This window comes from Halorubrum sp. Hd13, from assembly GCF_002252755.1.
Taxonomy (GTDB): Archaea; Halobacteriota; Halobacteria; order Halobacteriales; family Haloferacaceae; genus Halorubrum.
The window spans coordinates 1-53,794 of the sequence record NZ_NHOY01000071.1 but is presented as its reverse complement, the minus strand read 5'-3'; the positions used below and the strand labels follow the sequence as shown (position 1 = coordinate 53,794).

The 53,794-nt window shown below is 70.7% G+C and carries 60 protein-coding genes and 2 tRNA genes (1 of these 62 cut by a window edge); 37 read left to right on the top strand and 25 right to left on the bottom strand.

All coding sequences use genetic code 11. The features are described 5' to 3' along the window. The 5 genes from DJ81_RS09820 to DJ81_RS09800 form a co-directional block, all read left to right on the top strand. Positions 1-117 carry the 3' portion of a tRNA uridine(34) 5-carboxymethylaminomethyl modification radical SAM/GNAT enzyme Elp3 gene (locus DJ81_RS09820; protein WP_094522387.1) on the top strand. 1,632 nt of this gene lie to the left of the window's left edge, so 117 of the gene's 1,749 nt are visible here — the last part of the coding sequence; the start codon falls outside the window, past its left edge; its stop codon occupies positions 115-117. Positions 118-196: 79 nt separating this feature from the next. After that, positions 197-2,389, top strand: a complete 2,193-nt coding sequence (gene rqcH, locus DJ81_RS09815) for a ribosome rescue protein RqcH (RefSeq protein ID WP_094522385.1) — start codon at positions 197-199, stop codon at positions 2,387-2,389. 47 nt (positions 2,390-2,436) lie between these two features. Further along, positions 2,437-2,820, top strand: coding sequence for a DUF5820 family protein (locus DJ81_RS09810; RefSeq protein ID WP_094522384.1), 384 nt, complete (start codon positions 2,437-2,439; stop codon positions 2,818-2,820). A 147-nt stretch (positions 2,821-2,967) separates the two neighbouring features. After that, positions 2,968-4,467: an amidophosphoribosyltransferase gene (gene purF, locus DJ81_RS09805; RefSeq protein ID WP_094522383.1), complete on the top strand. Its 1,500-nt coding sequence runs from the start codon at positions 2,968-2,970 to the stop codon at positions 4,465-4,467. 109 nt (positions 4,468-4,576) lie between these two features. Continuing rightward, entirely contained in the window at positions 4,577-5,326 is a 750-nt protein-coding gene (locus DJ81_RS09800) for a halocyanin domain-containing protein (protein WP_094589491.1), read from the top strand. Positions 5,327-5,341: 15 nt separating this feature from the next. Here the strand turns inward: DJ81_RS09800 and DJ81_RS09795 are convergent, their stop codons facing one another. Beyond that, positions 5,342-5,857, bottom strand: a complete 516-nt coding sequence (locus tag DJ81_RS09795) for a metal-dependent hydrolase (protein WP_094589489.1) — start codon at positions 5,855-5,857, stop codon at positions 5,342-5,344. Positions 5,858-5,968: 111 nt separating this feature from the next. Then, positions 5,969-6,529, bottom strand: coding sequence for a DUF420 domain-containing protein (locus DJ81_RS09790; protein ID WP_094589487.1), 561 nt, complete (start codon positions 6,527-6,529; stop codon positions 5,969-5,971). A gap of 181 nt (positions 6,530-6,710) precedes the next feature. On the opposite strand from DJ81_RS09790, the gene DJ81_RS09785 reads away from it, so the two are divergent. The 3 genes from DJ81_RS09785 to DJ81_RS09775 all read left to right on the top strand — a co-directional run bounded on the left by DJ81_RS09785 (position 6,711) and on the right by DJ81_RS09775 (position 9,698). Beyond that, positions 6,711-6,795: transfer RNA gene (locus DJ81_RS09785), tRNA-Leu, on the top strand. A 396-nt stretch (positions 6,796-7,191) separates the two neighbouring features. Further along, positions 7,192-9,075, top strand: a complete 1,884-nt coding sequence (gatE, locus tag DJ81_RS09780; RefSeq protein ID WP_094589485.1) for a Glu-tRNA(Gln) amidotransferase subunit GatE — start codon at positions 7,192-7,194, stop codon at positions 9,073-9,075. A 101-nt stretch (positions 9,076-9,176) separates the two neighbouring features. Further along, a complete protein-coding gene (locus DJ81_RS09775) occupies positions 9,177-9,698 on the top strand; it encodes a phosphate-starvation-inducible PsiE family protein (RefSeq protein ID WP_094522378.1) in 522 nt (173 codons plus the stop codon). 8 nt (positions 9,699-9,706) lie between these two features. Here DJ81_RS09775 and DJ81_RS09770 read toward each other — a convergent pair whose 3' ends face one another. Beyond that, entirely contained in the window at positions 9,707-10,189 is a 483-nt protein-coding gene (locus DJ81_RS09770) for an Lrp/AsnC family transcriptional regulator (RefSeq protein WP_094526261.1), read from the bottom strand. Positions 10,190-10,371: 182 nt separating this feature from the next. Here DJ81_RS09770 and DJ81_RS09765 point away from each other — a divergent pair, with 182 nt between their 5' ends. Continuing rightward, positions 10,372-11,328 (top strand): DMT family transporter, encoded by a 957-nt coding sequence (locus tag DJ81_RS09765; protein ID WP_094526263.1) that lies wholly within the window; start codon positions 10,372-10,374, stop codon positions 11,326-11,328. A 19-nt stretch (positions 11,329-11,347) separates the two neighbouring features. Here the strand turns inward: DJ81_RS09765 and DJ81_RS09760 are convergent, their stop codons facing one another. Both DJ81_RS09760 and DJ81_RS09755 read right to left on the bottom strand, forming a co-directional pair. Further along, a complete protein-coding gene (locus DJ81_RS09760) occupies positions 11,348-11,920 on the bottom strand; it encodes a hypothetical protein (RefSeq protein ID WP_094589510.1) in 573 nt (190 codons plus the stop codon). A 191-nt stretch (positions 11,921-12,111) separates the two neighbouring features. Then, the gene (locus DJ81_RS09755) at positions 12,112-12,453 is read right to left on the bottom strand and encodes a 2Fe-2S iron-sulfur cluster-binding protein (protein ID WP_094522375.1); all 342 of its coding nucleotides are present in this window, start codon (positions 12,451-12,453) and stop codon (positions 12,112-12,114) included. 94 nt (positions 12,454-12,547) lie between these two features. Between DJ81_RS09755 and DJ81_RS09750 the strand changes: the two genes are divergently transcribed. Continuing rightward, complete coding sequence (locus tag DJ81_RS09750; protein WP_094589483.1) at positions 12,548-13,534, top strand: biotin--[acetyl-CoA-carboxylase] ligase; 987 nt, start codon at positions 12,548-12,550, stop codon at positions 13,532-13,534. A 42-nt stretch (positions 13,535-13,576) separates the two neighbouring features. Here DJ81_RS09750 and DJ81_RS09745 read toward each other — a convergent pair whose 3' ends face one another. Further along, entirely contained in the window at positions 13,577-14,062 is a 486-nt protein-coding gene (locus tag DJ81_RS09745; protein ID WP_094526266.1) for a universal stress protein, read from the bottom strand. A gap of 114 nt (positions 14,063-14,176) precedes the next feature. On the opposite strand from DJ81_RS09745, the gene DJ81_RS09740 reads away from it, so the two are divergent. Together DJ81_RS09740 and DJ81_RS09735 are read left to right on the top strand one after the other, a co-directional pair. Continuing rightward, positions 14,177-14,434 (top strand): hypothetical protein, encoded by a 258-nt coding sequence (locus tag DJ81_RS09740; protein WP_094589481.1) that lies wholly within the window; start codon positions 14,177-14,179, stop codon positions 14,432-14,434. Positions 14,435-14,557: 123 nt separating this feature from the next. Beyond that, positions 14,558-15,760 (top strand): redox-regulated ATPase YchF, encoded by a 1,203-nt coding sequence (locus DJ81_RS09735; RefSeq protein ID WP_094589479.1) that lies wholly within the window; start codon positions 14,558-14,560, stop codon positions 15,758-15,760. A gap of 17 nt (positions 15,761-15,777) precedes the next feature. Here DJ81_RS09735 and DJ81_RS09730 read toward each other — a convergent pair whose 3' ends face one another. Then, complete coding sequence (locus tag DJ81_RS09730; RefSeq protein WP_094589477.1) at positions 15,778-17,673, bottom strand: aldehyde ferredoxin oxidoreductase family protein; 1,896 nt, start codon at positions 17,671-17,673, stop codon at positions 15,778-15,780. A gap of 155 nt (positions 17,674-17,828) precedes the next feature. Between DJ81_RS09730 and yqeC the strand changes: the two genes are divergently transcribed. The 3 genes from yqeC (at position 17,829) to ptsP (ending at position 20,922) form a co-directional block, all read left to right on the top strand. Next, complete coding sequence (gene yqeC / locus DJ81_RS09725) at positions 17,829-18,719, top strand: selenium cofactor biosynthesis protein YqeC (protein ID WP_094589475.1); 891 nt, start codon at positions 17,829-17,831, stop codon at positions 18,717-18,719. A 140-nt stretch (positions 18,720-18,859) separates the two neighbouring features. Then, positions 18,860-19,207 carry an HPr family phosphocarrier protein gene (locus tag DJ81_RS09720; protein WP_094589473.1) on the top strand — a complete coding sequence of 116 codons (348 nt, stop codon included), beginning with the start codon at positions 18,860-18,862 and terminating at the stop codon, positions 19,205-19,207. After that, the gene (ptsP, locus tag DJ81_RS09715) at positions 19,204-20,922 is read left to right on the top strand and encodes a phosphoenolpyruvate--protein phosphotransferase (RefSeq protein ID WP_094589471.1); all 1,719 of its coding nucleotides are present in this window, start codon (positions 19,204-19,206) and stop codon (positions 20,920-20,922) included. Before DJ81_RS09720 ends, ptsP begins: the two co-directional genes overlap by 4 nt. Positions 20,923-20,925: 3 nt before the next feature. Here the strand turns inward: ptsP and dhaM are convergent, their stop codons facing one another. Genes dhaM through dhaK form a run of 3 tightly spaced genes read right to left on the bottom strand, consistent with a single transcriptional unit; the run spans position 20,926 to position 23,086 of the window. Then, positions 20,926-21,306: a dihydroxyacetone kinase phosphoryl donor subunit DhaM gene (gene dhaM / locus DJ81_RS09710; RefSeq protein ID WP_094526284.1), complete on the bottom strand. Its 381-nt coding sequence runs from the start codon at positions 21,304-21,306 to the stop codon at positions 20,926-20,928. Further along, positions 21,306-22,088: a dihydroxyacetone kinase subunit DhaL gene (gene dhaL, locus DJ81_RS09705; RefSeq protein ID WP_094526285.1), complete on the bottom strand. Its 783-nt coding sequence runs from the start codon at positions 22,086-22,088 to the stop codon at positions 21,306-21,308. Before dhaL ends, dhaM begins: the two co-directional genes overlap by 1 nt. Then, on the bottom strand, positions 22,085-23,086 hold the full coding sequence (gene dhaK / locus DJ81_RS09700) for a dihydroxyacetone kinase subunit DhaK (RefSeq protein WP_094526286.1): 1,002 nt from the start codon (positions 23,084-23,086) through the stop codon (positions 22,085-22,087). Before dhaK ends, dhaL begins: the two co-directional genes overlap by 4 nt. Before the next feature lie 280 nt (positions 23,087-23,366). Between dhaK and DJ81_RS09695 the strand changes: the two genes are divergently transcribed. The 4 genes from DJ81_RS09695 (at position 23,367) to DJ81_RS09685 (ending at position 25,494) form a co-directional block, all read left to right on the top strand. Next, positions 23,367-23,786: a CBS domain-containing protein gene (locus DJ81_RS09695; RefSeq protein WP_094526287.1), complete on the top strand. Its 420-nt coding sequence runs from the start codon at positions 23,367-23,369 to the stop codon at positions 23,784-23,786. Positions 23,787-23,792: 6 nt separating this feature from the next. Continuing rightward, positions 23,793-24,035 (top strand): amphi-Trp domain-containing protein, encoded by a 243-nt coding sequence (locus tag DJ81_RS09690; protein ID WP_094526288.1) that lies wholly within the window; start codon positions 23,793-23,795, stop codon positions 24,033-24,035. Beyond that, positions 24,023-24,160, top strand: a complete 138-nt coding sequence (locus tag DJ81_RS19205) for a hypothetical protein (RefSeq protein ID WP_170938289.1) — start codon at positions 24,023-24,025, stop codon at positions 24,158-24,160. The genes DJ81_RS09690 and DJ81_RS19205 overlap by 13 nt, the downstream gene beginning before the upstream one ends. A gap of 149 nt (positions 24,161-24,309) precedes the next feature. After that, the gene (locus tag DJ81_RS09685; protein ID WP_094526289.1) at positions 24,310-25,494 is read left to right on the top strand and encodes an MFS transporter; all 1,185 of its coding nucleotides are present in this window, start codon (positions 24,310-24,312) and stop codon (positions 25,492-25,494) included. Between the two features lie 253 nt (positions 25,495-25,747). On the opposite strand, the gene DJ81_RS09680 is transcribed toward DJ81_RS09685, so the two are convergent. Beyond that, positions 25,748-25,821: transfer RNA gene (locus DJ81_RS09680), tRNA-Ile, on the bottom strand. Positions 25,822-25,927: 106 nt separating this feature from the next. Beyond that, positions 25,928-26,584, bottom strand: coding sequence for an FxsA family protein (locus DJ81_RS09675; RefSeq protein ID WP_094589469.1), 657 nt, complete (start codon positions 26,582-26,584; stop codon positions 25,928-25,930). Positions 26,585-26,704: 120 nt separating this feature from the next. Between DJ81_RS09675 and DJ81_RS09670 the strand changes: the two genes are divergently transcribed. Together DJ81_RS09670 and DJ81_RS09665 are read left to right on the top strand one after the other, a co-directional pair. Continuing rightward, positions 26,705-27,424, top strand: coding sequence for a DUF1405 domain-containing protein (locus DJ81_RS09670; RefSeq protein WP_094526291.1), 720 nt, complete (start codon positions 26,705-26,707; stop codon positions 27,422-27,424). 52 nt (positions 27,425-27,476) lie between these two features. Further along, the gene (locus DJ81_RS09665) at positions 27,477-28,523 is read left to right on the top strand and encodes a hypothetical protein (protein WP_094526292.1); all 1,047 of its coding nucleotides are present in this window, start codon (positions 27,477-27,479) and stop codon (positions 28,521-28,523) included. 433 nt (positions 28,524-28,956) lie between these two features. Here DJ81_RS09665 and engB read toward each other — a convergent pair whose 3' ends face one another. Beyond that, the gene (gene engB, locus DJ81_RS09660) at positions 28,957-29,577 is read right to left on the bottom strand and encodes a GTP-binding protein EngB (RefSeq protein ID WP_094522193.1); all 621 of its coding nucleotides are present in this window, start codon (positions 29,575-29,577) and stop codon (positions 28,957-28,959) included. A gap of 74 nt (positions 29,578-29,651) precedes the next feature. Further along, entirely contained in the window at positions 29,652-30,362 is a 711-nt protein-coding gene (locus DJ81_RS09655; protein WP_094589467.1) for a DUF4013 domain-containing protein, read from the bottom strand. A gap of 156 nt (positions 30,363-30,518) precedes the next feature. On the opposite strand from DJ81_RS09655, the gene DJ81_RS09650 reads away from it, so the two are divergent. Next, positions 30,519-31,322, top strand: coding sequence for a 5-formyltetrahydrofolate cyclo-ligase (locus DJ81_RS09650; RefSeq protein ID WP_094589465.1), 804 nt, complete (start codon positions 30,519-30,521; stop codon positions 31,320-31,322). Positions 31,323-31,366: 44 nt separating this feature from the next. Here DJ81_RS09650 and DJ81_RS09645 read toward each other — a convergent pair whose 3' ends face one another. The 3 genes from DJ81_RS09645 to DJ81_RS09635 all read right to left on the bottom strand — a co-directional run bounded on the left by DJ81_RS09645 (position 31,367) and on the right by DJ81_RS09635 (position 33,336). After that, positions 31,367-31,570 carry a hypothetical protein gene (locus tag DJ81_RS09645; RefSeq protein ID WP_094527123.1) on the bottom strand — a complete coding sequence of 68 codons (204 nt, stop codon included), beginning with the start codon at positions 31,568-31,570 and terminating at the stop codon, positions 31,367-31,369. A gap of 171 nt (positions 31,571-31,741) precedes the next feature. Then, positions 31,742-32,836, bottom strand: a complete 1,095-nt coding sequence (locus tag DJ81_RS09640) for an archaeosine biosynthesis radical SAM protein RaSEA (protein ID WP_094522189.1) — start codon at positions 32,834-32,836, stop codon at positions 31,742-31,744. A 77-nt stretch (positions 32,837-32,913) separates the two neighbouring features. Next, positions 32,914-33,336 (bottom strand): VanZ family protein, encoded by a 423-nt coding sequence (locus DJ81_RS09635; protein ID WP_094589463.1) that lies wholly within the window; start codon positions 33,334-33,336, stop codon positions 32,914-32,916. 305 nt (positions 33,337-33,641) lie between these two features. Between DJ81_RS09635 and DJ81_RS09630 the strand changes: the two genes are divergently transcribed. The 3 genes from DJ81_RS09630 (at position 33,642) to DJ81_RS09620 (ending at position 36,400) form a co-directional block, all read left to right on the top strand. After that, complete coding sequence (locus DJ81_RS09630) at positions 33,642-35,573, top strand: aldehyde ferredoxin oxidoreductase family protein (protein WP_094589508.1); 1,932 nt, start codon at positions 33,642-33,644, stop codon at positions 35,571-35,573. A gap of 66 nt (positions 35,574-35,639) precedes the next feature. After that, the gene (locus DJ81_RS09625) at positions 35,640-35,990 is read left to right on the top strand and encodes a hypothetical protein (protein WP_094527120.1); all 351 of its coding nucleotides are present in this window, start codon (positions 35,640-35,642) and stop codon (positions 35,988-35,990) included. Positions 35,991-36,031: 41 nt separating this feature from the next. Continuing rightward, on the top strand, positions 36,032-36,400 hold the full coding sequence (locus DJ81_RS09620; protein WP_094589461.1) for a hypothetical protein: 369 nt from the start codon (positions 36,032-36,034) through the stop codon (positions 36,398-36,400). Between the two features lie 47 nt (positions 36,401-36,447). On the opposite strand, the gene DJ81_RS09615 is transcribed toward DJ81_RS09620, so the two are convergent. The 4 genes from DJ81_RS09615 to DJ81_RS09595 all read right to left on the bottom strand — a co-directional run bounded on the left by DJ81_RS09615 (position 36,448) and on the right by DJ81_RS09595 (position 39,000). After that, a complete protein-coding gene (locus DJ81_RS09615) occupies positions 36,448-36,801 on the bottom strand; it encodes an AzlD domain-containing protein (protein ID WP_094522185.1) in 354 nt (117 codons plus the stop codon). After that, positions 36,798-37,427 carry an AzlC family ABC transporter permease gene (locus DJ81_RS09610; protein WP_094522194.1) on the bottom strand — a complete coding sequence of 210 codons (630 nt, stop codon included), beginning with the start codon at positions 37,425-37,427 and terminating at the stop codon, positions 36,798-36,800. The genes DJ81_RS09615 and DJ81_RS09610 overlap by 4 nt, the downstream gene beginning before the upstream one ends. Before the next feature lie 143 nt (positions 37,428-37,570). Next, complete coding sequence (locus DJ81_RS09600) at positions 37,571-38,413, bottom strand: RNA methyltransferase (protein WP_094589459.1); 843 nt, start codon at positions 38,411-38,413, stop codon at positions 37,571-37,573. Beyond that, positions 38,410-39,000 carry a hypothetical protein gene (locus DJ81_RS09595; protein WP_094527118.1) on the bottom strand — a complete coding sequence of 197 codons (591 nt, stop codon included), beginning with the start codon at positions 38,998-39,000 and terminating at the stop codon, positions 38,410-38,412. Before DJ81_RS09595 ends, DJ81_RS09600 begins: the two co-directional genes overlap by 4 nt. A 158-nt stretch (positions 39,001-39,158) precedes the next feature. On the opposite strand from DJ81_RS09595, the gene DJ81_RS09590 reads away from it, so the two are divergent. Next, positions 39,159-39,761, top strand: a complete 603-nt coding sequence (locus DJ81_RS09590; protein ID WP_094589457.1) for a DUF192 domain-containing protein — start codon at positions 39,159-39,161, stop codon at positions 39,759-39,761. A 6-nt stretch (positions 39,762-39,767) separates the two neighbouring features. Here DJ81_RS09590 and DJ81_RS09585 read toward each other — a convergent pair whose 3' ends face one another. After that, positions 39,768-39,998: a hypothetical protein gene (locus tag DJ81_RS09585; protein ID WP_094527116.1), complete on the bottom strand. Its 231-nt coding sequence runs from the start codon at positions 39,996-39,998 to the stop codon at positions 39,768-39,770. 142 nt (positions 39,999-40,140) lie between these two features. Here DJ81_RS09585 and folP point away from each other — a divergent pair, with 142 nt between their 5' ends. Together folP and DJ81_RS09575 are read left to right on the top strand one after the other, a co-directional pair. After that, entirely contained in the window at positions 40,141-41,421 is a 1,281-nt protein-coding gene (gene folP, locus DJ81_RS09580) for a dihydropteroate synthase (RefSeq protein ID WP_094589455.1), read from the top strand. A gap of 174 nt (positions 41,422-41,595) precedes the next feature. Then, positions 41,596-42,300, top strand: a complete 705-nt coding sequence (locus tag DJ81_RS09575; RefSeq protein WP_094589453.1) for a 6-hydroxymethylpterin diphosphokinase MptE-like protein — start codon at positions 41,596-41,598, stop codon at positions 42,298-42,300. Here the strand turns inward: DJ81_RS09575 and DJ81_RS09570 are convergent. Next, a complete protein-coding gene (locus DJ81_RS09570; RefSeq protein ID WP_094589451.1) occupies positions 42,297-43,082 on the bottom strand; it encodes a creatininase family protein in 786 nt (261 codons plus the stop codon). The genes DJ81_RS09575 and DJ81_RS09570 overlap by 4 nt on opposite strands. Positions 43,083-43,260: 178 nt before the next feature. Between DJ81_RS09570 and DJ81_RS09565 the strand changes: the two genes are divergently transcribed. The 8 genes from DJ81_RS09565 (at position 43,261) to DJ81_RS09530 (ending at position 50,024) form a co-directional block, all read left to right on the top strand. Beyond that, a complete protein-coding gene (locus tag DJ81_RS09565) occupies positions 43,261-43,668 on the top strand; it encodes a nascent polypeptide-associated complex protein (RefSeq protein ID WP_094522177.1) in 408 nt (135 codons plus the stop codon). Between the two features lie 10 nt (positions 43,669-43,678). Then, positions 43,679-44,419 carry a tRNA (adenine-N1)-methyltransferase gene (locus DJ81_RS09560; RefSeq protein ID WP_094527113.1) on the top strand — a complete coding sequence of 247 codons (741 nt, stop codon included), beginning with the start codon at positions 43,679-43,681 and terminating at the stop codon, positions 44,417-44,419. Between the two features lie 41 nt (positions 44,420-44,460). Then, complete coding sequence (locus DJ81_RS09555; protein WP_094589449.1) at positions 44,461-45,618, top strand: DUF5821 family protein; 1,158 nt, start codon at positions 44,461-44,463, stop codon at positions 45,616-45,618. A 73-nt stretch (positions 45,619-45,691) separates the two neighbouring features. After that, a complete protein-coding gene (locus DJ81_RS09550) occupies positions 45,692-46,813 on the top strand; it encodes a pyridoxal phosphate-dependent aminotransferase (protein ID WP_094589447.1) in 1,122 nt (373 codons plus the stop codon). Positions 46,814-46,957: 144 nt separating this feature from the next. Continuing rightward, positions 46,958-48,160, top strand: coding sequence for a methionine adenosyltransferase (locus DJ81_RS09545; RefSeq protein WP_094527110.1), 1,203 nt, complete (start codon positions 46,958-46,960; stop codon positions 48,158-48,160). Between the two features lie 79 nt (positions 48,161-48,239). Then, entirely contained in the window at positions 48,240-48,692 is a 453-nt protein-coding gene (locus DJ81_RS09540) for a DUF5804 family protein (RefSeq protein WP_094558410.1), read from the top strand. Positions 48,693-48,815: 123 nt separating this feature from the next. Then, a complete protein-coding gene (locus tag DJ81_RS09535; RefSeq protein ID WP_094589445.1) occupies positions 48,816-49,193 on the top strand; it encodes a hypothetical protein in 378 nt (125 codons plus the stop codon). 87 nt (positions 49,194-49,280) lie between these two features. After that, positions 49,281-50,024, top strand: coding sequence for a ThuA domain-containing protein (locus tag DJ81_RS09530; RefSeq protein WP_094589442.1), 744 nt, complete (start codon positions 49,281-49,283; stop codon positions 50,022-50,024). A gap of 38 nt (positions 50,025-50,062) precedes the next feature. Here the strand turns inward: DJ81_RS09530 and DJ81_RS09525 are convergent, their stop codons facing one another. Then, complete coding sequence (locus DJ81_RS09525) at positions 50,063-50,731, bottom strand: helix-turn-helix domain-containing protein (protein WP_094522170.1); 669 nt, start codon at positions 50,729-50,731, stop codon at positions 50,063-50,065. Positions 50,732-50,815: 84 nt separating this feature from the next. On the opposite strand from DJ81_RS09525, the gene DJ81_RS09520 reads away from it, so the two are divergent. Next, a complete protein-coding gene (locus DJ81_RS09520; protein ID WP_094589440.1) occupies positions 50,816-52,471 on the top strand; it encodes an NADH-quinone oxidoreductase subunit D in 1,656 nt (551 codons plus the stop codon). Between the two features lie 221 nt (positions 52,472-52,692). On the opposite strand, the gene DJ81_RS09515 is transcribed toward DJ81_RS09520, so the two are convergent. Next, a complete protein-coding gene (locus tag DJ81_RS09515; RefSeq protein ID WP_094522168.1) occupies positions 52,693-53,553 on the bottom strand; it encodes a hypothetical protein in 861 nt (286 codons plus the stop codon). Positions 53,554-53,794 lie beyond the last annotated feature (241 nt).

The window sequence follows — 53,794 nt, the reverse complement described above, 5'->3', positions numbered from 1 at the left end:
GCCCGCGACGCCGGCTACCGCAAGATGGCCGTCATCTCCGGAATCGGCGCCCGGGAGTACTACCGGGACAAGCTCGGCTACCACCAGGACGGGCCGTACGTGTCGAAGCGGCTGTGAGGCCGACTCGGTCGGACTCGCTCGCCCGACCGCACCCACAACGACACGCCTTTTTCCGGCCCGCGAGTCTCTGTCGTGTATGGACCAGAAGCGGGAGCTGTCGAGCATCGACCTCGCGGCCCTCGTCACCGAGCTCAATCGGTACGAGGGCGCGAAGGTCGACAAGGCGTACCTCTACGACGACGACCTGCTCCGGCTGAAGCTGCGCGACTTCGACCGCGGCCGCGTCGAACTCATGATCGAGGTGGGCGACGTGAAGCGGGCCCACGTCGCCGACGCGGAGCACGTCGCCGACGCCCCCGGCCGCCCGCCGAACTTCGCGAAGATGCTGCGTAACCGCATGTCGGGCGCCGATTTCGCGGGCGTCGAGCAGTACGAGTTCGACCGGATCCTCACCTTCGAGTTCGAGCGCGAGGACGAGAACACGACGCTCGTCGCAGAGCTGTTCGGCCAGGGCAACGTCGCCGCCCTCGACGAGACCGGCGAGGTCGTCGGCTCGCTGTCGACGGTCCGGCTCAAGTCCCGGACGGTCGCGCCCGGCTCGCAGTACGAGTACCCCGCGTCGCGGCTCAACCCCCTCGACGTGAGCCTCGGCGGGTTTAAAAGGAACATGCGCGAGTCCGACAGCGACGTGGTGCGGACCCTCGCCACGCAGCTCAACCTCGGCGGGCTATACGCCGAGGAGGTGTGCACGCGCGCGGGCGTCGAGAAGGAGACGCCCATCGACGAGGCGACCGACGACCAGCTCCGCGCGCTCCACGAGGCGCTCGAACGGATCGGCGACCGGCTCCGCTCCGGCGACGTCGACCCGCGCGTGTACGAGGAGGAGCTGTCCGAAAGCGAGGCGGACGACCGCGACCCCCGCGTCGTCGACGTCACGCCGTTCCCCCTCTCGGAGCACGAGGGGCTCCCGAGCGTCGGCTTCGACTCGTTCAACGCCGCCGTCGACGAGTACTTCTACCGGCTCGACCGCGACGACACCGGCGAGGGCGAGGCCCCGGCGGACGCGAAGGCCTCCCGGCCGGACTTCGAGGAGGAGATCGCCAAACAGGAGCGGATCATCGAACAGCAGGAGGGGGCGATCGAGGGGTTCGAGGAACAGGCCGAGGCGGAGCGCGAGCGCGCCGAACTCCTGTACGCGAACTACGACCTCGTCGACGAGGTGCTCTCGACGGTTCAGGAGGCCCGCGAGAGCGAGGTCCCGTGGGACGAGATCGCCGAGACGCTCGACGCGGGCGCGGAGCGCGGGATCCCGGCGGCCGAGGCCGTGGTCGACGTCGACGGCGGCGAGGGGACCGTGACGGTCGAGCTCGAGGCCGGGAGCGACGACGGCGAGGGCGTCGACGCGGTCCGCGTCGAACTCGACGCGAGCGCCGGCGTCGAGGTCAACGCCGACCGGCTCTACCAGGAGGCGAAGCGGATCGAGGGGAAGAAGGAGGGCGCGATGGAGGCGATCGAGTCGACGCGCCGCGAGCTGGAGGCCGTCAAGGAGCGCAAGGCGGAGTGGGAGGCGGAGCAGGCGGCGGACGACGGGGACGGCGGAAGCGACGGCGACGAGGGAGACGACGACGAGGCGTACGAGACCGACTGGCTCTCGCGCGCCTCTATCCCGATCCGGAGCCCCGACGACTGGTACGACCGCTTCCGGTGGTTCCACACCTCGACCGGCTACCTCGTCATCGGCGGGCGCAACGCCGACCAGAACGAGGAGCTCGTCAAGAAGTACATGGGCAAACACGACCGGTTCTTCCACACGCAGGCGCACGGCGGGCCCGTGACCCTGCTGAAGGCCGCGGGGCCCTCCGAGTCCGCGGACCCGGTCGACTTCTCCGAGGAGACGCTGCGGGAGGTCGCGCAGTTCGCCGTCTCGTACTCCTCGGACTGGAAGGACGGTCGCGGCGCGGGCGACGCGTACATGGTCGAGCCGGATCAGGTATCGAAGACCCCAGAGAGCGGCGAGTACATCGAGAAGGGGAGCTTCGTGATCCGCGGCGACCGGACCTACTTCGAGGACGTCCCCTGCCGGATCGCCGTCGGCGTTCAGTGCGAACCCGTCACGCAGGCCATCGGCGGGCCGCCGTCGGCGATCGTCGACCGCGCGGCGACGAGCGTCACGCTGGAGCCGGGGATGTACGCCCAGAACGACGCCGCGATGATGGTGTACCGCGAGCTGAAGGGGCGGTTCGCGGACCAGTCGTTCGTCCGCAAGGTGGCGAGCGCGGACCAGCTTCAGGAGTTCCTCCCGCCGGGCGGCTCCGACATCGTCGACTAGGCGGACCGGAGCGCGATCCTTTCAAGCCTCCGCCTCCGACTCCGCCCATGAGCTTCGAGGCGCTGCCGGACGGCTGGCGGGTGTGGAACGAGGAGCCGAGCGGACGGGCGATCCTCGTCTACCGGCCCGACGTGTTCGACGGCGACGACCTCCCCGCGGAGTGCATGCCGACCATCTACCTCACGAACGGCGCGCGGACGGCCCGCCCCGGATCCGGCCAGTACGCGACCGACGAGTGGCACGTCGTGCTCTTCTTGGAGCCCGAGGTCGAGGCGGTCTCGGAGACCCGCGACGACCGCGAGTCGGGCGCGGCCGCGGCCGTCGCGGTCGCGGAGCGGTTCGCCGCCGGCGACGTCGACTACCGCGCCGCTTACCAGGTGCCGCGGGAGGCGTACTTCGAGCGATTAGACGAGCTGATCGAGGGGGAGTGAGCGCGACGTCGACGGGAGGTGAGCCGACCGGCCGGTCGGCGACTTCGGCGGACCCGATCCGCGTTTGTGCATATATACCCCGTCGTAAACCTCGATAGCACCACGAACACGAGGATTTTTATCGCCTCACGCCCCACCGTCGCGTACATGAACGCCGGTGGGGACCACACCGCTGACGAGCCGCGAGAGAAGTGCGGCGTCGTCGGCATCTCGCTCGCTGACCGCGAGGCCGCGCGGCCGCTGTACTACGCGCTGTACGCGCTCCAACATCGCGGGCAGGAGTCCGCTGGGATCGTCACGCACGACGGGTTCCAACAGCACAGCCACGTCGAGCGCGGGCTCGTCGGGGACGCGTTCGAGGAGGGGGACCTGGCGTCGCTGTCGGGCGGCACCGGCATCGGTCACGTCCGGTACCCGACCGCCGGGAGCCTCGACAAGAGCTGCGCACAGCCGTTCTCCGTCTCCTTCAAGTCCGGCTCGCTCGGGCTCTCGCACAACGGGAACCTCGTGAACGCCGACGAGGTGCGCGAGGAGCTCGCGGCGGCCGGCCACGCGTTCACCTCCGACGGCGACACCGAGGTGATCGCCCACGACCTCGCGCGCAACCTCTTGGAGGAGGACCTCGTGCGCGCCGTCAAACACACGATGAACCGCATCCACGGCTCCTACTCGCTGGCGATCACCCACGACGACACCGTCCTCGGCGTGCGCGACCCCCTCGGGAACCGTCCCCTGTGTCTGGGGAAAGTGGACGGCGGATACGTGCTCGCCAGCGAGTCGGCCGCCATCGACACCCTCGACGGGGAGCTGATCCGGGACGTGCGCCCGGGCGAACTCGTCGTCCTCGACCCCGACGGCGCGGGGTACGACACCTACCAGCTGGTCGAGCGCGAGTCGACCGCGCACTGCTTCTTCGAACACGTCTACTTCGCGCGCCCCGACTCGGTCATCGACGAGAACCTCGTGTACGAGGTCCGCCGCAAGCTCGGGCGGAAGCTCTGGGAGGAGTCCGGCGTCGAGGCCGACGTCGTGATGCCGGTCCCCGACTCCGGCCGGGCGTTCGCCTCCGGCTACGCCGACGCGGCCGGCGAGACGACCGCCGACGGCGAGGCCCGTCCGGAGAACGACGCCGGTATCGAGTTCGCCGAGGGGCTGATGAAGAACCGGTACGTCGGGCGCACGTTCATCATGCCGACGCAGGACGAGCGCGAGCGCGCGGTCCGGCTGAAGCTCAACCCGATCAAATCGACCGTGGAGGGGAAGTCGGTCACCATCATCGACGACTCCATCGTCCGGGGGACGACCTCGACGCAGCTGGTCGAGCTCGTCCGCGAAGCCGGCGCCGAGGAGGTCCACCTCCGGATCGGCGCGCCGGCGATCGTCGCGCCCTGTTACTTCGGGATCGATATGGCGACCCGCGAGGAGCTGATCGCCGCCGACGCCTCCACCGAGGAGATTCGACAGGAGGTCGGCGCCGACTCCCTCTCGTACCTCTCGATCGACGCCGTCTCCGAGGCGCTCGGCGAGAGCCGCGCGGACCTCTGTCTCGGCTGCGTCACCGGCGAGTACCCCTTCGACGTCGAGGGCGAGGAGAGCGACCGCGACCTCGACCCCGTCACGCCCGACCCGACGCCGGCGGACGACTGATCGGGCTCCGACCTCGGTTCCCGACGACTCGCCCCGTCGCCGCCTCCCGTTCTCACGTCGCGAGTCGGGAATCGGGAATTTAAATACGCCCACGCTGGGAGGTACAGGTATGACATCCGACGCCGACGACGCGACGATGAGCCGCCGCGGGCTGTTCAGGGTCGGCGCCGCAGGCGCCGCCGCCGCGACCGGCCTCGCCGCCGGTTCCGGGACCGCCGCCGCCCAGTACGGCGGCTGGCTCGACGACGTGGACAACTACGACGGGACGCACGACTACACCGGACAGGACGAGGTCACCGTCGACGTCGGCGCGGTCAACGGGCTCAGGTTCGGTCCGGCCGCGATCCTGATCGACCCCGGAACGACCGTCGTCTGGGAGTGGACCGGCGAGGGCGGCGCGCACAACGTCGTCGCCGAGGACGGGACGTTCGACAGCGGCGAGACCGTCAGCGAGGCGGGGACCACCTTCGAGTACACGTTCGACGACGCGTCCGACGGCGACACGTTCAACTACCTCTGCGTACCGCACGAGGCGGTCGGCATGAAGGGCTCCGTCGCGGTCGGCTCCGTCGACGACGACCTCGTCCAGCCCGACGCCGGCGGCGACGGTGGGAGCGGTGACGGCGGAGGCGGGGGAAGCGGTGGCGACGGAGGCGACGGAGGCGACGGCGGAAGCGGTGGCGACGGAGGCGACGGCGGAGGCGGTGGCGACGGAGGCGACGGCGACGACGGCGGGAGCGCCGGCCGCGTCCTCAGCGCGGGCGACATCGGCGCGCTCGCGCTCGGCTTCGGGTTCGCCGGTGCGCTGCTCGTCCCGCTCTTCTACGCGGCCCACCGGATGGCGAACGACGACGGGTAGGCGGCCGGACCGGTCTCACCGACCGCTTTCCCGGTCGGTGCCGACGGCGACCCGCGACCGCAACACCAGTGAGACGGCCGCCAGCCACAGCGCCGCTTCGAGGAAGAAGGAGGGGGTTCCGACGTAGAACAGCGCGAACTCGCCCGGCGGGATCGCGAGCGGGTCGGACCGCGTGAGGAGCGGCCACCCGAGGAACGCCGCGTCGCCCGGCCGCCCGTTCACGACCATGTGGAGCGCGTCGAGCGCGAGGTGAGAGCCCCAGCCGACCGCGACCGCGAGGCCGCGGCGCCTCGCGGCGACGGCGACGAGCGCGGCGAGCGGCACGAGCAGCGCGGAGTGGCCGACCGACTGGTAGACGTCGAAGACGCCGAGCGCGCCGAGCGGCTTGTCGACGACGTCCGGGAGCGCGGCGCCGGCGACGAGCCACCACACGGAGAGCGGCGGCGAACCGCCGAGGTACCGCCGGAGGCGCGGGTGTCCCGACAGCCACCCGAGGCCGGCGGCGACGAGGAGGTGAGTCGCGAACAGCACGACGGTTCGTACGGTTGACGGCGATATCAAGCTTCGTCGGAGCGGTCGGGGCGATCGGTGCGGCCGGTACGGTCGGAGCGCCCGGCTTCGCCGGTCGGCCCCGCGCCCGCCTCAGAACGCGTGGTACAGCATGACGTACACGCCGATCCCCATCGCGAAGGAGATCAGCCAGAGGACGGCGGCGACGAAGCCGACCTGCGCGTGACGCGTGTGGTACAGTTCCTCGTACGGGCGGGTCGCGGCGAGCAGGAGCGCGTAGAAGACGAACGGGATACAGGCGATCGCGAGCAGAATGTGTATCCCGAGGAACGGGAGGTAGAGGTAGGTGTAGACGACGTCGGGGCCGGGGAACTCGGTCGTGCCGACGTGGATCAGCCGGTAGAGGTACGCGCCGAGGAAGGCGGTGAAGAGGCCGAACGACGTCAGCATGAACGCGCGGTGTCGGCGCACCTCGCCGCGGGAGATGGCGCGCCAGCCGAGGACGATGGTGCCGATGGCCGTCGCCGAGACGGCGGCGTTGAAGTGCGGGATCGCGGCGAGGACGGCGTCGCTCGCGCGGGGCAGGAGGACGCTCGGTATCGCGCCGCCGACGGCGCCGAACACCACGGCCAGCGCCGCGACGGAGCTGAGTGCGGTCAAAAGCGGGACGTTCTCGCGGGCCCACTCGGACATGTCGGATCCGAGGGCCGCCACTCTCAAACCCGTGCCGGTTCCGGCGCGTCCGACCGGGGGCGTGTCCGACCCGGAATACGCTCGGCCCCGCCGCCCGGTGTCACTCTTCGACACGGCACTGCCGAATGGAAGGGCTTTTAATTGGGGGAAGGGTACGTGAGGACGCGATTGAACACCGCGAGCGTGGGTAGCCAAGCCAGGCCAACGGCGCAGCGTTGAGGGCGCTGTCCTGTAGAGGTCCGCCGGTTCAAATCCGGTCCCACGCATCGCTCGGCGGCACACCCGCCGCACCGATGCACGGTGTTGTCTCTACGACAGCATCCACGCACAATTCCTTTCGAACGTTACGCGACGAGCGACAGCTGTGATCGGAACGCTGTGATCGTGAACACCGCCGAAGCCCCAGCCGCGAGGACTCGCGACTGCCCCTTTGAGTCCCACCCGACCGCAGCCGCACAGCCCCTCGCGCCTCCCCAGCCTCGCCGCGGCCGCCGCCGGCGGCCGCGGGCTCCCTCGCGCGTGCTGACTCGCGGCCGCCGAGGGCGGCCGCTCACAGGCACGCGCCACCGCCCAGTCATTTATAAGGAACCTCGGTGGCCTCGATCCGCATCGCCCGCGCGAACTGCCACCCTTTTTGTTCCGGCCTGCCGGAGTACGGCGTAATGAGCGAGGACGCGACCCCCGAGTACGACCACGAGGAGCTGGGGCTCGTCGCCGGGCTGGAGATCCACCAGCAGCTCGACACGGAGACGAAGCTGTTCTGCGACTCCCCGACCGTCGAGCGCGACCCCGACGAGGCCGACCGCGAGATCGCCCGCCGGCTCCACCCGACGAAGAGCGAGCTCGGCGAGCTCGACGACGCCGCGATGGAGGAGAGCCGCGTCGACCGCGAGTTCACCTACCTCGCGTACGACACCACCTGCCTCGTCGAGGAGGACGACGAGCCGCCCCGGCGCGTCGACGGCGAGGCGCTCTCGGTCGCGCTCCAGATCGCCGACCTGCTCGACGTCTCGGTCGTCGACCAAGCGCACGTGATGCGGAAGCTCGTCATCGACGGGTCGAACACCTCGGGCTTCCAGCGCTCGATCCTGCTCGGCCAGAGCGGGGAGATCGAGACGAGCGAGGGGGCGGTGTCGATCGTCGACCTCATGCTGGAGGAGGAGTCGGCAAAGCGCGTCGAGGAGACTGACGACGGCGTCGTCTACTCGCTGGACCGCCTCGGCGTCCCGCTCGTCGAGATCGGTACCGGTCCGGACATCCGGAGCCCCGAGGGCGCCCGCGAGGCCGCCGAGCGCATCGGCATGCTGCTCCGGTCGACCGGCGCGGTCAAGCGCGGGCTCGGCACGATTCGGCAGGACGTCAACGTCTCCATCGCCGAGGGCGCCCGCGTCGAGGTGAAAGGCGTCCAGGACCTCCAGGGGATCGAGGACATCGTCCGCGGCGAGGTCGGCCGGCAGGCGGAGCTGCTCGCGATCCGCGACGAGCTCCGCGACCGCGACGCGAGCGTCGGCGACGTCTCGGACGCGACCGACGTCTTCGCCGAGACCGACTCCGGGGTCATCCGGGGCGCGCTCGACTCGGGCGGGAAGGTGACCGCGGTTCCGCTGTTCGGCTTCGACGGGCTCGTAGGGTGGGAAATCCAGCCGGACCGCCGGCTCGGGACCGAGCTCTCCGACCACGCGAAGCGACACGGGGCGGGCGGGATCTTCCACACCGACGAGCTGCCGGCGTACGGCGTGACCGAGGCCGAGGTCGAGTCCCTCCGCGAGGCGGTCGGCGCCGGGCCGGAGGACGCGGTCGCCATCGTCGCCGCCGACCCGGAGACCGCCGACCTCGCGATCGAGGCCGCCGCCGACCGGGCCGCCGTGGCGATCGAGGGCGTCCCCGAGGAGACCCGCGGCGCCAACGAGGACGGGACGACCCGCTACCTCCGTCCGCTTCCCGGCGCGGCTCGGATGTACCCCGAGACGGACGTGCCGCCGGTCGAGCCGGACCCGTCCGACGTCGACCGACCCGAGCTCCTCGACGAGAAGACCGACCGCTACGCCGAGGAGTTCGGACTCGATCGCGGGCTCGCCGAGCAGGTCGCCTTCGGGCGGCGCTTCCCGCTGTTCGAGACCGCGGTCGAGCGCGGCGTCGACCCCACCTTCGCGGCGTCGACGCTGGAGTCGACGACGACGGAGATCCGCCGCGAGGGGGCCCCGGTCGAGAACCTGACCGACGACCACTTCCTCGACTTATTCGCCCTCGTCGAGGGCGGCGACCTCGCGAAAGAGGGCGTGCCGGAGGTGCTGACGACGCTCGCCGAGAACCCGGACCTCACGGCCGCGGAGGCGGTCGAGGAGGCCGGACTCTCTGGGGTGAGCGAGGATGCGGTCCGCGAGGCGGTCGTCGACGTCGTCGAGCGCAACGCCGATCAGATCGAGGCGGAGGGGATGGGGGCGTTCTCGGGGCTGATGGGCGAGGCCATGGGCGCGCTCCGCGGCAAGGCCGACGGGGAGGTCGTCTCCGACGTGCTCCGCGAGGAGATCGGCAAGCGGTCGTAACGGTCCTCGGAATCCCTCCCGTTCCGCCCCCGATTCACACGTTGTCGCCCCTGTTCTTTACGTGTCGCGGGGCCTTGATTCGTACCTAGAGGGAACACCAGATGGACGATCCGCCACCGGGTCCCTCGGACGACCCGCCAGCGACAGACCGCACGCCCGAGCCGGCCGTCGCGAAGACGCGCGGCGACCGGGTCTCCGACGCGACGAACCGGTTCATCCACGGCGTCGAACTCGCCGCGGCGGCGCTGTTCGCCCTCCTGTTCGGGATCGGCGTGGTCGACCTCGCGATACAGATCGCCGAGTCAGTTCCCACCGGCGAGATCACCGACCCGAACACGGTCATCGGATTCATCGAGACCGGACTGCTGCTGCTCATCATCGTCGAGGTGTACGAGACGGTCGTCGCCTACATCGAACAGAGCGACACCCGTCGGATCGTCAGGCTGGTGATCTACACTGGCGTCATCGCGATGGTCCGGAAAGTGATCATCTTCCGGACCACCGAGTACCCATCGACGCAGGACGCGCTCTTCGCCGCGTTCGCGTACACGCTGGTGATACTCGGACTGGTAGCGCTACTGTTCGTCGAGCGGTCGGTCGGGTCCTCCCTGTCGCCGGAGTGAGGTCGGCGCTACTCGGTCAGCTCCGCGAGCAGCGTGTCGAGGTCGTACGTCGCCGGCGCTCGCGGCTCGTCGCGGAGTGTGGCGATCGTGAACGTCGAGTTCGTGCGTTCGACCTCGGGAATCGCCTCGAAGTCGCTGATGAGCCGCTCGACGGTGTCGGACGACGAGAGCCGCGCGAGGACGACGAAGTCGGTTTCGCCCATCGTGAAGAACGCCTCCGTGACCCCCTCGACCGCCAGTAGCTCGTCGGCGAACTCCTCGTACGGGCCCTCGTAGCCCGCGAGCACCTCGACGATGACGGTGACGCCGAGCCCGAGCGCCTCGTGGTCGAGGTCGTACAGATCGTTCTCGATCACGCCGTCCTCGCGGAGGTTGTTCAGCCGGTAGTGGATCGTCGACACCGGAATCCCGGTCTCCTCGTGGAGCCGCTCGGGGCTCCCGGTTCCGAGGTCAGATATCGCCTTCAACAGCCGCACGTCGCGCTCGTCCATACGCCCCCTTCGAGTGAGGGACTGTTGTATATTCCGACCGACACACTTGCACTCGAATCCAAGAACGACCCTCGTTTCGGAAGCGTATTGCAGTTCGTTCGTATGCGTGATTGTTCATTCTGAATTCGGCCGATTGTGAGAGAATAGTTTAACTGTCTCAAGAAACTTCGATCTAACACTCAATGAAGCTACGGAACCTCCTCTCTACTCCGGAATCAGTCGTCGCCGCCTTCGTCCTCCTCGCGACCCTGTGGGGCACCTCCTTCGTCGCGATCGAGGCCGGGTTACACCATTTCCCGCCGCTGCTGTTCGCCGGCGTCAGGTACGCGATCGCCGGAGCGATCGTGCTGGGCGTCGCCGCGGTCATGTCCGGACGGACGACGCCCAGCGGACGCGACGAGTGGCTCGGCGTCGCCGTCGCGGCGACCTTCGTTATCGCCGCGTACCACGGGCTGTTGTACGTCGGCGAGCTCCACATCTCCGGGGCGGTCGCCGCGGTGGTCGTGAGCCTCGCGCCGGTGTTGACCGCGGTGTTCGCCGCGGTCCTCCTCCCGAACGAGCGGCTCGGATCCGTCGAGATCGGCGGGTTCGCTCTCGGTATCCTCGGCGTGGTCGTGATCGCCGACCCGACCGCGGCCGGGGTCGGTGACTCGGCCCTCCTCGGCGTCGGGCTCGCGTTCGCCGGCGCCGTCGCCTTCTCGCTGGGCGCGGTCCTGCTCCGACCGCTCCGGACGGACCTCCCGATCGCCGCCCTGCAGGGGTGGGCGATGGTGCTCGGCGCCGGGCTCCTCTTCGTCGGCGCCGCCGCGCTCGGGGAGTCGCCGGCGGCGATCGAGTGGAACCGAACCGCGATCGGGTCGCTGGCCTACCTCACGCTGCTGTCGGGCGTCCTCGCGTTCCTGATCTACTTCGCGCTGCTCGACGAGGTCGGCCCGGCGCAGCTCCACCTCGTGGGGTACGCCGAGCCCGTGGTCGCCGCGGCCGGGAGCTGGGTCCTGCTCGGCACCCTCGTCGAGGCGGAAGCGATCGTCGGGTTCGTCGCGATACTCGCGGGCTTCCTCGCGCTCGAACGCCGGGAGATCGCGGCGTACGTCGGGTTCGACGCGTATCACTGGCCCGCGCTGATCGGGCGGAAGTAAGGTTTTTTTTTCGGGGCGCTCAGCCCTCGACGTCCGCGGTCAGGCCCGCGCGGAGATCGCGGCCGAAGTAGTGGCCGAGCAGGGCCGCGACGAGCCCGACCCCGCCGCCGACCGCGAGCAGGGGAAGCCCCCACTGCTGGAGGTAGTCGAACCCGATCGGGAGGAAGCCGACGCCGAGGACGTTCGTGACCGCGACGAGGGCTCCCGCCGCGGCGCCGGCGAGCCCGGTCTCGACGTACCGCCGGGCGGAGAGCGCCAGCCCGATCAGGAACGCGGCGAGGAACACGCCCCCGGCCGAACCGATCGTCCCGCCGATGAGGGGGATCGCGCCGCCGACGAAGACGCCGATCGCGACCGCGGCGAGCGCGAGCGCGAACGCCTTCGCGGAGAACCAGCGACCGCTCGTCCCGACGCGCCCGCCGTCGCCGCCGGTCTCGGCCGCCCGGCCAGCCGACTCGTTCCTCTCGGCGCGCGAATCGGCCTCGTCCGACGTCGAGGGGTCCCCGCCCTCGGCGAGGTCGTCGTCGAGGAGGTCGTCGAGGTCGTCCATCGGGTCGCCGTCGGACGCCTCCCGCTCCTTGGAGGGTTGCATACCGGAGCGTTCGCCCGTGAGACCTTGGGTCTTGTGCCCACAGTCGACTCGCCTCGTCGGCGAGCGGCGGCCGCCGCGGTCGCGTCGGGTCTCCTCGTCGACGCGGTCGCGTCGCGTCTCACGGCCGCGTTTCACCGGAAACGAGGTGTCTCGGAGGCGAGCGCCGCGACGCGCGGCACGGTCGCTCCCCGCTAGTCGCCGCCGCCCGACTCGCGCGATCCCCAGACGCGCTTGTCGACGAGCTCGACCGTCATCGGCCCGTCGACGGTGACCTGACACGACAGCCGCGGGTAGCCGAAACGGGCCGCGAGCCGGTCGTGCCAGTGGTCCGGCGGCGGTCCCTCGCGGATCCGAACGCCGCAGGTGGCGCAGATCCCGCGCCCGCCGCAGTTCAGTCGGCGCGTCGCGGCCGCGTACGGCGACAGGTCGGCGTCGAGGAGGACGCGCCGCAGGTTCCGTCCCGGCTCGACAGCCAGCTTTGTGCGTTCCTCGCCATCGACGACGGTCACGGGAACGGTCTCGGCGTCGGTCATGCGACACCCGACGTTACGCCCGCGGACCCATAGGTGAGCGGGTCCCCGCTGGCGACCCGGAACGGCTTTCCACGCCCGCGCCGACCGCGTCGACATGGACACGCGTCGCGCGCTGCTCGACGCCTTGGAGGACGGCCCGGTCTCGGGACCGGCGCTCGCCGCGGAGCTCGACGTCTCGCGGGCGGCGGTGTGGAAGGCGGTCGAGGCGCTCCGCGAGGAGGGGTTCGCCGTCGAGTCGACGGGCGCGGGCTACGCCGCGCCCGCGGAGCCCGCCTACTGCGCGGCCGGGATCGAGTTCGGACTCGACGCGCCGTACGAGGTGGAGTACCACGACGCCGTCCCGTCGACGAACGACCGCGCCCGCGAGTTGGCGGCCGACGGCGCCGCCGACGTCGCGGTCGTCGCCGACGAGCAGACCGGCGGTCGAGGCCGGCTGGACCGCGAGTGGGTCGCGCCGAGCGGCGGCGTCTGGCTGTCGGTCGTCACGCGGCCGACGGTCTCGCCCGCCCGCGCCCCGCTGTTCACCCTCGCCGCGGCGGTCGCGACGGTCGACGCCTGCCGCGAGGTCGGCGTCGACGCGCACATCAAGTGGCCGAACGACGTGCTCGTCGGGGGCGACGGAGCGGGAGGCGCCGCGGGCGACGCCGACCGCTCGGGACGCGGCGGCCGCAAGCTCGCCGGGATCCTCACCGAGATGGAGGGCGAGGCCGACCGCGTCTCGTGGCTCGTCGTCGGCGTCGGCGTCAACGCGAACGTCGATCCGGACGCGCTCCCGGCCGACGCGACCTCGCTGCGCGCCGAGACCGGCGGCGACGTCGACAGGCGGCGCTTCGCGGCGACGCTCCTCGAACGGGTCGCGGCGCTCGCGCAGACGGCGGACCGATCCGACCGGATCCTCGCGGCGTGGCGCGAGCGGGCGAGCACGCTCGGGCGACGGGTTCGGGTGGAAACGCCGATGGGGGTCGTCACGGGGACCGCGGTCGACGTCGAGTCGCCGGGCGCGCTCGTGATCGACACGGGAGACGGGACGCGACGCGTCCACGCCGGGGACTGCGAGCACCTCCGCGACGCCGACGGCTGACCGCGGGGTCGGGTCGGCAGAGACCGTGCGGTCCGGCCGCTCTCACGTCCGTCCGGTGGCCTCCGACAGGCTCGGCTCCGTCGGGACGTCGCCGTCGATCCGGACCGTCAGGACCGGGACGGCGGCGCCGCGAACGACTTTCTCGGCCACGCTCCCGAGCAGGAGCCGGTCTATCCCGCCGCGGCCGTGGGTGCCCATCACGACGAGGTCACAGCCGTTCCCCTCGGCGTACCGGATGATCTCGCGGCTGGGCGACCCCTCGACGACGGCCGTTTCCACGTCGACGACGGTCTCCTCGGCCAGCTCCTCGACCGCCGCCACGGCCTCCTCGGCGTCGCCCCGCAGGAGTTCGCCGACTCCCTCCCAGGAGGCCTCCATCGGCATCCCCGCGTAGCTCGCCGTGTCTACTACGTGGACCGCGTGGACGGCGGCGTCGTGGACCGCGGCGAGGTCCAGCGCGTGCGCGACCGCCCGTTCCCCCTCAGTCGAGCCGTCGGTCGGGACCAGGATCCGGTCGTATAATGTCATCTGTTCACATGCACCAAGAAACTGCGACCGCATAACTCTTTGCAGGCTTTGCCGGTTCTTTGCGGCCGACCGTCCGAGGCGCGTGTTTAAGCGCCCTCGACGCGACGTACGGCCATGACGACCGAGATCCACCTGTCGAGAGTCGAGGGCGAATTGGCTGACCACTCCTTCCCGGCGGCTCGGAGCGACCTCGCCGAGGCGTGCGCCGGGACCACCGTGCTGTTCGCCGACGGCGAGGCCGACCTCGGCGACCTCCTCACAGAAATCGAGCAAGAGCGGTTCGAGAGCCCCCAAGACGCCTACACGGCGCTTCAGAACGTCCTGCCGATCGAAGCGGTCGGCGAGCCGGGCCAGTCCGACGGCGACGCCTGATTCGGCGCGCTCCGAACCGAGCGACGCGGGTCCCGAGACGACCCTCCGCACGTCCGCGACAGCCTCTCTCACGCCACGTCGCGTCTCGCATCGCTTTTTACCGCGGGTCGCGCACTGACGGTAATGAGTTATCGGATCGGCCTCGTCGGCAAGCCCTCCGTGGGAAAGTCGACGTTTTTCAACGCCGCGACCATGAACGACGTGCCCGAGGGCGCGTACCCGTTCACGACGATCGACCCGACCGTCGGCGAGGCGTACGTCCGCGTCGACTGCGCCGCCCCGGAGTTCGACGAGCGCTGCACGCCGAACGTCGGCGTCTGCCGAGACGGGACCCGCTACGTCCCCGTGAAGCTCGTCGACGTCGCCGGGCTCGTCCCCGGCGCCCACGAGGGGCGCGGCCTCGGCAACCAGTTCCTCACCGACCTCAACGAGACGGACGTGCTGATCCACGTCGTCGACTTCTCGGGCAAGACCGACATCGAGGGCGAGGCCACCGAGGGCCACGACCCGCGCGAGGACATCGACTTCTTAGAGGAGGAGCTCGACGAGTGGTACCTCGACGTGCTCCGCAAGGGGATCGAGAAGTTCGAGACGCGCTACCACGGCTCCGAGGCCGCCATCGAGCGGGAGCTCGCCGAGCAGATGTCCGCGTTCGGCATCGACAAGGACCGGATGAAACGCGTCATCCTCGCCGAGGGACTGGAGCTCGACCCCGAGACGTGGGACGACGCCGACGAGGCGTCGCTCGCCCGCGAGATCCGCAAGCGCACGAAGCCGATGGTCGTCGCCGCGAACAAGATGGACACGCCCGAGGCGCAGTCGAACTGGGAGGCGATCACGTCGGACCCCGACTACGACCACCTCTCGTTCGTCCCCGCGAGCGCCCACGCCGAGAAGGCCCTCAAGAACGCCAACGACGCCGGCGTCGTCGACTACACGCCCGGCGAGAGCGATTTCGACGTCGTCGGCGACGTCTCCGGCGAGCAGGAGGCCGGCCTCGACCGGATCGGCGAGTTCGTCGCCGACTACGACGGGACCGGCGTGCAGGGCGCGCTGGAGGCGGCCGTCTTCGACGTGCTCGGCTGTATCGCCGTCTTCCCCGGCTCCGCGAACGGGAGCAAAGACGAGAAGGGCGTCTTCCGCGACTGCTTCCTCCTCCCCGAGGGGTCGACGACCGAGGACTTCGCCTTCCACATCCACTCGGACATCGGGGAGGGCCTCCTCCACGGCACCGACTGCCGGAGCGGGCGTCAGGTCGGGACCGGCCACGAGCTCTCCCACCGCGACGTGATCGAGCTGGTGTCGACGAAGCAGGCCGCGCCGTAGTCGACGAACGCCGCCTTTTATCGGTCGCCGCCGCAGTCGCCGTCCCCGTCGGGATCCGGCACGTCCGCTGCCGACCCGACCGGGGTCGACGCGTCGGGCAGGTCCGAGAGCCCGAGTCGGTCGAGCAGCCGCGCGGTCGGCCGCCCCTCGCGGTCCCACTCTCGGCACGCGTAGTACCGGTCGAGGAGGGATTCGAACGCATCGGGGTCGAGGCCGTCGCGCTCGGGGCCGGTCCCCTCGTCTCCCCCGCGACCCGGCCCGCCCTCGGTGTCCCTCGTCAGCGCCTCGGGGAGCGCGTCGTCGGCCCGGGTGAACCCCTCGCGGAGGTTGAACAGCCGCGCGAGCGTCCACACGCGCTCGCCGAGGGGCCGGAGGTCCTCGGGGTCGCGCTCGTCGCCGAGCGCCGCGAACCACTCGGCCGCGGTCTCCGGACCGAAGGCGTCCGCGAGGAAGTCGTCGGCGACGAGACACCACAGGGCGGCGCGCCGGTCCTGTTCCTCGGCGACGACCGCGGCGCGCTCCGTCGGAGTCCACCCGGGCGCCGCCACCGCCTCGGTCTCGACCGGGCGGGCGCGCCGGTGACACCCGCCGCGGTCGCTCGTCGCGAACGCGAGCGCCATCGTCTCGGCGCCCCGCGGGTCGTAGGAGGCGAGCTCCATCCCCTTCACCGTCGGAACGAGGTCCGCGCCGCCGAACCGGTCGGCCGCGGCTTCGACACCGTCGGCGAGGGCGTCTCCGAGCGGGGTCGCCCGCGACGCGATCTCCTCGATCAGCGCTCGCGCCGCCCCCTCGTCGCCGAAGGAGAGGCCTCGATCGACGCCGTGGTCGGCGGGGTCGATCAGCCCGGCCTCGCTCGCGCGAACCGCCCACGCGACCGCGTTCCCCGCGGAGATCACGTCGATCCCGAGCCGGTCGCAGACGCCGCCGAGCGCCGCGGCGGCGTCGAAGTCGTCGATCCCGAGTCCCGCGCCGAGCGCGATGGGGGTGCCGCCGCGCGGGACGGTCTCGTCCGGGTCGGCGTCCTCCGCGGGGCTCTCCCCGTCACCCGGGCTGATACGGAATCCGCCAGGGACCGGTTCGTCCGGGCGCTCGCGGCCCGCGGCGCGCTCCGCCGCGCGCTCGACGCCGAGGTCGTCGGCCCCTTCGAACCGTCGCGCCTGCCACCCTCGGGTCGGGAGCACGCCGGTCTCGTCGGCGAACGACACCGTTTCGAGGGTGTCGCCCGCGGCGAGCCACCGGCCCGCGTCGCTCTCGGCGAACCGCTCCGCGTCGCGGTCGCGGAGCGCCTCAAGCGCCGGCGACGTCTCGGGCGGCGGGTCGCGGGCGACGACCGCCTTCAGGTCCTTCGACCCCATCACGGCGCCCGCGCCCCCGCGGCCGGCGTGGTGGTCGCCGCCGTCGGAGGCGATCGTCGCGTAGCGCACGCCGGCCTCGCCCGCGGGGCCGATGCAGGCGACGGCGGCGTCCGGGTATCTCGCGTCGGTCTCGGCCGCGTCGAGCCCGTCGAGGTCGCCCGCGGGCTCGATCGTCGCCTCCCCGCCGGCGATCGAGAGCGCGACGGGGTCGTCCGCGGCGCCCTCGATCACGACGCCGAGGTGGTCCCCGAGCGAGCCCGCGAGCCGGCTCGCGAACGACCCGCCGCCGTAGGAGTCGAGGAACGCGCCGGTGAGCGGCGACTTCGTGACGGCGGCGTAGCGCGGCTCGCCGGGGAGGTGGCCGGTCAGCGGGCCGACGAGGAACGCGAGGCGGTTCGCCGGCGCCTCCGGGTCGACGCCGGCCGCCATGTCGTAGAGGTAGCGCGCGCCGAGTCCCTTCCCGCCCACGTACCGCTCGCGCCACGCCGTCGGGACGCGTTCGCTGCGCACGCGGCCGGCGGAGAGGTCGACGCGGAGGATCCGGTCGGGGACGGTCATCGTGACCACGGTCGCACTCGGACGGGATTAAACCACACGCCGACGCGCGAGAGCGCGTCTCGGTGCCGACACGGGACCCGGCGGCCGGGGCGGTCGGGGGCACGACCGCTCCCCGACCGGTGCGTTTTCGCCCCTGGCCCCCCGTACCGACGACTATGGACGACGTCGTCGACGCGCTGGACGCGGCCGCGGGAACGACCTGTCTCGTCGGCGCCGGCGGGAAGAAGACCACCCTCTACGCCCTCGCCGACCGGCTCGACCGAGCGGTGCTCACGGCGACGGTGCGGATCCCCATCTTCGACCGGGAGGTCGCCGACGTCCGCGTGACGGCCGATCCGGTCGCCGCGCTCGACGCGGTCGGGGTGAACGAAGCAGACGGAACAGACGGAGCGAACGGGACGGACGAGGCGAACGGGACGGACGAGGCGAACGGGACGGACGAGGCGAACGGGACGGACGAGGCGAACGGGACGGACGAGGCGAACGAGACGGGCGGGGCCAACGAGACGGGCGGAGCGGCCGAGGCCGCGTTCCCCCTCGGACTCGTTCCGGAGCGCGATCGCGGCGACCGCTACCGGGGGTACGACCCCGCCGTCGTCGACGAGATAGCGGCCGCGCACGACGGGCCGGTGCTCGTGAAGGCGGACGGCGCCCGGACGCGGCTTCTCAAGGCCCCGAACGATCGCGAGCCGCAGATACCCCCCGGCGCCGACCGCGTGGTGCCGGTGGCGAGCGTCGGCGCGGTCGGCGAGCCGCTGACCGAGGAGACGGTCCACCGGCCCGAGCGCGTGGCCGCGATCACCGACGCCGAGGTCGGCGACGAGATCACCCCCGAACTGGTCGGGCGGGTGCTCGCGCACGACGCCGGCGGGCTGAAGGACGTGCCGCCGGACGCGACGGCGATCCCGCTTATAAACGCGGTCGACGACGACGCCGACGAGGCCGTCGCGCGGGAGATCGCCGGCGTCGTCCGGGAGCGCGCGGCCGTGCCGCGCGTCGTCCTCGCGCGGATGATCGCGGGCGAGGTCGTGGACGTCGTCGAGTGACGTCGGTCGGCCTCGCCCGCGTGACCCGGTCGGTTCTGACGTGTGACCCGGTCGGTTCTGACGCGTGAGCCAGTCGACCTCGCGGCGCGAGGCGCTCGGCCGAACGCACTTATAAGGCCGAGCCTCGCGTATCCGGCTCCATGGAACGCACGGTGACCGTGGTGCCGGAGGCGGGCCTCCACGCGCGGCCCGCCTCGAAGCTTGTGCAGACCGCGAGCCGATTCGACGCCGACGTGTCGATCGGCCGCCCCGAGGACGGCGACGACGGGCTCGTCCGCGCCGACAGCATGCTCTCGGTGAGCGGGCTGAACGCCGCCCGCGGCGAGTCGGTGCGCGTCGTCGCCGAGGGCGCGGAGGCGGCCGACGCGCTCGACGCGATCTGCGACCTCCTCACGAGCGAGGTCGAGGGGGCGGACGGTGAGACCGGGGAGGCGGACGGCGAGGCCGACGGGGACGAGACCGACGCCGACGGCGGTGACCCGACGTGAGGACGCTCACCGGCGTCGGGAGCACGCCGCTGTCGGGCGTCGGCGCGGCGCGCTGGTACCGGCCCGAGGCGGACCTGACGCTCCCCGACCGCCCCGACCCGTCCGCGGTCGACGCCGACGCCGAGCTGGCGCGGTTCGAGAGCGCCCGCGACGAGGCGCGCGAGGCGATCCGGGACGCCCGCGACCGGGCCGCGGAGCGCGTCGGCGAGGAGGAGGCGGCGGTGTTCGACGCCCACGAGCAGTTCCTCGACGACCCGGAGCTCGTCGGGGACGTCGAGGACGCGATCGGCGACGGGACGCCGGCCGGCCACGCCGTGAACGACCGGTTCGCGGCCGCGATCGAGCGGTTCGAGGGGCTCGACGGTCCGATGGCCGAGCGCGCCGACGACCTGCGCGACGTCCGGGACCGCCTGCTCCGCGCCCTCCTGGAGGTCGACTCCGTCGTCGGCCTCGGCGACCTCCCCGACGGGACCGTGCTGCTCGCCGAGCGGCTCACGCCGAGCGACACCGCGGAGCTGGACCCGGACGCGGTCGCCGGGATCGCCACCGTCTCCGGCGGTCGGACCGCGCACGCGGCGATCATCGCGCGGTCGCTGTCGATCCCGGCTGTCGTCGGCGTCGGCGAGCCGCTCCGCGAGGTCGAAGACGGGGACGACCTGCTCGTCGACGGGGCGGCCGGCCGGGTCGTCGTCGATCCCGACCCGGAGGCCTGCGCGGCGGCCGCCGGAACCGAGGCGACGGCGGTCACCGAGCGCGTCGCGACCGCCGACGGCCGGCCGGTCGAGGTGGCGGCGAACGTCGGGAGCGAGGCGGAGCTCCCCGCCGCCGCCGACCGCGGCGCCGACGGGATCGGGCTGTTCCGGACGGAGTTCCTCTTCATCGACCGCGACTCGCCGCCGAGCGAGGACGAGCAGTACGAGGCCGTGGCGGCGGCGCTGTCGACGTTTCCCGACGATCGCGTGGTCGTCCGGACGCTCGACGTCGGCGGCGACAAGCGGGTGCCGTACCTCGACCTCCCGGACGAGACGAACCCGTTCCTCGGGCGACGCGGGATCCGCCTCTCGCTCGACGAGCATCGCGACCTCTTCGAGACGCAGATCCGGGCGGTGTTGCGGGCGGCCGCGAGCGGGGGCGGCGCGGACAGCACGGGCGGCGAGGGGCTGGCCGTGATGTTCCCGCTCGTGTCGCGGGTCGAGGAGGTCGAGGCGGCCGTGGCGGCGGTCGAATCGGTCGCCGCCGACCTCGACGCCGAGGGGGTCGACCACGCGATTCCCGAACTTGGCGCGATGATCGAGACGCCGGCCGCGGCGTTCCTCGCGGACCGGCTCGCCGAGCGGCTCGACTTCCTCAGCGTCGGGACGAACGACCTCGCCCAGTACGTGATGGCGGCCGACCGGGAGAACGACGGGGTCGCCGACTACCACGACCCGCTCCACCCGGCGGTGTTGCGGGCGATCGACCGGACGACCTCGGCCGCGGCCGGCGCCGACGCGTGGGTCGGGATGTGCGGGGAGATGGCCGGCGACCCGGCGCTCACGGAGCTGCTCGTCGGGCTCGGGCTCGACGAGCTCAGCATGAGCGCTGTGACCGTCCCGGCGGTGAAAGAGCGGGTCCGTGCGGTCGACTCGGCGGAGGCGAGGGCGCTCGCCGAGGAGGCGCTCGCCTGCGACGCCCGGAGCGAGGTCCGGGACCTGCTCGGCATCGACGGGGCGTGAGCGCTACAGCTTCTCCACGCCGCGGGCCGCCTCGGCCTGCTCCCGGACCGAGTCGAGCGTGGCGGACGGGTCGGTGGCGGCGACGGCGGCGTTGACCGCGCCCTCCAGCACCGGCGCGTCGGCGATGACGGCCTCCGCGTCGCTCATCTCGACGGCGACGTCGGCGTTCATGACGGCGCTACCGAGATCGACGAGGACCACGACCCCGTCCCCGTCGTCCGCGGCGTCGACCGCGGCCTCGATCGCGTCCGGGACGGTGCCGATCCCGCCCTGCCCGTCGCCGCCCACCGGCTCGATCCGGGTGTCACCGGCCATCTCGGCGGCCACCTCGACGATCCCTTCGGCCGCGCGTCCGCTGTGCGAGACGACGACGAGCCCGACCATCAGTCCCCGTCCTCCGGTGGCGCGTCGCCCTCTCCGTCGCCCGCCGCGTCGTCGGGCTCCTCGTCGGGGATCGTCGGCGAGGTCGCGTCCGCGTCGGGCACCTCGCTGTCGAGCGCGTCGGCGGCGGTCGCGAGCAGCTCTTCGAGGATGTACAGCGCGCTCGTCGCGCCGGGGTCCTGATGGCCGACGGAGCGCCACCCGAGGTAGGAGGCGCGCCCCTTCTTCGCCCGGATCGGGACCGTGAACGCGACGCCGCGCTCGGCCGCGTCGACCGCCTTCGCGAGCGCCTCGAGCGGCGGGAGCTCGTCCGTCTCGATCGACTTCTTGAACGTGTGGACCGCGGGGGTGAGCGCGTCGACCACCGTCTGGTCGCCCACCCGGGCGTCGCCGCGGTCCTCGACCTTCTGCAAGTAGGTCTCGGCGAACGCCACGGCGCTCTCGGCGGTGACCCCGTCGTCGAGCTCGGCGCTCGCGAACACGAACGAGCCCCCGAACAGCGGGCCCGAGGCCCCGCCGACCTCGGCCATGAGCGTCTTCCCGACCGTCCTGCAGACGGACTGCGGGTCGGGGTCGTCGAGGTCGCGGGCGGCGTCGGCGGCGGCCGCCCACCCGCGGGCCATGTTCCCGCCGTGGTCGGCGTCGCCGATGGCGGAGTCGAGCTCCGTGAGGTGGTCGCGCTCGTCCTCGATGCGGTCGGCGACCGCCTCGACCGCCGCGACGACGGCGGCCCCCTCGGTCGCCTCGTCCGCCGTTCCCCCGTCGGTTCGGCCCTCCCGGCTCATTGGGTCCGAGTGAGAGCGGGGGTGTCGGCCGGCGCGGCGAGCAGCTCCTTCAGCTCCTCGTCGACGGCGCAGACGGTGATCGACGCGCCCGCCATGTCGAGCGAGGTCATGTAGTCGCCGACCCAGGCGTCCCACGTCTCGAGGTCCCGCTCGCCGAGCAGCTCCTGCAGCCGGCGGTTGACGACGAACAGCTCCATCTGCGGGGTGCCGCCCATCCCGTTGACGATCGTGAGCACCTCCTGTCCCTCGTCGAGGTCGAGGTCGTCGAGGACCGCCTCGGTCAGCGCGTCGGTGATCTCGTCGGCGTTCATCAGTTCGGTGCGCTCGGTGCCCGGTTCCCCGTGGATCCCGATCCCCAGCTCGATCTCGTCGTCGCCGAGATCGAAGGTTGGCTCGCCCTTCTCCGGGGTGACGCAGGAGGTGAGCGCGGTGCCCATCGTGCCCACGTTGTCGATAACCTTCTCGGCGACGCGCTTGACCTCGGACAGGTCGGCGCCCTCGGCGGCCTTCGCGCCGGCCGCCTTGTGGACGAGGATCGTCCCGCAGACGCCGCGTCGCCCGGAGGTGTACAGCGAGTCCTCGACGGCGACGTCGTCGTTCACCACGACGCTCTCCACCTCGACGCCCTCCATCTCGGCGAGCTCGATGGCGGTCTCGAAGTTCATCACGTCGCCCTCGTAGTTCTTGATGATCGCGAGGACGCCGTCGCCGGCGTCGCAGGCGTCGATGAGCGCCTCGAACTCGTCGGCGGTCGGCGAGGAGAACACGTCGCCCGCGGCCGCTCCGTCGAGCATCCCGTCGCCGACGTACCCCGCGTGCGTCGGTTCGTGGCCGCTCCCGCCGCCCGTCACCAGCGCCACCTTCCCCTCGACCGGCGCGTCGTCCCGGACGACGACCTGCGTATCCGGGAGCCTGCGGAACCGGTCCGGGTACGCCGCGGTCATCCCGTCCAGCATCTCGTCGACGACGTCGTCGGGGTCGTTGATCAGCTTTTTCATAATCAACGTGTATGACACTCCGAGATCTGTTAAAGATAGTGGGAGTTCACGCTCCTCGCCGGGCGCAGCCAGAGTGATCGCGCTCGATACCGGGGTGAACGGGGCGCTCGCGCCTCTCTCCGGCAGCCGAAACTCGCTGGGACCCGTCGCCCGAAACTCACCGGGGCCGCTCACGCGGGTCGACGTGTGGCGCGAGACATCGCGCAGTCGTTCCCACGAATCAACAATCATGATATTCAATTATGTTGTCTAGCTCATATTTCCAAGTGGGTGAAACCACATGCCAATCGAAGACCTCGCTCGCAGCGACGCCGTCACGGCTCCCCCCGAAACCTCCGTGGCCGAGCTCGCCGCGACAATGGACGGGGAGAACGTCGGTAGCGTCGTGATCACGGACGGCGAGACGCCCGTCGGGATCGTCACGGACCGGGACCTGACCGTTCGCGTCCTCGGAGCGGCGCTCGACCCGACCGAGCAGACGGCCGAAGACGTGATGACCGACGGGCTCTGCACGGCCGAACCCGGCACCGGGTTCTACGAGGCGATGAACCTGATGGCCGAGCACGGAATCCGACGCCTCCCCATCTGTGAGGGAGACACGCTCGTCGGAATCATCACGGCGGACGACGTGGCCGAGCTGCTCGCCGACGAACAGCAACAGCTCGGCGATGTCATCCGAGCCCAGCGGCCCGAATACTGACCAACAATGCCCGAAGAAGAGCTATTCAAAAACGAGGAGGGGATCGAGAGACGAGAGATCGCGGAAGCACTGCGTGACGCCGCGGATCAGATCGAGTCCGGGGACGTCACGTTAGCGAGCGGCGCGGAAGAGCAGACCGCGTCGATCCCGGAACGGGCCCGGTTCGAAGTCGAACTCGAACGGCTCACGGACTCGGAGACCGGAGCCCAACGGCTCGAACTGGAATACGAGATCAGGTGGACCGAGTAACCCCGCGTCGCGCCGGCCTCGTCGGCGCCGCGCCGGACGCGGTTTTATACGACTCCGAGCGGTTCGATAGCGCCGACGACCGCCTCGGCGACCTCGCGGCCGTCGGCCTCGGTGACGCCGGCTGAACGTCGGTGGTGTCGAAGCCAGTCGGGGAGCGACGCGAACGGCCCTCGTATCCGACCTCCGGATCCGATCTGTGTATCCGATCGGCCGGCCGTCGGCGCGAGCGGTCCGATCACAACAGATTACACCTCCCCGCGGCGAACACCGGGCCATGACTCGCCGCCTGTACGGGGGCCTCCTCGGGATGGTCTTCGTCGTCAACTTCGGGCGCGTCGTCTTCGCCCCGCTCGTCGAACCGCTACAGGCGGCGTTCGACGTCGGACCGGCGACCGTCGGCGCGGTCGTGTCGCTCGTCTGGTTCGGCACGGCGCTCCCCCGACTGCCGCTGAGCTACGTTCTCACGCGGGTCTCCAGGCGACGAATCGTCGTCGTCTCCGGGGTCATCCTCACCGCGGCGGCCGCCCTCACGGCCTCGTCGCCGGACCTCCGCACGCTCCGGGTCGGGGTGTTCGCCGTCGGCGTGGCCTCCGGCACCTACTTCGTCTCCGCGGTGCCGCTCATCGGAGAGCTGTACCCCGACCGGGTCGGCAAGCGCATCGGCATCCACGGGACGGCGGCGCAGCTCGCGGCGGTGGCCGCCCCGACGGTGGTCGTGTCGGTCGTCGCGATCGCGACGTGGCGGGCGGTGTTCTGGCTCCTTGCGGCCGCGGCCCTCGTCACCACCCTCGCGTTCGCCGTCGGCCTCCGGCGGGCCGACCGGGTCCCGGAGGAGCCGCCGGCGCGGAACTTCCGCGGCGTGCTCGGCAACTGGCGGGTGGTCCTCGCCGGAATGCTGTTCATCAGCGCCGCCGGCTTCGTCTGGCAGGGACTGTTCAACTTCTACGTCTCCGTGATGCTCGCTCGGGGGCTCGCCCCGGGGACCGCGAACGCGCTGTTGACGGTCGCGTTCGCGGCGGGGATACCGGCCTTTTGGGCCAGCGGAACCCTCGTCGACCGCCTCCCGACGGTCCCCTACATCCTCGGATTGGTCGGGGCGTTCACGGCCGGCGTGTTCGGACTGACGGTCTTCCGCGGGGCGCTCGCGCTCGGCGCGATATCGGTCCTCCTCGGCTACACGATTCACGGGCTGTTCCCCGCGCTCGACACCTACGTCCTCTCGGCGCTTCCGGCCGACACCCGCGCCGGAACCTTCGCGGCGTTCAGCGGACTCTCTATCGCCGTGGAGGCGTCGGGAAGCGGGGTCGTCGGGGCGCTCGTCGAGGCCGGCTACCCGTTCGCCGCGGTCTTCCGCGGCTTCGCCGCCGGCCTCGCCGTCATCCTCGGGCTGGCAGCGGCGCTCTACTGGACCGATCGGCTCCCCGCGGCCGACCGCGTCGCGAGTGCGACTGAGTCGTGAGCGTATTCCAGACGGAGCGCTCGTGAGAGAGTCGTCTGGATCCACGACCGCGAGATAGAACCGTGTGAATCGCTGGAAAGTACTAGACTGAGGACCTGCCCATTGAGTATCAGTCATTGCGTGACTTGTCGGGGATCGTTTATCTATCAATCCTCGAAAAACATGTCAGTATCGAGAACAGGAACGAAGTTAGGTGGCTGGGGAGGCGTACAGCCCCTAACACGCCACGGCCAGAGACCGTGGACGCTGTAGGTGGGCCAACACGGATTTGAACCGTGGACCTCCCGGTTATCAGCCGAGCGCTCAACCTGACTGAGCTATTGGCCCAGGTGAGCGCATTCAAGCGTTGCGCGGGTAGGATTTTAAGGGTTTCCTTTCACCACTCCTCCGCCGTCTCGCGGTTTCGGCGTCCCGAGCCGCGACCGTCTCGCGGTCAGTCGGTTCGGTCGGACTTCTCGTCTTCGACCGTGAAATCGACATCGACCACGTCGTCGGCGTGATCCGGATCGTCGAAGCGGTCACCGCCGTCGCCTCCCGCTCCGCCGGCGCCGCTCGCGCCGGGGAAGTCGTCGGGGTCGTCGCCGGTGGCGTCGCCGTCGAATCCGTTACCGCCGAATCCGCCGCCACCGCCCATGGTGAAGCCACCGCTACCGCCGCTGCCGCCGTCGCCGGGGAATCCCCCGATGTACACGTTCCCGGAGGCGAAGCCGCCGGTCTCGCTGTCGAGGTACGGCACCACGACGTACTTCTTGAGCGCCATCCGAATCGGGACTCGGGAGAGCGGGAGCGCGAGCAGGAAGCCGACCGCGTCCGTCACGAGTCCGGGCGTGAGCAGGAACGCGCCGGCGGCGATCAGCAGGCCGCCGTCGAGCAGTTCGTCGGTCGGGGGCTCGCCGCGAGCCAACTTGCGCTGGACGCGCGCGAGCGTCGCCCGCCCCTCGGCGCGCAAGAGGAGCATGCCGAGGACGGCGGTCAGCACGACCAGCGCGACCGTGACCGCCCACCCCAGCCGCGTCGCGACCACGATCAGGAACAGCGCGTCCACGAGGGGGACGACGAGCAGCAGCGCGAGCAGCGTGCGCGGGCGCATACCACGAGCGTTCCGGCCGGGGACTCATAGCCCTTTTCGTCCGGTCGACGGCCGACGGCGTCGCCCGGGCTCGCGATCCGCGACCGCCACGGCTTTGACAGGCGGGTCCGACCCGAGCGTATGGACATCGTCGGCGCGCTCGGACGCGAGCCCCCGGAGCGCGAGTCGCTGCCGCGGTGGGTCGCGCCGCTGCCGGAGGCGCTGGAGGACGTCGCCTTCCGGTTCGCGTGGGTCATCGTCGCGATCAACCTCGTCGGCACCGCGTTCGGCTTCTGGTACTACCGGTTCCAGTTCCGGGAGATCCCGGCCGAGATGTGGGCGTTCGTCCCGGACAGCCCCGGGGCGACGCTGCTCATCGCCCTCGCGCTCGCGGCGTGGGCCGTCGGCCGGTCGAGCGACACCCTCTCGACGCTCGCGTTCTTCGGCAACGTCAAACTCGGGCTGTGGACCCCGTACGTGCTCGTCGTCTTCGCGCCGCGGTTCGTCGAGACGTCGGGGGTCCCGCTGTACGCGTTCCTCCTCGTGAGTCACCTCGGAATGGTGGTGCAGGCGTTCGTCCTCTACCGGATCACGGACTTCCCGCCGAAGGCGGTCGCCGTCGCGACCGCGTGGTACACCGTCGACCTCCTGATGGACTACTTCGTCCCCGTCACCGGCGGCGTGACGCACACCTCGCTTCCGTACGCCGACGCGACGCCGTGGTTCACCACCACCGTGCTACAGGTCGCGGCCGCCGGCGCGGTCGCGCTCACCGTGATCCCGCTGTTCTGGACGCTGGGCACGCACGTCGAGACGCTCCGGGCGCGGTACGAACGCGACGGCGACGGCGCGCGGCCCTGACGGCGGCCGTCCGCGTCCCTGATTTAAGTTCTCCGGGGGCGTCTGACGACGCATGAGCGCCTACGAGCGGATCGCGGAGCTGTCCGTGACGATCGAGTCGGTGGACCGGCGCCGATACACCGGGGCCACGACCAGCGGGTTCGAGCGCACCACGACCGAGTTCCGGCTCACCGGCGACGGCGTCGTCGGCCGCGGCGAGGACGTGACCTACGAGGCCGAGGACCACGCGGCCCTCGTCGGGACCGACCCCATCGACATCGAGGGCGAGTGGACGATCGAGGAGCTCTCCGCTCGGCTCGACGACGAGGACCTCTTCGCCCACGAGCCGCCCACGCGCGAGTACTTCCGGAACTACCGCCGGTGGGCCGTAGAGAGCGCCGCGCTCGACCTAGCGCTCCGACAGCGTGACGAGTCGCTCGGCGAGTACCTCGGGATCGAACCGGACCCGGTCCGGTTCGTCGTCTCCACCCGCCTCGGCGAGCCGCCGACGACCGACCGCGTCGAGGAGTTACTCGCGCTCGACGACGACTTGGAGTTCAAGCTCGACCCGACTCCGGACTGGCCCGAGGAGGCGTTCGTCGCGCTCAGGGAGACCGACGCGGTTCGGATCCTCGACCTGAAGGGCTGGTACGAGGACACCGACGTGGACGTCGAGGCCGACCCGGAGCTGTACCGCGACGTGTTCGCCGCGTTCCCCGCCGCGATCGTCGAGGACCCGGCGTTCACGCCGCAGACCAGTCCGCTCGTCGAGCCGCAGGCCGACCGGCTCTCCTTCGACTACCCGATCGACGGCGTCGAGAGCCTCGAATCGCTCCCGGTTGAGCCCGGCTGGTGTAACATCAAACCCTCGCGGTTCGGCACCCTCGAATCCCTGTTCGAGACGATCGCGTACTGCGAGGAGCGCGGCATCGACTGCTACGGCGGCGGTCAGTTCGAACTGGCCAGCGGGCGGACCGCAATACAGACGCTCGCCGCGCTGTTCTACCCCGACACCCCGAACGACGTCGCTCCCCGCGAGTTCAACGACCCCGAGTCGTCGCCGCCGTACCCGATGAGCCCGCTCCGGCCCCACCGCGACGCGGTCGGGTTCGAGTTCTGAGGCGGTACTATCTCGGCCGAATGTCGGTCTCGACCATTTATAAATAGAAGTGGAATTGCGGTGGCGCGTGCCTCCGAGCGCCCGCAGGGTGCGAGGAGCACGCGCGAGGGAGTCGCTGGCGCCGCCGGCGCCAGCGACGAGGCTGGGGAGGCGTGCGGTGCGGGGTGGATTCAAAGGGGCAGCCGCGAGGGCGAAGCACGGCGACGGAAGCACCGCAGCGAGTGAGCGGAACGAACGAGCGAGGAGCGCACCGAGCCGCGCGAGTCGTCGCGGCTGGGGCTTTGAAGCTGTTCGCTACCGATCCAGAGGCACTCACCTATAGCCGAGCGGCTGGGGCTTTGAGGGCGTTCACTGCCGAGTCGCCAGCATCGACTTATAAACGAACGCGTGCGACCTTCAGAACCGAACTCACGGTCCCGTCCGAAACGACCGATCAGGAGACGAACTTCAGCAGGTCGTCGCGGTTGTGCTCGTGGAAGCGCGTCCGGAGGCACTCCTCCAGCGCCTCGATGTCGCCGCGCTTCGCGCACATCGGCGCGATCCGATCGGACCACTGCTGCCACGGCGGGTAGAGCCCGAGGCGGTCACAGATCTCGTCGAGCCGCTCGTCGAGGTCGTCGATCTTGTCGGTCTTGTTGACGGCGACGATGGGCTCGACGCCGACGTCCTCCAGGAAGCCGTACATCTCCACGTCGTGGGGGATGTTCCCGCGCTCGGCGTGGCGGTCGATGATGTCGACGGCGGCCTTCCCGTCCATCACGACGACGCCCGCGAGGATGGAGTCGGCGTTCTCCTCCAGGTAGCGAACGATGTTCGTCTTGATCGCCTCGCGGTGCTCCTCCTCGACGCCGGACATGAAGCCGAACCCGGGCAGGTCCGTGAACATGAAGCTCTCGCTGGCCCAGTCGAAGTGGTTCGGCTGCCGGGTGACGCCCGGCTTGCCGCCCGTCGAGAAGTCGTGACCCGTGAGCTCGCGCATCAGCGTGGACTTGCCGACGTTCGAGCGCCCCACGAGGACGACCTCGGCGTCGCGGTCCGGCCGGTCTTCGAACATACGCGTACGTGGGCGACTGAGCGGTTTAAAAGGCGCGTCGTCGGCCTCGGCCCGCAACGCCGACCGCGGCGTCCTCAGCGGGCCGTGTCGTCGTCGACCGCGCTCGCCGCGCCCCCGGCCGGCCCGCTTTCGATGCGATCGTTCACGGTCGCGAACGCCGAGCCGAACATCCGGAAGACGGCGACCTGCCCGTAGAACTGGACGAACGGGACGAGCAGGAGGCCGACGACGGTGACGGCCAGCACGGCGGTCGCGATCCAGACGACGACCGCCACGACGATGGGCATGAGCACCGCGACGAGGTACTCGGTACTGAACAGGGCCGGCTTCAGGAGGTCCGCGTCGAACGCGGCCCCCAACTCCCCGCGGGCCGCGTACGCCGACAGCGCGGCGGGAACGGCGTAGTAGACGAGGAACAACACCGGGATGAACGCCAGCGTCAACAGCAGCCCGACGACGCCGACGAGCGCGCCGGTGTCGCCGCCGATGGCGCCGCCCGCTCCGGACACGACCCCGACGACGACCGCGTACACGACCACCGGGATCACCGTGTACGCGATCGTGATGATCGTCCCGATCAGACCCTTCATCAGCAGGTCGCCCCAGCCCGTGAACTCCGGCGGCACCTCGTCGCCGCCGATCGTCTTCTCCAGAACCCGAACGAGGTAGCCGACGATGATGAACGCCGGGACGACGAGGACCGAGAGGAACCCCAGCACGCCGCCGATGACGATTCGCCCGACCCAGTCGCCCCGTATCGGATACGAGAGCCCGTCTTCTAACATACGCCGAATCAACACCGATCTGATATATAAGACCGACGGTGAGTATCGGCCGATCGACCGATCGACCGGCGGACCGGACCGAATCGCGACCGGCGACGCCTCTCGCCTCGGGTCCGCGTTCGGGGGTTACTTGTCGCCGGGCGCGCTCCCTCTCGCATGGACAAACAGGCCGTCCGCGAGGCCGTCTGGGACGCGTTCGAGGCGGGCGACCAGGCGCGGTTCCCGTTCCCGCCCCACGACCGGATCCCGAACTTCGCCGGGGCGGACGCGGCGTGCGAGCGACTGACCGAGACCGCCGAGTGGGCCGACGCCGCGGCGCTCAAGTGCAACCCCGACGCGCCGCAGTTACCGGTCAGGCGCGCGGCGCTCCGCGCCGGCAAGACGGTGTACGTCGCGCAGCCCCGCCTGCGCGATCCGAACCCGTTCCTCCGGCTCGACCCCGACGAACTCGCGGGGTCCGACCACGACGCCACCGACCGGCCGACGGTCGACGACGCCACCACCGTCTCTGGCATCTCGACGCACGGCACGCCGGTCGCGCCCGAGGACGTCCCGCACGTCGACCTCGTGGTCGCCGGCTCGGTCGCGGTGACGACCGACGGCGCGCGGATCGGCAAGGGCGAGGGGTACAGCGACTTGGAGTGGGGCGTGCTCCGCGAGCTCGACGCGGTCACCGACCAGACGACCGTCGCGACCACGGTCCACGAGCTGTCCGTGATCGACGGGCCGGAGTCGGCGCTCGCCGGCGACCTCGGCGACGAGCGCGGCGCCGCCCCGTCACCATCGCTCCCGGCTCCGGACGCGCACGACGTCCCGCTCGACCTGATCGTCACCCCCGAACGGACGGTCCGAACCGAGACGCCCTACGAGCGCCCGTCGGGGATCGACTGGGACGAGCTCGACTCGGAGCGACTGGACGAGATCCCGGTGCTCGCCGAGCGGGCACCGGAGCGAAAATAGGAGGGACTCGGTCGGCCGACCGCGGACCGCTCAGTTCGGATTCCTCAGTCCGCGTGCTTCGGCGACGGCGCGGACCGCTCCGTGCGGTGGTCGGCGACGTGACCGCACTCGGGACAGACGATGGTGCGCTCGTCGCCGTCGCTGACGACGAGCCACCCCTCCGAGACGGGGTTCTGGAAGCTGCACTCCGCACAGAAGAGGACCGACTTCCGGCGGGACGACCGGGGACCGCTGGCGACTGCGTTCATGTTCTTCCGTAGTATCCGGACGTATATGGGTCTTGTTCGACCTGATCGTTCGGTATGTTCCGATCTGTGAATCAAAAACACGACGCTATTCGATTCAAACCGCTACGATCGTTTCGAGAAGTTGAATAAAACGACCGACGCCGGTCGCCGTCGTTTCCGGTCGATCGGCCCCTACCGCGCCAGCGGCATGTTGTAGCTCGTTTCCGCCGCCATCACGTGCTCCCACGTCGCCTCGCACTCGCAGGAGACCTGGTCGAAGACGCTCGGGTCCTGGCGCTTGTCGAAGTCCTTGACCGCGGTCTGGACGCGGTCGTCGCACTCGCCGCAGTTGTGCGCGCCGCGGTCGGAGCCGTGTCCGACCGGATCGGAGACGACGATGGCGTCGACGTCGGCGGTCTCCTCGAGGACGTGCGCGACCGACCAGAGCCACGGCGGTCGGTAGCCGCCCTCGAAGAACAGCTCGTCGACCATCGTGTAGCGCTGGACGTTCGTCGGGTTCATCGAGACGGTGTGACACCCGTCGACGTCGGCGCAGCGACGGATCGAGTCGATCATGTCGGCGGCGGCCTCCGGCTCGGCGAGGAAGGGCGGCTTCATGAGGAGGTACGCCTTGATCCCCACGTCCGCGTCGAACTCGCCGTCGGCGTCGGCGGCCTCTGCGCAGGCGTCCTCGAAGTCGGCGAAGTCGAAGTACTTGTTCACGCAGTCGTGGCGGACGCGGTCGGTGGCCGTCTCCAGCCCGACGGCCACGTCGGTCGCGATGCCGTGGTCGGCGAAGTCGCCGATCTTCTCCCGGCTCACGAAGTCCGGCAGCGACTCGACCACGATACGGTCCCGGTCCGCGAACGTCTCGGCGATGGCCCGGCGGGTCTCCGCGGGCACCTCGCGCTCGTCGAGGAACGAGCCCGACGTGTAGATCTTGATCAGCTCGGCCGGCGCGTCCGCCTCCTCGCGCTCGTGGTCGAGACACACCTCGATCTGGTTCATCAGGGACTCGTGGGCCACGCTCCCGCCCTCCACGGACTCGGCGACGTAGCCGCACATCGTACAGCCGCCGGCGCGGGCCCACCGACAGCCGCCGGTGTTCAGGATGATCGTGAGGGAGTTGACGACGCCGTCGGGCGTGTTGTCCTCGTCGATCCACACGCGGGTCGGCTGCGTCGGGTCGTACGTCTCCGAGCGCTCGGCGCGGATGTCGCGCATCACGGCGTTGTGCGCGTCCATCCCGCGCCCCTGCTCGTACGCGTCGGGGCTCGGCTTGCTCATTACCGGAGGAAGCGGGCGAGCGCGTAAAGCCGTGTCGTCATCGAGGAACGTGGAGTCCTCCCCGCAGCGACGGAACCCTAGTTACGGCCGGACCATCGTTGCCGGAGCGCGTACCCTCCCACGCCGGCGATCGCGCCGAGCGCGTTGACGGCGACGTCTCTCCGGGCGAACGATCGCCACGGGATCGTCGACTGCACGAGTTCGACCCCGAACCCGAACGCGACCGCCGTGCCGACGGAGACGACCAGTCCACGACGGGTCGCTCCGGTCGTTCGAGCCAGGAGCGCGGCGAGGACCGCGTAGCCGACGAAGTGGAGCGGATCCGTGGGCCCGATCCCGAGCGCGGCGAGCGACGAGACGACTCCGCTCCCGTCTCTGCCCGCGGCCAAGCCGCCGGGTACCGGGACGACCGACGAGAGGAACAGCACGAGCGCGAACGCGCCGGTCTCGATATGCCGGCGAACAGTCGACGCACCCCCGTCCCGATCGGGATCGGCCACGCGGCGTCGTTCTCGCCGAACGTAGTTAGCCGTGCGGAATGGCGGCGACGGAACGGGACCGGATCGGGACGCCCGAACGGCGGTTCCGCGACGGTCCCGTCGAAACCGCTCGATAGCACTCCCGCTGGCACGCGCGTGTGGTCCCGTTTCGAACCCCTCGTCGTCTGCGGATCTCCGGATTTCCAGCCTCGTCGGCGTTTATGTACCACAACGCTCGTGGCCGGGGACCGATGTAACGCATATCGGTTTCGGTCGGAGGTGAACATCTAACACGCTGTGGTACATCTATAATGAACGAGCATTACATGACTGAAATGGGTGGCTACAGAGACAGAGTTGCACAGGTCGATCTCGGCGAGGGAGCGGTCAACTACCACGGGATCGACGAGGAAGACGCGGAGAAGTACATCGGCGCGCGCGGGCTCGGCGTCAAGTACGCCTTCGACGCCGGTCCGGACGTGGATCCGATGGGGCCCGACAACCGGTTGGCCTTCATGACGGGGCCACTCACGGGGACCCAGACCGTGATGAGCGGTCGGATCGCGCTCGTGACGAAGTCCCCGCTGACGGGAACGGTCACCGATTCGCACCACGGCGGCTGGTCCGGTGCCCGACTCAAGTGGGCCGGACTCGACGGGATCCTCCTCGACGGCGAGAGCGAGGACCCCGTCTACCTGTTCGTCGAGGACGGCGAGGTCGAGACGCGCGATGCCTCCCATCTGTGGGGGAAAGGCGTTCACGACACGGTCGACGCTCTCGGCGAGGAGGTCGACGGGTCGGTCGGCAAGAACCTCTCCGTAATGGCTATCGGGCAGGGCGGCGAGAACGGCGTTCGCTACGCCTGCGTGATGAACGAGGACGACCGTGCCTCGGGTCGCGGCGGCACGGGTGCCGTGATGGGCGCGAAGAACGTGAAGGCGGTCGTCGTGAAGAGCGGCACCGACATGCCGAAACCGGCCGACCCCGAGACGTTCCAGGAGGGGTACCAGCAGGCGATGGAGGTCATCCGCGAGTCGGAGGTCACCGCGCCCAACGAGGGCGGGCTCTCGATGTACGGGACGAACGTCCTGATGAACGCGACCGAGGAGATGGACGGTCTCCCGACGAAGAACGCGAAGTACACCTCGACCGAGGCGTACAACGACACCGAGGGGATCGACGTCGACGCCGAGCGCGTCTCCGGCGAGAACGTCCGCGAGAACATCCTCGTCGACGAGCCGACCTGTCACTCCTGCCCGGTCGCCTGCAAGAAGGAGGTCGAGGTCCAGTTCCAGCACAAGGGCGAGGACATGAACGTCCGCACGGAGTCGTACGAGTACGAGTCCGCGTGGGCGCTCGGCCCGAACTCCGGACACACCGACCGCGACGAGATCGCGCTGATGCTCCAGCGCTGTAACGACCTCGGCATCGACACCATCGAGGCCGGCAACATGATGGCGATGGCGATGGAGATGAGCGAAGAGGGCAAACTCGACGGCGTCGGCCACCTCGACTGGGGCGACTCCGAGACGATGGTCGACCTCCTCGACGAGATCGGCCACCGCTCCTCGGACCTCGGCGACCTCCTCGCGGAGGGCCCCGAGCGCGTCGCCGACGCGAAGGACGCCCACGGCAACAAGCTCTCGGTCAAGGGCCAGACGATGGCCGCCTACGACCCGCGCTGCATGAAGGGAATGGGGATCGCGTACGCGACCTCCAACCGCGGCGCGTGCCACCTGCGCGGCTACACGCCGGCCGCCGAGATCCTCGGGATCCCGGAGAAGGTCGACCCGTACGAGTGGGAGGGCAAGGGCGAGCTGACCGCCACCTTCCAGGACCTGCACGCGGTGTCGGACTCGTTCGACATCTGCAAGTTCAGCGCGTTCGCCGAGGGGATCGAGGAGTACGTCCTCCAGTACAACGGTATGACCGGCCGCGACGTCTCCGAGGACGAGCTGTTCGAGGCGGGCGAGCGGGTGTACAACCTCGAACGCTACTTCAACAACCTCGCCGGCTTCGACGGCGCGGACGACACGCTGCCGAACCGCTTCATCGACGGGCACCCAGACGCGATCCCCGGCACGGGCGCCAGCGAGGGCGAGCTCTGCGAGCTCGACGAGATGAAGGCGGAGTACTACGAGACCCGCGGCTGGGTCGACGGCGTCGTCCCCGACGAGAAGCTCGCCGACCTCGGCATCGACATCGGCCCCGGAACCGGCGTCTCCGCCGGCGACTCCGCGGCTCCGGCCGACGACTGAGGACGGTCGCCCCGTCCCTGCCGACCGCCAGCCATTTTTTAGTGTCCCGGGCCGGTAGCGGGGCGCATGGCGCACGACCCGCTCTCGCCCTCCGAGGCCCTCCGCACCCGACTCGGGACGGCCGCCGCGACCGTGGCCCTCCTGACGTTCGTCTACTCTGTCTTGATTCTCGGGCAGATCCTGCTCGGCCTCATCGTCGCGTTCGGACTCACGTTCGGAGCGTACCTCAGTTACCGCACGTTCGCCGTCCTCGACTCGGTCGCCGACGCCGCTCAGCGGTTCGCCGCGGTCAGGGAGCGCGAGGCCGAGCGGGGGTCCCGCTTCGGCCGCGCGACCGATCGCGACGAGTCGGCCGGTGACGGCCTCGGAGACCGCGAGGCGTCTTCGCCCGATCGACTCACCGATCGCGATCGGTAGCGGCGGCCCTTTTAAGTCCTAAGCCGTCCATTCCGCCCGGCATGAACGCCCGTCCCCTCGCGGCGCTCGGCGTCGCGATCACTACGTTCCTCGTCGTCGCCGCCCTTATCACCGAGGCGCTCGCCGCCCGGATCGCGTTCTCGGCGATCGTCGGGCTGCCGGTCGGCATCGCGGCCGGGATCGTCACCGGAGCCGCGAAGCGGACGCGGCTCTGGCGCTCGCCGCGGGCGCGACCGGCTCTGCTCGGGATCGCCGCCTTCGGGTACGCGATCCTCGCCGTCGCCGCCGTCTCGTACGCCGTGCCGCCCGCTCGCGGGCTCGTGAGCGTCGCGACCGCGGTCCCGTTCGCCGCGGTCTGCGCCGTCGCGGCCGCCCTTCTCGCGCGGCGTTATCCGGAGCGGATCCGATAAGAGCGCCGGGCGGCGTCCGGGCCGACGGGCGGGCCGGGTCGTGCGCCTCACGCGAAGACGACGAACCGAAACAGCCACAGCACGCCCATCCCGACCGCGATCGTCGCGAACACGTTCTCCGTCCGCCACGCGACGACGCCCGCGACGGCGCCCGCGATCAGCCGCTCGTCGAGGAGGGTCGCGGCGACGGAGGGGCGCAGCGTCACCAGATCGGGGAGCACGAGCGCGGCGAGCACCGCGGGCGGGACGTACCGCAGTGGGCGTTTTACCCGGGCGGGCACCTCGTCGATCCGGCCGAACAGGTGGATGAAGGAGAGCCGGAACCCGTAGGTGGCGATCCCGATGAGGAGGATGGCGACCCAGACGCGCGGGGAGCCCGTGCCGAGGGGCGCGCCGGTCACGCCTCGACCACCTCCGTCGCGAGGCCGACGGCGATCCCCGTGACCGCGCCGACGAGCAGTCCGAGGTTCAGCGGGAGGCCGGCCGCGACGACGGCGACCGCGCCGGCCGCGACGCCGGCGGCGGTCGTCGGTCGGTCCTTCATCGCGGGGACGAGCAGCGCGAGGAAGACGAGCGGCACCGCGAACGTGAGCCCCCACGCGTCGGGGACGCCGGCGCCGACCACGACGCCGACGACCGTGCCGATCTGCCAGACGACCCACAGCGACGCGGCCGCGCCGAGGTAGTACCGCCAGCGGCTCCGGGCGGAGTTCTCCTCGAACTCCGCGACCGAGATGGCGTACGCCTGGTCGGTGAGCACGTACGCGAGGCCGGCCCGGAGCCGGCGCCCGTACTCGGCGAAGTACGGCGCGATTGAGGCCGAGTACATCACCATCCGGACGTTGATCACGACCGCCGTCCCGACGACGACCGCGAGGGGGGCGTTCGATCCGAGGAGGTCCAGCGCGGCGAGCTGGGAGGCGCCGGCGAACACGATCACGGACATGCCGACCGCCTCCGCCAGCCCGAGGCCGGCGTCGACGGCGGCGATGCCCGCGACGAGCGCGAACGGGACGATACCGAGCATGAGCGGCGACACGTCGCGCACGCCGGCCCAGAGGTCGCCGGTGGCGGCGTCGCTGGCGGCGTCGTCCTCGGTGGCGTCGCCGCCGGCCGCGTCGCCGTCGACGGTGTCGCCCTCGACGTCGTCGGTGAGCTCTCCCTCCACGGTCACTCCCGGGGGTAGACCGGCTCGTCGTACTTCGCGGCGAGGTGATCCGTGTGCTCCAGCTTCGCGTTCGCCTTGCGGAACGTGCCGAGCAGCGAGTGGACCTCCCGTTCGGTCGGGTGCGCGCGCCCGAGTAGCCGGCGCATCAGCAGCGCGTTCTTCTCGCGGACGTGCTCGCGCTGGCCGGTCGCCGCGAGGAAGTCGCCGAAGAACTCGTGGAAGCGCTCCACGTCGCCCTCGGGGGCCCGCGTGACCGCCGTGTCCGGGAGCTGCGTCTCGTCGACGGTGAGCTCGCGGAGCTCGTACAGCAGCACGGTCGCGGCCTGTCCGAGGTTCAGCACGGGGTAGTCGTCGTCCGCGGGGATCGAGCACACCTCGTCGAGCCGCGAGAGCTCCTCGTTGTTGAGCCCGCGGCCCTCGCGACCGAACACGATCGCGGTCGGCGCGTCGACGGCCCGCAGCGACTCCCGGAGCTCGGCCGGCGTCTTGAACGGGAACCGCTCGTGGCTCCGGTCGTCCTCGCCGGTGATCGCGGTGGTGCCGACCGTGTGGTAGTTCGCCACGACCTCGTCGAACGTGACCGTGTCCGCGTTCGGAAGCACGTCCTCGCGGGCGTGGCCGGCGAAGCCGTACGCCTCGCCGTCCTCCGTCAGCTCCGGCGGGTCGACCAGCTTGAGGTCCGAGAGGCCGAAGTTCTTCATTGCCCGAGCGATGGTGCCGACGTTGCCGGGCGTCTCCGGCTCGACGACGACGACCACCGGCTCGCGGCGGGTGGATTGAGCGCGGTCGTCGCTCTCGGCACCGGCGTCGCCCTCGGCCACCGCGTCCTCGTCCGCGCCGCTCATCGGTTCGACGGGTAGTCGGTCGAGAGGTCGACGTCCTCGAACTCGTCTTCGTCCAGTTCGTCGTCGGCGTCCCCCTCGTCGTCTTTCCCGGCGAGTTCGAGGATGTCGATCCGGTCGCCCTCGAAGTCCTGCTCGACGCGTTCTTGGATCTCCTCTTGATCCGGCAGGTCCGGGAGCCCGTCGGGGTCCTCCTCGACGTGCTCGACGGAGCCGTACCCGTCCGGGGCCTCGTTGCCGGCCGCGACCCACTCGTGGAAGCGGTCGCCGAACTCCAGGCCGCCGGCGTGCTCGCTCCCGCCCGCTTCGCGGTACCAGTAGATCAGTTCGGGCTCGTGTTCGGGGCAGAGCAGCACCTCGCCGTTGGGCTCCCCGTAGACGATCTCGGCCTGGTTACAGCGGTGGATCTCGCTTTCGCCGTGTTCGAGGTAACAGACGTCGCACGGCTCCTCGACGAGCGAGACGAGCCTGAAGAGCCGCTCTCGGGGCCCTTCGGGGATCTCGTCGAGCGGCTTGAGCTCGCCGTCGTCGGTGAATATCTCCTCCTCGTCGAACCGCCATCCGCGGAGGCCGACGCTCACTTTCGCCATGCGAGCGCCTAGACGAGGCGCGGATAAAAGCGCGTCCTTCCCGGGACGAGCGCGTCGTTCCGGCCTCGGCGCCCAGGCGCGGGACCGCTCGACGACGCGCTCGAACGCTCGCCGTTCCCGCCGCGGGGCATATACGCGAGCGACTCGTACCCCGCCCGATGCGACGCCGGGACCTGCTGGCCGCGATGGGCGCCGGCTCGGTCGGGGGATTCGCCGGCTGTGCCGGCGTCGGACCGACCGCGAGCGACGGGGAAGCCGACGGCGAGCGCGACGGGAACGCCGACGACAGCGACGGGAAGGCCGACGACAGCGACGGGGACGGCGACGGCGCGGCTCGGGCCGCCGAGTGGCCGTCCGGCGCCTACGCCGACTACGACGTGACTCTCGTCGAGGCCCGCACCCCCGACGGCGACCGCCTCGGGAGGGTGACCGCCGCGATCGCCGAGACGGGCGAGCAGCGGTTCCTCGGCCTCAGCGACGCCGAGACGCTCCCCGAGGACGCCGGCATGCTGTTCGTCTTCCCGGCGCCGCGGGAGGACCTGACGTTCGTGATGCGCGAGATGTCGTTCGGGATCGACATCGTCTACGCCGACGCCGAGGGGACGATCGTCGAGATCCACAACGCGCCGGAACCGGGACCGAACGAGGACGGGAGCGAGCAGACGTATCCGGGGTCCGGCCGGTACGTGCTGGAAGTCCCGTATAAGTGGACCGACCGAAACGGCGTCGCGGTCGGGGACGTCTTGACGTTCGAGCTGTGACCCCGCTCAGCGAGACCGCTCGCTCATCGCCGGCTCGATCGACTTCAGTTCCGACGTTCGAGCGACGTTCACCGCGAGCACGACACTCATCACGGCGAACAGCGCCACGAGCGAGAGGGCGAAGACGGTCACCCCGACCGTCATGACCAGTTGGCTCCCGAGCAGTTCGCCCCCCATCGTCGCGAGGAGGGCGACTATCGCGAGTCCGAGCAGTCGATCTTCGGATTTCGTGTCCATACGCGTGCTTCGTGCCGAAGGGCAATAACGCGTGTCCGACGGCTGCCGCCATGTCTCACACTGACACGTGTCTCCGCTCGCTTGCGACCCGTTGCCATCCCTCACTCGCCCCGTTTATGATGCTCGCGCCCGTGGTACTGTTATGCGAACTGTGGACGCCGCGGGACTCGGAATCGGCGACGATCACCCGCCCCGGATCATGGGCGTGCTCAACGTCTCCTCGGAGTCGCCGTACGACCCGAGCGTGTACGACGACCCGGGCGAGGCGGCCGAGTACGTCGACGAAGAGCTGATCGGGGAGGGTGCAGACATCGTCGACGTAGGACTGGAGTCCGCCAACAAGGACCTCGACGTGCTCTCGGCCGACCAGGAGCTTGACCGGCTCGACACCGCGGTCGAGACGATGGAGTCGACCTCCGGCGACGCCGTCTGGTCGATCGAGACCCGGTATCACGAGGTCGCTGACGAGGCGCTCTCGCGCGGCTTCGACATGGTCAACGACATCTGCGGGTTCGCCGACCCCGAGATGCCTCGCGTCTGCCGCGAGCACGACGCCGCCGTCTCGAAGATGGCCTCGCCGCCGGACCTGGAACGCCCGGGCGCCATCGAGGACGTCGACTGGGCGGCGCGGAGCGCCGCCAGTCCAGAGCGTAGCCGGAGCTACGCGGACGACATCTACGAGGCGCTCTCGATGAACGGCCTCACCGACAAGACGATCCTCGACCCCGCCTTCGGCGGATGGTCCGAGGCGAAGACCCACGCCGACGACCGCGAGACGCTCCGCCGCTTACGGGAGTTCAGAGGGTACGGCCGGCCGCTGCTCGTCTCGATCAACCGCAAGAGCTTCTTGAAAACGATCGCCGGCCGGACCACCGAGGAGGCGCTCCCCGTCTCGCTGGCGGCCACGTCGATGGCGGTCGAGCGCGGCGCGCACGTGATCCGCACGCACGACGTCGCGGAGACCCGCGACGCGGCGCTCGTCGGCGCCGAGTTCGCCCGGGACCGAGTCCGGTCGGGACGCGACGCCGGCGACGTCGCCGTCGAGGAACTCGACGTGACGACCGCGCGGGAGGCGGAGCGCCACCTCGACCGGCTCGGCGCCGACCCCGCCGCCGCGGGCGACGCGGCCGTTCGAACGTACGAACTCGACGGCCTCCCGGAGCCGGCCGTCGGGGCGCTCCGGGCCGCGACCGCGGGAGCCGAGGGCGTCGACGGAGCGGTCTTCGCGCTCCCGGCCGCGGCCGACGCCGCCGCCGCCCCGCACTCCGCGACCGACGGCGGCGTACCCGACGCCGACGGGACCGGATCCACGGGACTTCTGATCTGTACGCCGACCGCGCTCTCGGCGGTCACGGCCGCGGTTTCCGGCGTGTCAGTCGCGCTCGATACCGCGCTCGAAACGATAGACGCCGGCTGGAAGTAAGAGAAAGTTTATGCCGTCGTGCAGACAACCAATCGACCGGACGCCGGAGGGGCACGCGGGTAGGGGTACTCTGTGCTACTCCGGCCCATACCATATTCCACCCCGCCAGCGGCGGCGCTGCGCGGCGCCGGGGCGGGCCGACCGATCCGCCCGCCCGAACACGGGGGAGCGAGCGTGAACTTCGAGACGTTCGAGCCGGTCTACGAGGCGATCCTCGCGGACTTCGGCTTCGAGCGGGCCGACGACGAGCGCGCCCGCGACGTCGCCGCCGGGCTGGCGACCCCCTTCCCGCTCGACCGCCTCGGCGACTGGCGCGGCGCGACGGTCGCGGTCGCCGGCGCGGCGCCGAGACTCGCCGACGACGTCGACCTCGCCCGCGGCGCCGACGTCGTCGTCGCCGCCTCGACCGCCGCCGACGTCCTCCGGGAGCGGGGCGTCGCGGTCGACTGCATGGTGACCGACCTCGACAAGAACCCGGAGACGGCGGCCGCGTTGACGCGCGAGGGCGTGCCGGTCGCCGCCCACGCCCACGGCGACAACCTCCCCGCGGTCCGGGAGTGGCTCCCTCGGTTCGACGACGAGTGGACGCTGGCGACGACGCAGGCGGCGCCGACGGGAGTCGTCGTCAACACCGGCGGATTCACCGACGGCGACCGCGCCGCCTTCCTCGCCGACCACGTCGGTGCCGGCCGTCTGGTCTTTCCGGGGTGGGAGTTCGACGACCCGGACGTCGGCCCGATGAAGGCGCGGAAGCTGGACTGGGCCGCTCGCCTGCTGCGGTGGCTCGAACGTCGTCGCGGCGAGCAGTTCGACGTTCTCGACGGACGGCGGGAGGAGGCGGACGCCGCGCTCGACTCGGTGCTGCCCGGCCGCGACTAGTACGGCGATGACTCGACGCGGTCCTTCGGCAGCAGCTCCTCGCGGTCGCGCGCCTCCAGCCACTCCACGAGCCGTACGAGCTGGTCGGTCGCCGCCTCGAACAGCCGCGCCGCCTTCTCGGGCGTCACGTCGGTCGGGTCGCCGAAGGCGCCGTTCGCGGAGTTGTCGACCGAGTCGAAGAACGTCCGGGCGCCGTGGACCATCGCGTCCGACTCCTCGAGGTGGACGAGCCCGTCGTCGCGGGCGTTCTCGAACTGGTCCTCGCGGACGAGCTCGGGGGCGATGTGGGTGATCATGGCGGTCTCCTTCGGCCCCGCGTGCGGGCCGTTGTGCTCGAACAGCTCGTCGACGAGCTCCGGGATCGACTCGTCCCACATCCACTCCAGCGCGTACGTCGTCCCGTCCTCGTGGAGTCGGCGCGCGACCTCGCGGAGGTGCTGGACGTTGCCGCCGTGGGCGTTCACGTAGACGACCCGGTCGATCCCGTGGTACGCGAGGTTGCGGGTGAACCCCTCGACGTAGTCCCGGAACTCCGGCGGGTCGACCCACATCGTCCCCGGGAACTGCCGGTGGTGCGGGCTGACGCCCACGTCGACCGTCGGCGTGCGGACGACGCCGGTCTCCTCGGCGGCCGCGCTCGCGAGCGCCTCGGCGATGAGGTGGTCGGTCGCGAGCGGGAGGTGCGGGCCGTGCTGTTCGGTGGAGCCGAGGGGAACGAGCGCCACGGACTCGTCCGACAGCTTCGCCCCGAGCTCCGGCCAGGTCCGGTCGGCGAGATACATACCCGCAGGTGGTGTTCGGGACGTATGAACCCAGTCGTCCCGGCGCCGTTCGCCGTCTCGTGCGCGGCCCCCGCGGCGGCCGGCTCGGCGCCCGTCGCGACGGCCGCGGTCCGCCGGTCGACGAGGGGGTCGTCCCGTGTCGCCACCCTTTTTGTGTCGTCCGGCCGAACTCGCTGGTATGTTCGGAGGAGGCGGCATGAACCCGCGGAAGATGAAACAGATGATGAAACAGATGGGGATCGACGTCGAGGAGCTCGACGCCGAGCGGGTCGTCATCGAGACGGCCGACGGCGACCTCGTCTTCGACGGCGCCCAAGTCACCAAGATGGACGCGCAGGGCCAGGAGACCTACCAGATCGTCGGCTCCCCGGAAGAGGTCGCCGACGCGGGCGCGGGCGGCCCCTCGGCGGTCGAGGGCGGATCCGCCAGCGCGGCCGACGAGACCGACGAGGCCGCCGACGTCGGTATCCCCGACGAGGACGTGGCGCTGGTCGCCGAGCGCGCGGGCGTCCCGCAGTCGACGGCCCGCGAGGCGCTCGAGGACAACGACGGCGACCTCGCCGCCGCCATCGCGGAGCTGGAGTGACCGGTTCGGCGTGACCGACGCCGCGTACCTCCTCGTTCACGAGGACCGGGAGTACCTGCTAGAGCCCGGCGAGGAGTTCGGCACCGACCTCGGCGTGCTCGAGGTCCCCGAAGACGTCGAGGGCGGCGACACGGTCGAGACGCACCTCGGCACCGCCTTCGCGGTCCGCGAGCTCCGCGGGCCGGACCTGTTCAACCACCTCGAACGCACCGGCGCCCCGATGATGCCCCGCGACGTGGGGCTCGTGATGGGCCACACGGGTGCGTCTGGCGGCGACCGCGTCCTCGACGCCGGCACCGGGACGGGGATCCTCGCCGCCTACCTCGGCCGGGCCGGCGCCGACGTGACCACCTACGAGATCGACGCCGAGTTCGCCGACGTCGCCCGCGCCAACATGGCGACCGCGGGGGTCGCCGACCGCGTCGATGTCCGCACCGGCGACCTCACCGAGGAGCTGGACGACCTCGCCGAGGGCGAGCCGTTCGACGCGCTCACGCTCGACACCGGGGACGCGCCGGCCGTCGTCGAGCGCGCCGACGAACTGCTCGTCTCCGGCGGCTGTCTCGCCGTCTACTCCCCGTTCGTCGAGGGTACCCGCGAGGCGGCCCTCGCCGCTCGTGATGTCGGTCTCGACGGTATCGAGACGCTGGAGACGATCCAGCGCGAGATGGACTTCTCGGAGCGCGGCTCGCGCCCCTCCACCGCGGGCGTCGGCCACACCGGCTACCTCGTCTTCGCGCGAGCGCCCTGAGCCGGCGCAACGTTCTTTCCGGTCCCGACGCACCGGTCCGTATGGCTCCCTCGACGGGCGGCGACGGCGCCGCCGCCGGCGACGACAGCGCCGCCGCCGCCACCGGCGGCGACCCCCCGACCGAGCCATCCGAGGTCGCCGTCGCGATCGACGAGTACGGCGACGCGCTCGCGGGCTCGATCGAGTCGGCGCTCGCGGGGCGGTCCGGCGTCGTCGCCGTCGGCGTCCCGCTCGGGCTCCTTCCGTCTGTCCTCGCGGCTCGGAGCCGAACCGCCGACGGCGAGCCGTGGCGGGTCGCCTGTCGCCCCGGCGCGGTCGACGCGCTCGAGAGGGCGTTCGTCCTCGGCACCGCCGTGGCCGAGTCGGTCACGGAGGGATCGATCGAGTTGCGGACGCTCACCGGCGAGGCCGTCTCCGCCGGCGACGCCTCGGCGGCCGAGACCGCACCGCGTTCGCTCGTGTTCGCGACGCCGGACCGCGTCGACGCCGTCGCCGGCCCCCGCGCGGACCGGACGCTCGTCTCCGAGACGGGCGACGCGACCGCCGCCGCGCGCGGCGCCGCATCGGCTCGGTTCGAGGCGGCGGCGCCCGCGCCCGTCGGGATGCCCTCGCGTACCCGGCTGCTGGCCGCGGCGCGCGGAGTCCTCGACGACCGCTTCGCGGACGACGTCGCCGCGGTCCTCGACGCGCTCGATTATGGGGCGGTCGGCCGAGTCGGGACCGTCACGGATCGGGCCCTGTTCGTCGCGCTGGCGGCCCGACACGACCATCTGTTCCGGGACCTCCGCCGATGGAGCGCCGGCGAGTGGAGCGCCGGCGAGTGGAGCACCGGCGACGAATCCGGGAGCGCCGGAAACGAACCCGGAAGCGCCGGAAACGAACCCGGAAGCGCCGGGATCGGCGCCGACGGGGTCGGTCCCGACGGCGGCCGCGTCGCGATCGCGCCCGGTCAGGAGCTCACGGACGACCGCCGGGCGCTCGTGGAGCGGAAGCTGATCGAGTCGATCAAGATGCCGATGGGGCCGGGGCGCCCCCAGTTCCGTCTCAGGGCGGTCGACGAGGCGCTCCTCCGGGCCGAGCCGACCGAGGTGCTCAGCGTGCTCCGCGGGCGGTTCGCGCTCCCGCTCGACGAGGACGGCACGCTCTACCGCGGTCCCGGCGAGGAGAGCCGTCGACCGGTGTGGGACCGGCGGCGGTGACCGCCGGCCGCGCCTCCCCGTCGAGAGCGCGGACGTGACAAGAACTAACTCCCGGCGGCGCCCCCGAACGGATATGCCGAACTTCTCCGACAGGGTCGAGCGGATCTCCATCAGCGGGATCCGCGAGGTGTTCGAGGCGGCCGGCGACGACGCGATCAACCTCGGGCTCGGACAGCCCGACTTCCCGACGCCGGCGCACGCGCGTCGGGCGGCCATCGACGCGATCGAGGACGGGAAGGCGGACGCCTACACAGAGAACAAGGGGATCCGGTCGCTCCGGGAGGCGATCGCGGAGAAGCACCGGGGGGACCAGGGGATCGACTTAGACCCCGCGAACGTGATCGCCACCGCGGGCGGGAGCGAGGCGCTCCACGTCGCGATGGAGGCGCACGTGAGCGCTGGCGACGAGGTCGTGATCCCGGACCCGGGGTTCGTCTCCTACGACGCCCTCACGAAGCTCGCGGGCGGCGAGCCCGTCCCCGCGCCGCTGCGCGACGACCTCACGATCGACCCGGCCGCGATCGAGGCGGCGATCACCGACGACACCGCCGCGTTCGTGGTTAACTCGCCCGGCAACCCCACCGGCGCGGTATCCTCCGAGGCGGACGTGCGCGAGTTCGCGCGGATCGCGGACGAGCACGACGTGCTCTGTATCTCCGACGAGGTGTACGAGTACACCGTCTTCGACGGCGAGCACTACTCGCCGATGGAGTTCGCGGAGACGGACAGCGTCGTCGTCGTCAACTCCGCCTCGAAGCTGTTCTCGATGACGGGCTGGCGGCTCGGCTGGGTGTACGGCTCGGACGAGCGCGTGGAGCGCATGCTGCGCGTCCACCAGTACGCGCAGGCCTGCGCGTCGGCCCCGGCCCAGTACGCGGCCGAGGGCGCCCTGCGCGGCGACCGCGGGATAGTCGACGAGATGACGGCCTCCTTCGAGCGCCGCCGCGACCTGCTCCTGGAGGGGTTCGACGAGATCGGCCTCGACTGCCCGACCCCGCAGGGCGCCTTCTACGCGATGCCACGCGTTCCCGAGGGGTTCGTCGACGAGTGCATCGACCGCGGGGTGATCGTCGTCCCGGGCGAGGCGTTCGGCGAACACGGCCGCGGCCACGCCCGGATCTCGTACGCGACCGACGAGAGCGAACTCCGCGAGGCGCTGGACGCGATGGGCGAGGCGTACGAGGCGGTCCGCTGAGCGCCGACGAGAGAGCGCGGTCGCTCGGTCGGACGGCCGGGGGCGAAGTAGCGTCAACATCTGCCAAACAATTACCTCGAAGCATTACCCGGGCGCGGGAGGTTTCCGCAAGTTATACTGCGACCCACGGAGTACCGAGAGGTAATGGACCGGAACATTCAGGTCAGCCGCCTCGACCGGCGGGCCGTCGAGGACCAGGAGGTCGAGATCGTCGAGCGGAAGGGTATCGGACACCCTGACTCGATCTGCGACGGCGTCGCGGAGTCGGTGTCGCGGGCGCTCTCGCAGCTCTACTTGGACCGCGTCGGCAAGGTGCTCCACTACAACACGGACGAGACGCAGCTCGTCGCCGGCCGCGCCGCCCCCGCGTACGGCGGCGGCGAGGTCGTCGAGCCGATCTACCTGCTCATCGTCGGCCGCGCCACGAAGGAGTACGAGGGCGAGCAGCTCCCCGTCGACTCGACCGCGCTGGCGGCCGCCCGCGACTACCTCGCCGAGGCCATCCCGGAGTTGGAGTACGGAACGGACGTCGTCGTCGACGTCAAACTCGGCGAGGGCTCGGGCGACCTCCAGGACGTCTTCGGCGAGGAGACCCAGCAGGTGCCGATGGCGAACGACACCTCCTTCGGCGTCGGTCACGCCCCGCTCACGGAGACGGAGACGATCGTCCACGAGGCCGAGCGAGCGCTCAACGGCCGGTATCACGACGAGCACCCCGAGCTCGGCCCCGACGTGAAGATCATGGGCAAGCGCGAGGGCGACCGGATCGACATCACGGTCGCGGCCGCGATGGTCGACCGGTACGTGGACGGGCTGGACGCGTACGACGACGCCGTCAACGACGTGCGCGAGTTCGTCACCGGGCTCGCTCAGGACCACACCGACCGCGAGGTCCACGTCGACGTGAACACCGCTGACGACTACGACGAGGGGTCGGTGTACCTCACCGTCACCGGCACCTCGGCCGAGCAGGGCGACGACGGGTCAGTCGGGCGCGGGAACCGCGCGAACGGGCTCATCACTCCGAACCGGCCGATGTCGATGGAGGCGACCTCCGGCAAGAACCCCGTCAACCACATCGGGAAGATATACAACCTCCTGTCGACGCGGATCGCCGAGTCGGTCACCGACGAGGTCGACGGGATCCGCGACCTGCAGGTGCGCCTGCTCTCGCAGATCGGCCGCCCGATCGACGAGCCGCACGTCGCCGACGCGCAGCTCGTCACCGAGGAGGGGGTCGCGCTCGGCGACATCGAGGCGGAGGTCCTGACGATCGTCGACCGAGAACTGGCCGACGTCACCGACGTGACCCGGAGCGTCATCGACGGCGACGTCTCGACGTTCTGAGCGGCGGGACCGGAGGGTCGCTCCGCCTCGCCCCCCGACGACCGCAACCGATTTGAGGAGCCGGCGAGACCGATAGCGTGTGACGCGGGTGTGTCTCCTCGGCGATCCGGACGTCAACCTCACCTACGAGCTGCTGTCTCGCGAGACCGCCAGGGACGCGCTCGCGACGTACGACATCGAGGAGCCGTTCGCGAACAGCCTCGCCGTCGACACCGTGAGCCTCGGCGCCGCGGTCGCGCTGTTGAACGACCTCAACTGGTACCTCGTGCGCTTCGTCGACGAGGCGCTCGTCCGCGAGCCGTCGATTTCGACCGACGAGTGGCTCTCCCGCGGCCTCGCCCGCGAGGTCCGCGACGGCGCCGTCCCGCCCGAGGAGACCGACCAGCGCCTGAAGGTGTTCGGACTCGTGGACGGCCGGCCGGTCGAGCCGCTGTACGTCCGCCGGAAACAGGGCGAGACGCCCGAGTACGACCTCCGCGACGTGGAAGAGACGGTCGTCGTCCGGGTGAGCGAGTCCGAGTTCTCGGGGTAGCCGAAATCGACTTCCCCCTCCCCTCGCCCGGCGGAAGTTATAATTTAGTTAATCAGAATTAGCCGATCGATGGCCTCCGGAAACGCACTGGTCCTCGTCCCGATCCTGTGAGTCGTCGTGCTGGTGGGTTGGGCACCACTGCTGCTGTCCGAGCGCCTGCGCGACCTCTGTAGCCGGTGGCCGACCGGTCGGGTCGGCCTGAACTACCCGTTCCTCGTCGCGGTCGTCGTCTGCACCCATACCGCGGGATTTCTCGCGGTCGGCGTTCGGTTGCCCGCCGGCAGTCCGACGTTGCCGGCGTGGGCGTTCGGATCGACGCTTCTCGTCGCGGTCGGCGGCTGGCTGGCCGTCGCGGTCGTCCTCCCGGCGGTCCGCGACGTACGCCTCCCGGACGGGAGCCGACTCCTCCTCGCGGGCGGCGCCGCGTGGTACGGCGTGCTGGTCGCCGTCGCGTTCGCGGTGTTGTCCCTGGCGCTGTTCGTGCTGTTCTTTCCGGGGTGACGGCCGGCGACGAATGCTCACCCTCGGACCGCAGGTGCGACCGGTTCGGATACGATCCTACAAGTCGATTCGGGGAGCAGGAACGATATGGCACGCGTCACGGTCTGGAACGAGTATCGCCACGAGCGCGAGAGCGACGTCGTCGCCGACCTCTACCCCGACGGGATCCACGCGGTTCTCGCGGAGGTCTTCGAGGAGGCGGGCCACGACGTCCGCACCGCTACCCTCGACGAGGGCCCCGACCACGGCCTCACCGAGGAGGTCTTAAACGACACCGACGTGCTCACGTGGTGGGGCCACGCCGCCCACGACGAGGTGCGCGACGAGGTCGTCGACCGCGTTCACGAGCACGTGCTCGACGGGATGGGACTCCTCGTGCTCCACTCCGCGCACTACTCGAAGATTTTCAAGCGGCTCATGGGCACCAGCTGTTCGCTGAAGTGGCGGGAGGCCGCCGAGACGGAGCGGCTCTGGACGATCGAGCCGGGCCATCCGATCGCCGACGGGATCGGCGAGTACATCGAGGTCGAGGAAGCGGAGATGTACGGCGAGCGGTTCGATATCCCGGCGCCCGACACGCTCGTCTTCAACTCCTGGTTCGCCGGCGGCGAGACGTTCCGCTCCGGCTGCTGTTACCGCCGCGGCAGCGGGAAGGTGTTCTACTTCCGCCCGGGCCACGAGACGTACCCGGTCTACTACAACGACGACGTCCGGCGGGTGCTCCGGAACGCGGTCGACTGGGCGGAACCGGGCGACGGTCCGAACCCGGAGTTCGGCAACGCCGACCCGATCGAAGCGATCGACACGAGCGACGACCGGACGGTTCACTAGCGGCGGTACGCGGGCCGCTCACACGCGGCCTCTCGGCCTCACGGCACGTCGCGAAGCTCCATGAACGCGGTCATCACGGCCGATTCGGCCTTCCTGAGGTGTTCCGACGCAGTGCTCGGAGCGGCGTCGATCCGCTCGGCGACCGCCTCGACGGTCGCCCTCCGCGGGGACTCGTAGTAGCCGCACTCCACGGCGGCCGCGAGGGCGTCGAACTGCCGGTCGGTCAGTCCCGGGTCGAAGAGGTCCTGCCGCCAGTCGTACTCGCCGATCCGGAGGACCGTGGTCTCGATCCGGTCGGGGAGATCCGCGAGCGCGTCGCCTAGCGGCCCCTGTGTCCCGATGAGCGTCAGCCGAGCGACCCCGTTCGGGCGGAAGTCGACCGGGGGGACGACGACCACGCCGGTCCGCTGGAGCGGGCCGAACATCGCCTCGTCGACCGCGTCGCGTCGCTGCGTGAGAAAGACGTAGTGGCCCGTCTCGTCGATCCGGGTGACCTCGAACTCCCGGATCCGGTCGACTGACCGAAGAGCGTCGGTGTACACGTCGATGTCGCCCTCCACGTAGAACAGGAACGTGTCGTCCGGTTCGTCGAGGACCGTTCCGTGGAGGAGCACGTCCCGATCCACCGCGTCCGACTCGTCGATCAGCCGGTGTATCGGATGGATGAGGTCAGGCGGATATCTGAGTTCGATCCGGAGATACTTCACGCCAGGCGATGGCGACGGTGAGGTTATAAAAACCCGCACTGAGCCGGCAGAAGCGTCGGGTCCTCCGGCCGCGTTCGTTGGAGTATGTCGACCGACGCGCTGACCGAACGGAAGGACGCCGACGCGGAGGGTGACCCGTTCTCGTCGATCCGTGAACTGGTCACGGCACGCGAGACGCACCTGAACGCGCCCGCCGCTCGGATTCGCCCGGACGCGGTTCAAGCGGCGCTCTCGAGGCTGAAATCGGAAGCCGGATTCGACCACCTCGCCTGCGTCACCGCGCAGGAGTACGAGAACCGGTACGAGTCGATCTACCACCTCCGATCGTTCGATGACCCGACTCGGGAGGTCGGCGTCGTCGTCCCCGCAGACAAGGACGACCCGGTCTCTGAGTCGGCCGAGCCCGTGTTCCGCACCGCCGACTGGCACGAGCGGGAGGCGTACGACCTCGTCGGGATCCGGTACGACGACCACCCCGACCACCGGCGGATCCTCCTGCCCGAGACGTGGCAGGGCCACCCCCTCTCGATGGGGTACGACCAGGACCGCCCGCAGATCGCGGCGCTGTCCGAGAACGAGCCCGTCGAACCCGGATCGTCCGCGGCGACCGGGAGCGACACGATGCTCCTTAACATCGGACCGCACCACCCGGCGACCCACGGCGTCCTCCACCTGCAAGTCACGCTCGACGGGGAGGACGTCGTCGGCGTGGAGCCGGACATCGGCTACATCCATCGCTGCGAGGAGCAGATGGCCGAGTCCGGGACGTACCGCCATCAGATCATGCCGTACCCCGACCGCTGGGACTGGGGCGGTGGCGGCCTGCTGAACGAGTGGGCGTACGCCCGCGCGGCCGAGGACCTCGCCGACATCGAGGTGCCGGAGTACGCGCAGGTCATCCGGACGATGGGCGCCGAGTGCAGCCGGATCCTCTCGCACATGCTGGCGATGGGCGCGTACGCGCTCGACGTGATCGGCGACTTCACCGCGACGTTCATGTACGCGATCCAGGAGCGCGAACGGGTCCAGGACGTCTTAGAGGACCTGACGGGCCAGCGGCTGATGTTCAACTACTTCCGGCTCGGCGGCGTCGCCTGGGACCTCCCCGAACCCCGCGAGGAGTTCTTCTCGACGGTGCGGACGTTCCTCGACGGCCTCCCGCGTCGGCTGGAGGAGTACCACGACCTCCTCACTCGCAACGAGATCCTCCAGTTGCGCACGGTCGACACCGGCGTTCTCCCCCCGGAGGTCGCGAAGGAGTACGGCTGCACGGGGCCCGTGCTCCGCGGGTCGGGCGTCGACTACGACCTGCGCCGCGACGACCCGTACGGCTACTACGACGACCTCGACTGGGACGTCGTCACCGAAGACGGCTGCGACAACTACAGTCGCCTGCTCGTCCGGATGCGCGAGGTCGAGGAGTCCGCGAAGATCGTCGAGCAGTGCGTCGACCTGCTCGAGGACTGGCCAGAAGACGAGCGGACGGTTCAGGCGAACGTGCCCCGCACGCTCCGACCGGACGACGACACGGAGATCTATCGCGCTGTCGAGGCCGCCAAGGGCGAGCTCGGCATCTACATTCGCGCGGACGGCACCGACGAGCCCGCCCGCTTCAAGATCCGCGGGCCCTCCTTCTCGAACCTCCAAGCGCTTCCCGAGATGGCCGACGGCGAGGCGATTCCGGACCTGATCGCGTCGCTGGGGAGCTTAGACACGATCATGGGCGAAGTCGACCGGTGAGTCGCCGCTGTCTCGGACGAGCCGGCGGCTCACGACTGTAGGGCGACCGCCGCTACGGCGCGGACGTTGAAAGGCGACCGCCTCGCGCGAACGCGAGACGACCGGTGTGTCGCACGCCGGCGGCCGGTCGAGTAGGGGTCGGCCGTGACGGTATATAAACCCTCTTTCACAGAGCCGCCGAGACGAGGCGCTCGCGAGGCGCCCCCGAATCGCCGTCGCGATCAGTCCGGCCGGTGGACCTCGCCGTCGCGTCCGTCCGCGTCTTTCCGGCGGAGCGCGGCGGCCGCGTTGTTGGCGTCGTACCCGAAGAAGACGTCCTTCGCGTACGTCTCGGCGACCTCGGTCGCGTGGATCAGGTCGTCGACGGCGACGTCGACCGCGTACAGCTCCAGCGAGAACGGCGTCTCCGGCGGCGCGCCGTGGACGTCGTAGTCGCCGCCGAGCCGCGTCCGGAAGCCGCGGGCGATCGCCTCCAGCCAGTAGGTCGTCGCGTACTCGGTGTCGTACAGCGGGACGACGAACTCGTCGACGTGGTCGGCGAGTCGATCGAGGTCCAGGCCGGCGCGCGCTCTGAGGTGGCCTGGATACGGGTCGGGGTACAGCGTGAGCAGCACGCGGCCGGGGACCAGTTCGGCGGCGTCGGCGACGAACCCGGTGATGACGTCGGCGCGCCAGTCGCTCCAGCGCTCGCGGTCGCTCTCGGCGAACAGCCGCTCGCAGCGGTCGCAGCGACAGAACCCCTCGCGCGGGAACCCCACGTCGTCGAGGCGCACGTCGTCGCTCTCGGCGGCGCAGTCCTCGATTATCTCCAGCAGACCCTCGCGGTACTCCGGGTGCGTCGGGCAGATGTACGCCCAGTCGAAGTAGTCGCGGTCGCGGGTCGCCGGCTCGCCGCGCTCGTCGACGGGGACGAGGTCCGGGTTCTCGCCGGCAGCGGCGTTGTCTCCGAAACACGACACCATGTTCACCGCGTTCGGGAGCGGCGCGGCCGACCGCCCCGTGACGTCTTTCACCTCGTAGAAGCCGAGGTCGAACGGCTCCATCTCGACCTCGTCGGCGTTGCGCGTGACGACCCCGTACATACCCGTCGCTACGCGATTGCGGGGTAAAAACGGCGGGCATCCGCCCGCGGGGATCGGTCGGAGTCGGTGCGCGGTCGCGCCGCTCGCTATTCGACGGTCACCGGCTCCTTGTCGCCGGCGAACAGGAAGTACGCGAGCGTGACGAGCGACAGGACCAGAACGAGCTTCAGTTTCTTGCTCATGTCCGACGCATCGAGCGGCGGGCGCTAAAACCTACCGGAGCGTCGGACGGACCGGGTGG

What these genes read in the sequence shown, in the direction of transcription:
- rqcH (WP_094522385.1), top strand. Translation starts at nt 197, where the DNA reads ATGGACCAGAAGCGGGAGCTGTCGAGCATCGACCTCGCGGCCCTCGTC.
- DJ81_RS09810 (WP_094522384.1), top strand. Translation starts at nt 2,437, where the DNA reads ATGAGCTTCGAGGCGCTGCCGGACGGCTGGCGGGTGTGGAACGAGGAG.
- purF (WP_094522383.1), top strand. Translation starts at nt 2,968, where the DNA reads ATGAACGCCGGTGGGGACCACACCGCTGACGAGCCGCGAGAGAAGTGC.
- DJ81_RS09800 (WP_094589491.1), top strand. Translation starts at nt 4,577, where the DNA reads ATGACATCCGACGCCGACGACGCGACGATGAGCCGCCGCGGGCTGTTC.
- DJ81_RS09790 (WP_094589487.1), bottom strand. Translation starts at nt 6,529, where the DNA reads ATGTCCGAGTGGGCCCGCGAGAACGTCCCGCTTTTGACCGCACTCAGC.
- gatE (WP_094589485.1), top strand. Translation starts at nt 7,192, where the DNA reads ATGAGCGAGGACGCGACCCCCGAGTACGACCACGAGGAGCTGGGGCTC.
- DJ81_RS09775 (WP_094522378.1), top strand. Translation starts at nt 9,177, where the DNA reads ATGGACGATCCGCCACCGGGTCCCTCGGACGACCCGCCAGCGACAGAC.
- DJ81_RS09770 (WP_094526261.1), bottom strand. Translation starts at nt 10,189, where the DNA reads ATGGACGAGCGCGACGTGCGGCTGTTGAAGGCGATATCTGACCTCGGA.
- DJ81_RS09765 (WP_094526263.1), top strand. Translation starts at nt 10,372, where the DNA reads ATGAAGCTACGGAACCTCCTCTCTACTCCGGAATCAGTCGTCGCCGCC.
- DJ81_RS09760 (WP_094589510.1), bottom strand. Translation starts at nt 11,920, where the DNA reads ATGCAACCCTCCAAGGAGCGGGAGGCGTCCGACGGCGACCCGATGGAC.
- DJ81_RS09755 (WP_094522375.1), bottom strand. Translation starts at nt 12,453, where the DNA reads ATGACCGACGCCGAGACCGTTCCCGTGACCGTCGTCGATGGCGAGGAA.
- DJ81_RS09750 (WP_094589483.1), top strand. Translation starts at nt 12,548, where the DNA reads ATGGACACGCGTCGCGCGCTGCTCGACGCCTTGGAGGACGGCCCGGTC.
- DJ81_RS09745 (WP_094526266.1), bottom strand. Translation starts at nt 14,062, where the DNA reads ATGACATTATACGACCGGATCCTGGTCCCGACCGACGGCTCGACTGAG.
- DJ81_RS09740 (WP_094589481.1), top strand. Translation starts at nt 14,177, where the DNA reads ATGACGACCGAGATCCACCTGTCGAGAGTCGAGGGCGAATTGGCTGAC.
- DJ81_RS09735 (WP_094589479.1), top strand. Translation starts at nt 14,558, where the DNA reads ATGAGTTATCGGATCGGCCTCGTCGGCAAGCCCTCCGTGGGAAAGTCG.
- DJ81_RS09730 (WP_094589477.1), bottom strand. Translation starts at nt 17,673, where the DNA reads ATGACCGTCCCCGACCGGATCCTCCGCGTCGACCTCTCCGCCGGCCGC.
- yqeC (WP_094589475.1), top strand. Translation starts at nt 17,829, where the DNA reads ATGGACGACGTCGTCGACGCGCTGGACGCGGCCGCGGGAACGACCTGT.
- DJ81_RS09720 (WP_094589473.1), top strand. Translation starts at nt 18,860, where the DNA reads ATGGAACGCACGGTGACCGTGGTGCCGGAGGCGGGCCTCCACGCGCGG.
- dhaM (WP_094526284.1), bottom strand. Translation starts at nt 21,306, where the DNA reads ATGGTCGGGCTCGTCGTCGTCTCGCACAGCGGACGCGCGGCCGAAGGG.
- dhaL (WP_094526285.1), bottom strand. Translation starts at nt 22,088, where the DNA reads ATGAGCCGGGAGGGCCGAACCGACGGGGGAACGGCGGACGAGGCGACC.
- dhaK (WP_094526286.1), bottom strand. Translation starts at nt 23,086, where the DNA reads ATGAAAAAGCTGATCAACGACCCCGACGACGTCGTCGACGAGATGCTG.
- DJ81_RS09695 (WP_094526287.1), top strand. Translation starts at nt 23,367, where the DNA reads ATGCCAATCGAAGACCTCGCTCGCAGCGACGCCGTCACGGCTCCCCCC.
- DJ81_RS09690 (WP_094526288.1), top strand. Translation starts at nt 23,793, where the DNA reads ATGCCCGAAGAAGAGCTATTCAAAAACGAGGAGGGGATCGAGAGACGA.
- DJ81_RS09685 (WP_094526289.1), top strand. Translation starts at nt 24,310, where the DNA reads ATGACTCGCCGCCTGTACGGGGGCCTCCTCGGGATGGTCTTCGTCGTC.
- DJ81_RS09675 (WP_094589469.1), bottom strand. Translation starts at nt 26,584, where the DNA reads ATGCGCCCGCGCACGCTGCTCGCGCTGCTGCTCGTCGTCCCCCTCGTG.
- DJ81_RS09670 (WP_094526291.1), top strand. Translation starts at nt 26,705, where the DNA reads ATGGACATCGTCGGCGCGCTCGGACGCGAGCCCCCGGAGCGCGAGTCG.
- DJ81_RS09665 (WP_094526292.1), top strand. Translation starts at nt 27,477, where the DNA reads ATGAGCGCCTACGAGCGGATCGCGGAGCTGTCCGTGACGATCGAGTCG.
- engB (WP_094522193.1), bottom strand. Translation starts at nt 29,577, where the DNA reads ATGTTCGAAGACCGGCCGGACCGCGACGCCGAGGTCGTCCTCGTGGGG.
- DJ81_RS09655 (WP_094589467.1), bottom strand. Translation starts at nt 30,362, where the DNA reads ATGTTAGAAGACGGGCTCTCGTATCCGATACGGGGCGACTGGGTCGGG.
- DJ81_RS09650 (WP_094589465.1), top strand. Translation starts at nt 30,519, where the DNA reads ATGGACAAACAGGCCGTCCGCGAGGCCGTCTGGGACGCGTTCGAGGCG.
- DJ81_RS09645 (WP_094527123.1), bottom strand. Translation starts at nt 31,570, where the DNA reads ATGAACGCAGTCGCCAGCGGTCCCCGGTCGTCCCGCCGGAAGTCGGTC.
- DJ81_RS09640 (WP_094522189.1), bottom strand. Translation starts at nt 32,836, where the DNA reads ATGAGCAAGCCGAGCCCCGACGCGTACGAGCAGGGGCGCGGGATGGAC.
- DJ81_RS09630 (WP_094589508.1), top strand. Translation starts at nt 33,642, where the DNA reads ATGACTGAAATGGGTGGCTACAGAGACAGAGTTGCACAGGTCGATCTC.
- DJ81_RS09625 (WP_094527120.1), top strand. Translation starts at nt 35,640, where the DNA reads ATGGCGCACGACCCGCTCTCGCCCTCCGAGGCCCTCCGCACCCGACTC.
- DJ81_RS09620 (WP_094589461.1), top strand. Translation starts at nt 36,032, where the DNA reads ATGAACGCCCGTCCCCTCGCGGCGCTCGGCGTCGCGATCACTACGTTC.
- DJ81_RS09610 (WP_094522194.1), bottom strand. Translation starts at nt 37,427, where the DNA reads ATGCTCGGTATCGTCCCGTTCGCGCTCGTCGCGGGCATCGCCGCCGTC.
- DJ81_RS09600 (WP_094589459.1), bottom strand. Translation starts at nt 38,413, where the DNA reads ATGAGCGGCGCGGACGAGGACGCGGTGGCCGAGGGCGACGCCGGTGCC.
- DJ81_RS09595 (WP_094527118.1), bottom strand. Translation starts at nt 39,000, where the DNA reads ATGGCGAAAGTGAGCGTCGGCCTCCGCGGATGGCGGTTCGACGAGGAG.
- DJ81_RS09590 (WP_094589457.1), top strand. Translation starts at nt 39,159, where the DNA reads ATGCGACGCCGGGACCTGCTGGCCGCGATGGGCGCCGGCTCGGTCGGG.
- DJ81_RS09585 (WP_094527116.1), bottom strand. Translation starts at nt 39,998, where the DNA reads ATGGACACGAAATCCGAAGATCGACTGCTCGGACTCGCGATAGTCGCC.
- folP (WP_094589455.1), top strand. Translation starts at nt 40,141, where the DNA reads ATGCGAACTGTGGACGCCGCGGGACTCGGAATCGGCGACGATCACCCG.
- DJ81_RS09570 (WP_094589451.1), bottom strand. Translation starts at nt 43,082, where the DNA reads ATGTATCTCGCCGACCGGACCTGGCCGGAGCTCGGGGCGAAGCTGTCG.
- DJ81_RS09565 (WP_094522177.1), top strand. Translation starts at nt 43,261, where the DNA reads ATGTTCGGAGGAGGCGGCATGAACCCGCGGAAGATGAAACAGATGATG.
- DJ81_RS09555 (WP_094589449.1), top strand. Translation starts at nt 44,461, where the DNA reads ATGGCTCCCTCGACGGGCGGCGACGGCGCCGCCGCCGGCGACGACAGC.
- DJ81_RS09550 (WP_094589447.1), top strand. Translation starts at nt 45,692, where the DNA reads ATGCCGAACTTCTCCGACAGGGTCGAGCGGATCTCCATCAGCGGGATC.
- DJ81_RS09545 (WP_094527110.1), top strand. Translation starts at nt 46,958, where the DNA reads ATGGACCGGAACATTCAGGTCAGCCGCCTCGACCGGCGGGCCGTCGAG.
- DJ81_RS09530 (WP_094589442.1), top strand. Translation starts at nt 49,281, where the DNA reads ATGGCACGCGTCACGGTCTGGAACGAGTATCGCCACGAGCGCGAGAGC.
- DJ81_RS09520 (WP_094589440.1), top strand. Translation starts at nt 50,816, where the DNA reads ATGTCGACCGACGCGCTGACCGAACGGAAGGACGCCGACGCGGAGGGT.
- DJ81_RS09515 (WP_094522168.1), bottom strand. Translation starts at nt 53,553, where the DNA reads ATGTACGGGGTCGTCACGCGCAACGCCGACGAGGTCGAGATGGAGCCG.